Here is a 57671-nt window from a genome sequence, read left to right as displayed (position 1 = left end):
TCTGATTAAGATTTTACCCACCCCATATCACTCAATAACAGCCAAATTGACTTGTAAAGAGCAAAGGCCTGGTTATTGAAATTCAATTTTATTAATATACAATACGATTTAAAATATAATGTTAGGATTTTTAGCAAAGATTTTCGGAAGTAAATCTGAAAGAGATATAAAGGCTATTCAGCCATTAGTAATTCAAATAAATGAACAATACAGCAAACTATCTGCGCTGAGTAATGATGAGCTTCGTGGTAAAACCATTCAGTTTAAAGAAAAAATTTCGGAGTTCTTAACGGAAATTGATGGTAAAATCGCGGCATTAAAATCTGATGCAGAAAATGAAGAACTTGATCTTCATGAAAAAACAGCCATTTATGATCAGGTTGATGCATTAGGTAAAGACCGTGATGCTGAATTGGAGAAAGTGCTCCTGGAAATTTTACCTGAAGCTTTTGCAGTAGTAAAGGAAACTTCACGTCGTTTAAGTGAAAACGACTACCTGGAAGTTACGGCAACGGAGTTTGACAGGAATTATGCAGCACGCAGAAACAACGTTAAAATAGTTGGCGATAAGGCGCAGTGGGCCAATAAGTGGGATGCTGCCGGTACTGAAGTAGCCTGGAACATGGTTCACTACGATGTGCAGTTAATTGGTGGTATAGTTTTACATAGCGGTAAAATTGCCGAGATGGCTACCGGTGAGGGTAAAACCCTGGTAAGTACATTGCCTGCATACTTAAACGCACTAGCAGGTCAGGGTGTTCACATCGTTACGGTGAATGATTATCTTGCCCGACGTGATAGTGAATGGAATGGTCCTTTATTTGAATTTCACGGTCTGTCTGTAGACTGTATTGATAAGCATGAGCCCAACTCTGAAGAGAGACGAAGAGCTTACGCTGCAGATATTACTTACGGAACCAATAATGAATTCGGTTTCGATTACCTTCGTGACAATATGTCGCAAACACCGGATCAACTGGTGCAGCGTAAATTGCATTTTGCAATGGTGGATGAGGTCGATTCAGTATTAATTGATGATGCCCGTACACCTTTAATTATTTCAGGCCCGATTCCGCATGGCGATCAGCATGAATTTTACGAGTTGAAACCACGCATTGAGCGTTTGGTTAATGCACAAAAAGCTTATGTTACCCAGGCATTAAATGAAGCAAAGAAATTAATTAATGCAGGTAACACAGGAACTGAAGAAGGTGAAGGTGGTTTAGCATTATTACGTGCTTACCGTGGTTTACCAAAAAACAAGGCACTAATTAAATTCTTAAGTGAAAGCGGTGTTCGCGGACTGTTATTGAAAACTGAGAACCATTACATGGCCGATCAGTCTAAGAATATGCCGAAAGTAGATTCTGAATTGTTTTTCTATATTGATGAAAAAAACAATCAGGTTGAGCTTACTGAAAAAGGTATCGAACTGATTACGCAATCAGGAGAAGACCCTCATTTCTTTGTATTGCCGGATGTTGGTACTGAAGTAGCAGAACTGGAAAAATCTGCATTACCTCTGGAAGATAAAGTTGTACAGAAAGATGCTTTAATGCGCGACTATTCAGTAAAAGCTGAGCGTATCCACTCGGTGAACCAGTTATTGAAAGCCTATACCTTATTTGAGATTGATGTGGAATACATCATCGATGAAGGAAAGATTAAAATTGTTGATGAGCAAACCGGCCGTATTATGGATGGCCGCCGTTACTCAGACGGATTGCATCAGGCTATTGAGGCTAAGGAAAATGTTAAAGTTGAAGATGCCACACAAACCTATGCAACTGTAACCTTGCAGAACTATTTCCGGATGTACCACAAACTTTGCGGTATGACGGGTACAGCCACTACAGAAGCAGGTGAGTTCTGGTCGATCTATAAATTAGATGTTGTTGAAATTCCAACCAACAGAAATATATCCAGACAGGATGAACAGGATTATGTTTACCGTACTGTTCGTGAAAAGTACAATGCTGTAGCGGATGAGATTGTAAAATTAACGCAGGCAGGTCGCCCGGTACTGGTAGGTACAACTTCGGTTGAAATCTCTGAGCTATTAAGCCGCATGCTTAAACTTCGCGGAATAAAACACAATGTGTTGAATGCGAAGATGCACCAGAAAGAGGCAGATATTGTTGCCGAAGCCGGACAGGCAGGTCAGGTGACCATTGCAACCAACATGGCTGGTCGTGGAACTGATATTAAACTGGGTGCTGGTGTTAAAGATGCCGGTGGTTTAGCTATCGTAGGTACCGAACGTCATGAATCCCGTCGTGTAGACAGGCAGTTACGCGGTCGTGCAGGTCGTCAGGGTGATCCGGGTTCATCTCAGTTCTTTGTTTCTCTTGAAGATAACCTGATGCGTTTATTTGGTTCTGAAAGAATATCAGGTATTATGGTGCGTATGGGAATTGAAGATGGAGAAGTAATTCAGCATTCTATGATTACCAAATCTATTGAGCGCGCCCAGAAAAAAGTAGAAGAGAATAACTTTGGTATCCGTAAACGTTTACTGGAGTACGACGATGTGATGAATTCTCAACGTACTGTGATTTACGCTAAACGTAAAAATGCCTTGTTTGGTGAGCGTTTGGATGTGGATATGAACAATATGGTTTTCGATGTAGCCGAAGATATTGTTACGGAATATAAAGAAGAAGCGAATTACGAAGGTTTTAAACTGGAAGTAATTAAAAACTTCTCTGTTGATACTGCCATTACAGAAAAAGATTTCACTTCAACCAACATTGCACAGTTAACGGAAAGATTATTCGAGGAAGCTGAAGCATTTTACAGCAGAAAGTCTGAAGCCATTATCCAGCAATCATTACCTGTATTAACTCAGGTTTATGAAGAACGCGGTCAGCATATCGAACAGATTGTGGTTCCTTTTACAGATGGCATCCGCGGTATTCAGGTGGCTGTTGATTTGAAAAAAGCAATTGATAACAAAGGAAAAGAAGTTGTACGTTCATTTGAAAAAACAATTGTTTTAGCCTTAATAGACGATAGCTGGAAAGAGCATTTACGTGAAATGGATGACTTGAAGCAATCAGTTCAAAATGCTGTTTATGAGCAAAAAGATCCGTTGGTAATTTATAAAATGGAAGCATTCAACTTATTCAAAAGCATGCTGAATTCGGTGAATAAAGAAGTGGTAAGCTTCCTGTATAAAGGTGGAATCCCTGTTCAGCAAGATCCGGAACAAGTTAAAGAAGCTCCGGCACCTGTTAAACAGCCAAAGTTACAAACCACCAAACAAGAGTTTGGACGTGAAGAACCAGGTATTGAATTTGGCGACACGCGCGAAGCGGTTCCGCAACAACCTGTTCGCAAAGAAGCAACAGTTGGCCGTAACGAACCCTGCCCTTGTGGTAGCGGCAAGAAATACAAAAATTGCCACGGCGCGAATTTGTAAGTAAATTACTGTTAAATTATAGAAGCCTTTTCGATTTGATCGAAAAGGCTTTTTTGTTGATTAAAACTCAAACAATTTATCTTTATTCCTGGTAAACGTGCAGCAACAAAGAATCTCTTGTCATTGCAGTAAATATGCCCAGGCCATTTTTAATATTGGTTGGCGGATTGGTGAGGTTTAAAGAACTTGTTGAACTGCTGTTCACGATATTATTGTATTCTGCATTGACATGGTAGAGGTATACGTCGTAATAGCCGGAAAACTGGAACATCATTCGCTGCGTTTTGAACGTCGACGCCTGTCCAAGATACTCTTCAATATCCTGGTAATCATTGCGGCGTCCAAATCCACTCCCGATACGGTTCGGACTAGCTTCCTGGTTTTTAAACACCATCAGATATTCGCCCTTATCCGGATTGCTCCAGGTAAAATTAACTCCAGTAAAAGTGGTTGTGCTTGAGTCAGGATCCGGATCTGGAACGGCCTGTTCTAAAGATGATGAGGCGAAGGAAACAGGTTTAGCTGGCACGAGCGTTGATCCCGACACAGTTGTGCCATTATAAGCAAAACTGAAGGAACAGGAGTTGCCTGCAATAATCAAATCTGTTTCAGTACTTGTGTAAACACCACTTGATGATTCCTTTAGGGTAATGGTTTTAATTCCATTGTTAAAACTTACAGTCAGTCCGGTTACTGCGGCGCCGTAACTGGCTGTATCCAGTAAACCTTTCTGTTTATAAACCTTTAACGTGACGATTTTCCCATTTGTTAAATAAGACTGAACAACGGGGCGGTCAGCGATTGAATCATCGCCCCCATCCTTTTTACAGGCCAGGTAAGCAGTAGCAATGATCAACAAGAAGCATATTCTTTTGAGTATATATTTTATTTCCATTTTAGACTAAGGGTAATGTTTGGTGTAAAGCCCAGATAATTTACATTTGTGGTAATTACCTGATTGTTGTAAATGGTATATTCTTTATACCAGATATTTGTTCTGTTGTAAACATTGAACAGAGAGAAACTAATGCTTCCCGTTTTACGGTTATCTATCTTAATTAAATCGAGTGTGGCGGCAAGATCAAGCCTGTGGTAAGCCGGCATTCTTTCGGTATTTTTCCCACTGATGGTTAAGTAAGTTTTGCTGCTTCCACTGGCATTGTCGATGGTATAGCTGGCAATCGGGGCAGTGTAGGGTTTGCCCGTAGCAAATATCCAGGTGGCAGAAAATGTCCAGTTTCCAAGTTTATACATATTCACCGCTTTAAATTCATTTCTTGCATCCTGGTTTGCCGAGTAATAACTGGCTCCGTAATCATCGAACTGATTTCTGGCAATAGCCATCGTGTAGCTTAGCCAACCCGTATATTTCCCTGCCTTCTTTTGCAGCAAAAACTCTACTCCGGAAGTATAACCATGGCCATTATAAAAATGCTCTTCTAAAGTAGACGACATTCTGTTGCCTGACAGACGCTGTGAATATTCTGTTAACCCATTGAGCGTTTTGTAATAGCCCTCCACATCGAAGAGGTATTTATCGGTTTCATAACTAAACCCCGCGATGTAATGGTTAGCGCTTCCCACCGGTATACTGTTTCCATTTGCCAACACCCAGAAATCTCTGCTGCCCGAGAGAATATCCTCCCTTACCACACGATTGATAAACTGGTAGAATCTGCCTGTGGCGGCTTTTATGGTAAAGCGGTCGGTTAGTGTATATGTTCCTGAAAAGCGGGGTTCAAAATAAGTTTTACCCGTAGGCGAATAGTAGGTTTCTCTTACTCCTCCCTTAAACTGTAACTTTTCCCAGGGGCTGAATTCACCTTCTGCATATGCAGCAACAGTTTTGGCGTCTTTTGACTGATCAATTAATGTGCTGGTGTCGTTCTGACTGTATTTGTAAATCACATTTTGCGCCGATCCATATGCTCCGAATAAAAATTTCACTTTATTATTAACCTGATATTCCCAATCTGATTTAAAACTCCAGTCTTTTAACCGGTTACGTTCAATGGTTCCGGTACCTACCGAACTCTCTGTACCATCGGCGTTGGTGACACCAATTGTATTGGTTCTATCCCGATCGCTATGATAGCTGGAGTAACTCACCAATGTATTGGAGTATAATTCACTATTCCAGCGTCTTGACCACTTCATGCTGGATCCCAGGTTACCGTAAGTAGTTTTATCGGTAACAGTCGGGCTAATAGACGAACTGCTGGTGGTTAAAAACGATGGCACACTAATGGTACGGCTATTATCAAGGTCATCATCACCCTGATACACGCTCAATGCAATCAAATCTTTTTGCCCTAAATTGAGCGTATATTTCGCATTCAGGTCGTAAAAAAATGAGGTAGGTGTAGTTGAAGCCTGAGCTCCACCAAAACCTCCGCCACCCCCGGGTCCTGCAGAAACAGTACTGGTTTTGTTGAACTGACTAAAGATTTTATTGTATAAAGGGCCCTGATAAGATTTTCTAAGCGCAAGCAAGAAAGATCCATTCTTTTTAACAGGCGTTTCCAGATAAACATTGGCCGACAATAAACTGATGTCTCCTCCAACATTCCAGTCTTTCTTGGTTCCTTCTTTACCTGTAATTTCCGTTACACTTGATAAGCGCCCCCCATATTTTGCAGAGAAACCACCCTTAAACAGCTGCACATCCTTTACGGCGTTGCTGTTAAATGCACTGAAGAAACCGTAAAGGTGATCTACCTGATAAACCGTAAATCCATCAAAAAGTACCAGGTTCTGATCAGGCGTACCACCGCGTACATAAGCGCCGGAGGAAGATTCATTACTCGCACTCACCCCTGGCATCAGCTGAAAGGAACGCAAAATGTCTTTCTCTCCTAAATTTGGAAGTTCCGCAAGTTTAGCCGGCGATATCTGCAGCACACTAACCTTACGTTTGTCGGTGCTCATGATACCATCATTCTTCTTACTTTTAATGGTCACCTCTTCCAGATTATTTCTGGCAACCGTTAACCCAATAGATAGCACTTCTTTAGGATTTATAGAAGTGAGCGCCAAACGATCAGACAAATAGCCAACGTAAGCGGTGGCCAGTACGCAGGTATCAGCCGGAATGTTGGAAAGGGTAAAATAGCCGTCGGCATTTGTGGTAGCCCTTAAGCCTGTATTTTCAATATTAACCACAGCACCGGGCAGCGACTCTCCGGTTAGCTGATCAACCACTCTGCCCGTTAATTTAAACCTTTGCAAGGTAACCTTTCCGCCTCCTTTACGAACCGTATCAACTTTTTCTGTGGTAATGGTCCTCACACTTTGGCTTTCCAAAGGCTGACTTGATCGTTGTGCCCGTTGTAAAGCCCTTACCTCTTCAGGAGTCCTTACAATATAGATGGTACCATCGGGCTCTACCCAATAATGCAGTTCGGCCGATTGGCAAAGCATTTTCAACGCAATGTTTAACGGTGTATTATCAAAGCGCTCGGAAATCAGCTTTTTTTCAGCCAGGCTTCTGTCAAAAACGATTTTAAGCTGGTGTGTTTTGACGAAGTTATCCAATACAACATCAAGCGTTGTAGTATAAAAGCCGTTTATGGTTACTTTGCTTAAAAGCTTTTGTTGCGCGGAAGAATAGTGGATGAAAATAAAACCTAGAAATAAGGTAATGAGTATCTTTTTTATCATAATTGGAGCTAAATTTAACAGACAATAAGTGGCTCATTTTAAAATATCGACAGAACGGCCTTATGTATCGATAACTATCCCGGAGTTTGAGACGACCGCGGCACTGGCTCACTCTTAAAAGAAATTATTGCTGGTTTGCAACGCCAGGTTTAATGCATTTGCACAACCCATTAAGAATGTCGATTTTTGCAGCAGGTTTGGCATTTCTATTGTTCAAACAATTTTTAAATCGCCAAGGTTAATGATACATGAAAATAATACTTAGCACCATTTTTTGTTTATTCCTGTTTAATGCATCATTTGCCCAAAAGGGTGAGGTAACCGTTATCAAAGACCCCTTGATTGATAGCCTGATTGCCAAACGTGCTGAAGTATACAGGACTACTGCAGAGGTGAAATCGGGTAAGCCAGTAGTATCTGCTTACGGTTATCGCGTTCAGGTATTTTATGGCTCCGACCGGCGTGAAGTATTTAATCAGCAGGCACGTTTTAAGAGCTTATATCCAAAACTAAATACCTACCTGGTTTACAAAGAGCCAAACTATTACGTGCGCGTAGGAGATTTCCGGACACGTTTGGAAGCCCAGCGCTTAATGAATGAAATCAGACCAACATTTCCCACCTTATTTATTTTCAGGGAAAAAATTAATGCCCCACAATTAGATACCACAACAAACGATGATCAAAAATAAAGTTCAGGACTTAGCCGCTCAGATTTTTAAAGATGTAGTTGGTTTTCGTCAGCATTTACATGCCCACCCTGAGTTATCCTTCAAAGAATTTGAAACCTCTTTATATGTAAAAGATAAATTGAGTAAATGGGGAATTGAATTTACAAGCTGTGCGAATACAGGCGTGGTAGGTTTAATTAAAGGCAACAAGCCATCGGATAAAGTAATTGCACTAAGGGCAGATATGGATGCCCTGCCGATCCATGAGGGTAACGACAAGCCCTATGCATCGAAAAATCCCGGGGTAATGCATGCCTGCGGACATGATGTCCACACTTCCTCTTTATTGGGAACAGCATACATATTGAATCAACTTAAAGATGATTTTGGTGGAACCATTAAACTGATTTTTCAGCCCGCCGAAGAACTTCTTCCGGGTGGGGCGAGTATCATGATCAAAGAAGGTGTGTTGGAAAATCCTAAGCCAGATTATATTGTTGGCCAGCATGTAATGCCGTTGATTGACGCGGGCAAGGTGGGCTTCCGTTCCGGAATCTATATGGCCTCTACAGATGAATTATATGTTACCGTTACCGGAAAAGGTGGGCATGGTGCACAGCCTCACCAAAACATCGATCCGGTACTGATTGCTTCACATATTATTATTGCATTGCAGCAAATTGTATCACGCAATGCCGACCCCCGGTTGCCGTCTGTACTTTCTTTTGGTAAGGTAACAGCAAACGGTGCAACGAATATTATTCCCAATGAAGTAAAAATTGAAGGTACTTTTAGAACTTTAGATGAAGATTGGAGAGCAGAAGCACATAAAAGAATGAAAAAAATGGCAGAGGGAATTGCCGAAAGCATGGGGGGAAGCTGTGATTTTGACATCCATAAAGGTTATCCGTTCCTTATTAATGAAGCAAAACTAACGGCTAACGCCAGGACATCTGCAGAGGAATATCTGGGTAAGGAAAATGTTGTTGATCTGGATATCTGGATGGCTGCTGAAGATTTTTCTTTTTACTCTCAGGTAACCGATGCCTGTTTTTATCGCTTAGGTACAGGCAATGCAGAAAAAGATACACAGTATTCGGTGCATACGCCAAGGTTTGATGTAGATGAGGATGCATTACAGTTATCTACAGGCTTAATGGCCTATATCGCCTTGAAACAACTGGATTAGAACAAATGGACGATGGGATCCGGATTTTTCATGGCACTTTTGCCATATCATGTAGTATGAAAAAAACATTATCGGCTTTATTATTTTTAACCCTATCTTATTTTGGTTATGCACAGGAAATCCCGCGCTTTAATCCTGATACGATCAAAACCATTACACTGGATTCTGCTGTTAGTATCAAAGCGGAACGATTGAACATTGAAACATTTATTAACCGGATTGTTAATGATACCTCTTTCTATGAGTCTTTCAGGGATATGAAACGCTACAGTTTTATAGCTGAGAACCGGATTTATAGCTACGATAAGAAAAATAAGGTAGATGGAAAAATTTACCGCAAAATAAAACATAATAATGCAGGTCAATACAAGATGGAATACCTTGCGAAAGAAGAAAGCGGCAACCTTTATAAAAAGAATGGCAAATATCAGCTTTATACCATAGAAATGTTCGATTACATTTTTATGAATGCTTACAATACTGATTTCGTTCCAAATGCCCCGGCCAGTGATGGCAAAGGAGGCACCAACGAAAGCTACAAGGATAAACTCAAGACATTGATTTTTAATCCCGGACGACCGGTTAAAGTTCCATTTATTGGCAGTAAAACTGAGATTTTTTCTGCTAATATGCGCCAGTATTATGACTACGCCTTTTCAAGTGGCACCTACCTGGATTCTATTCCGGTATACCGGTTTAAAGTATCTGTTAAACCTGATTTAAGCAGCTGGACCAAAGATGGACTGATGATCAAAGATCTGGTTACCATTTTCGACAAGCGGAATTTCAATATCCTGGGCAGATACGTAGATATGAAATACAGTAATATGCTTTTCGATTTCGATGTACAGATGAATATTGAGATGGGTTATTTCGGAGATGATAAACTCCCTACCAAAATTACCTATCAGGGCAACTGGGATTATCCTTTCAAAAAAGAAGAACGGGCCAGTTTCCTGATTGTACATAAAGATTATAAGCTTGAAAAGGGTAAGTAGTAATATGCCATCCAGTTGAAAAGACTTATCTTTATTAGCATAAACTATTAATCAGGCTTAAAACCAGAGCTATAATATTATTAAACAACATGAAAAAATTAATCAGAGCCACCATTTTACTAAGCTTTTGCTTCATCGCGTTCACATCTATGACATTTAAACCCAAACGAATTATATTCTTCGGCGACTCCATCACTCAGCAGGGCGTATCTAAAAACGGTTATGTAACATTAATCAAAAAGGCACTGGACTCAACCAAATATGACATTATCGGTGCGGGTATCGGCGGTAACAAAGTATACGATTTGTATCTGCGTTTAGAAGATGATGTTTTAAATAAAAAACCAGATTTAGTGGTGATATATGTTGGGATCAACGATGTATGGCACAAACAATCATCACACACAGGAACAGATTACGACAAATACCTGAAGTTTTACCAGGCTTTAATAAAGAAGATTCAGGGTGTGGGAAGTAAAGTAGTTCTAGTTACGCCATCAGTTGTAGGTGAGAAAAAAGACGGCACCAATGCTTTAGATGGTGATTTGAATAAATATGCTGCCGGGATCCGCGAACTCGCTGCAAAAAATAACCTTCCGGTATGTGATTTGAGAAAAGTGTTTACGGAATACGAGGGTAAAAATAATCCTGAAGACAAAGAGAAAGGTGTTTTAACTGTAGACCGCGTTCACTTAAACGAGACAGGTAATCAGTTGGTTGCTGATCAGTTACTACCCCTGGTGAAATAATATTTCTTAAAACCTCAGCCTTAACAATGTATTTTACCAGAACACAAAGATATTTCTTTGTGTTCTTTGTATTTTTTCTCTGTTATCTTTGTGGTGAACAAGAAGAGGAAAGCACTGTGCGTATATGATCAACCGCGAAACGATAGATAAGATAATGGATACCGCCCGGATTGAGGAGGTAGTTGGGGATTTTGTGCACTTAAAGAAACGCGGAACAAGTTTAATTGGCAACTGCCCCTTTCATGGCGAGAAAACGCCTTCATTTCACGTATCGGTAACTAAAGGAATTTATAAATGCTTTGGCTGTGGCAAGGGTGGTGATTCGGTTAGGTTCATTATGGATCATGAGAAATACTCATACCCTGAAGCACTCAAATTTCTAGCCAATAAATACAATATAGAGGTTGAGGAAGCAGAGCTGTCGCCTGAGGCAGCCGAAGCACAAAGTGCTAAAGAGAGCCTCTACATTGTGTCGCAATATGCGGCTGCATTCTTCGTGAAACAACTTTGGGATACTTCCGAAGGAAAGGCTATTGGCCTCAGCTATTTTAAAGAACGGGGATTTAGAGAAGATATTCTAAAGAAATTTGAAGTAGGTTATTCACCCGATGTTTGGGATGCGCTTACGCAAAGCGCAACAGGAGCAGGACATAAACTGGAGTTTCTGGAATCCACAGGATTATCCATCAAAAACGACAATGGAAAAATTTACGACCGTTTCCGCGGCCGTGTAATGTTCCCTATTCATAATTTCACAGGCAGAATAATCGGTTTCGGAGGTAGAACTTTAAAAACCGATAAAAATGTCCCCAAATATGTCAATTCACCTGAAAGTGAAATTTACCATAAATCAAATGTGCTTTATGGCTTATTCCATGCCAAGAAAGCCATTCGCGACCTGGATAACTGTTATCTGGCAGAGGGATATGCCGATGTGCTTTCCGTTCATCAGGCTGGAATTGAGAATGTGGTGGCCTCTTCCGGAACCTCGCTAACTGTTGAACAGATTAAGCTTATTGGTCGTTTCACTCAAAACATAACCATACTTTTTGATGGCGACGCTGCAGGGATAAAGGCCTCTTTAAGAGGGTTGGACATGATTCTGGAAGAGGGACTTAACGTTAAAATTGTTTCTTTTCCCGATGGGCATGACCCCGACTCGTACATGCACCATGTTGGAGCAGGGGCCTTCAAAACATACCTGGAGAACAACCGGAAAGACTTCATTCTGTATAAAGCAAATGTACTCCTTAAAGACGCTGGGAATGACCCGATCAAGCGTGCAGGCATTATACGCGACATTGTAGAAAGTATTGCCAAAATACCCGATCCGATTAAAGCTTCGGTTTTTGTACGCGAGTCGAGTAGCCTGCTGCAAATTGAAGAAAGTATTTTAATGAGCGAGCTGAACAAAATGCGTTCGGCAAAGTTGAAAAAAAACTTCGAAGGCATTCAAAGATCAGGCAATTCAAATCAGAACCCTTACTCGTCCGGTCCGCCAGAGCCGCTCGGTCCGCCGGATGATTTATGGGACGATTCTGCAGGTCCGCTTGGGCAAGAACAGCAAACGACCAATACTGATGAGATACAGGAAAAGGAAATCGTTCGCCTTTTGCTGGCATACGGCCACGAATTTGTGAATTGGGACAAAATTGATGATATGTATATCGGCCCGTTTATCATGCAAAACCTGGCCGATGTTGAGTTTGAGAATTTGTTATGCAAGAAAATTATAGATCACTACAGCTCAGAAATTGACCAGGGCAGATTGCCTACAGCCAATCATTTTATCAAACATGAAGAACGTGACATCGCTGACCTGGCAATAACTTTATCTACATCCGAATATGCATTGAGTGAAAACTGGTTAAACAAGCATTTGATTTATGTTAAAGATGAAAGCATGAATTTAAAAGCTACCATACTGGGCGGAATTTTTCACTTGAAGAAACGTAAAGTTGATAAGATATTAACCAATCTGCTCAAGGAAATAAAAGAGGAGAATGATACCGATAATCAAATGATTTTAATGCAACGATACGGTGTAATTAAAGGTGTAGAACGAGAGATTTCTAAGTTTCTTGGATCAGTTATTGTAAAATAAAATTAGCATTCAGGGATTTTATTTCCGGTTTTAGGCAATAAATAGATGTTTTATTTTGAAGCTGATCCAAAAATTAATACTTTCAAACGCTGTCATCCCATTCTATCAGTTTATTTAAATTATTGATCAAATGGCTAGACACAATGAATTAGGAAAAGAAGGAGAAAGTATTGCAAAAATATATCTGGAAAAGCAGGGATACGAAATTCTTGACGAAAACTGGACGAGCGGAAAATCTGAAATAGATTTGATTGCACGCAAAAACCGGATAATTATTTTTGTTGAAGTGAAGACAAGGAGTTCTGCTGCATTTGGGGAGCCTGAAGACTTTGTTGAATGGCATAAACAAAAGCAAATGGAATTAGCGGCCACGGCCTACGTTGCGATCATGAATCACAGGTATGATATCCGGTTTGATATTGTTGCAATTACGTTTACCAATAATAGAGAATATAAATTAAACCATATAGAAGATGCTTTTTGGCCACAAGATTAAAGACATTAAAAACAACTTATTAGTATGTGCAATTTTAGCGTTTGCAGCGGGTTGCAGTAATGATGAATCCAAAACCTACAGAAGCTTTGATTCACCAATGATCGGTCAGAATGTATCTGCGGGCAATGAATTTGAAATCAAAGTACTATTCGGGAAAGAGAAGAAAGTTGACTCAGTTGTTTACTTAATTGATACCACCACTGTTGCCGCCAAGGCAGATACAGCAGCCGTCAAAATAAAAACGGACGGGCTGAAATTGGGAAACCATTTGCTCACAGCCCGGATTTATGGCGAAGGTGAACCTGAAGAACTCACCTCTAACATCAATATTCTTGCTGCTCAGCCACCTGTTGAATATGGCTACAAAGTAGTCAAAACATTACCTCATGATACTTCTTCCTATGTTGAGGGTTTAGAATATCATGACGGCTTTTTTTACGAAAGCGCCGGAGATTATGGTAATTCCAGTTTGAGAAAGGTTGACCCCTCATCAGGAAAGGTACTTCAGAAAGCAGACCTTGATAAGCAGTACTTTGGCGAGGGAATGACAGTGATTGGTGATAAGATTATTCAACTCACTTACCGGGAGAAAGTTGGCTTTGTATACGATAAAGCAACTTTTAAAAAGCTTTCACAGTTTTCTTATAACGAAGGAACCCAGGAAGGCTGGGGTTTGAACTTTGATGGCCAGAAAATCCTAAAAACCGATGGCTCAAATACCATATTTTTCCTGGATAAGGATTCCTACAAAAAAACAGGATCTATTGATGTCTTTGATAACAAAGGAAGTATTCAACAACTAAATGAGCTGGAATACATTGATGGAAAAATATATGCGAATGTATATACAACCAATAATATCCTCATCATTAACCCTGCAACAGGGGCGGTAGAAGGAAAGATTGATCTTTCGGGCCTGTTACCTGAAGGTTACTTTAAAACCGAGGATGCTGTTAACAACAATGTATTAAATGGAATCGCTTACGACAAAGCTACCAAGCGCTTGTTTGTAACCGGTAAAAAATGGCCGCATATTTTTGAAGTAAAAATATTTAAAAAATAACAATGAAGCCAGATCCTCAGATCTGGCTTCATTGTTTTAATCTTTTTTAACGGGCTCATCCAGGTAACCATTGAAAACGATAGGCTGCTTGTTTACACTGCTTGCCGTTAAGGATGCATATCCGTTTTGTGAAATATTGATGGTAAACCGATAATTTTCCCGGGTCACATCCTTTGTATTGATTTGGATGATGTAAGCCCCTTTTCTACTCTTACTTTCTGTATAGGTAAAGTTTTTGGAAGTAAACTTAATTCCTCCTTCGTTGGAATTGTAGGGTGCACTGAATGCTCTGCCATAATATGGTAAGTAGGCGACTACACTATCTTTTGTTACCTTAACATCATACTGCGAGCCTGTCAGGTTAATCATGGTGCCACTTTGTGCGCCAGGCATTGCGCTCATAATTCTGTTGAGGTCATTATTAGCCATTGGCAGCGCTGTATTGGCAACGAAGTTATAGGCTTTATTACCAACAATCTTTGCGGTAGTTTCCTTATCAGTTTGAGCATAGGAAGCAACTGATATCGAAATCAGGGCCAATCCTAAAAAACTTCTTAAATGTTTCATAATATGTGTTTTAACTATTGAACATTTTAATGATGCACAGGTTTACACAATTCCATAATATCGGCATTATTGCTTACCCTTAATACATAAAGATACGAAATCGTAAACTGAGCGGTTTAGTAAAAAATAAACCTTTAGAAAATGATTTTAAAGATTATACTTAATAATTAAATTTGCACCATGTTATTAAGCTGTTTTCAGGAGGATTTTTTAGAGGCAGGATGCGATGAAGCTGGAAGAGGCTGCCTGGCGGGACCAGTATTTGCCGCTGCGGTGATATTGCCAAAAGGGTTTATACTGCACGGCTTGAACGATTCAAAACAGCTAAGTCACGAACAGCGGGATTTGCTCCGCCCCATTATCGAAAGAGAAGCCCTGGCCTGGGCCGTAGCCTCGTGCGATCATGAGGAAATAGACCGCATTAACATATTAAATGCATCCTTTCTGGCCATGCACAGGGCGATAGAAAAATTGCATACCCCACCTGAATATCTTGTTATAGATGGTAACCGTTTTAAGGCATATCCTCAAATTCCACATAGCTGCATTATCAAAGGAGATGGAAAATACCTGAACATTGCTGCAGCTTCCATCCTGGCGAAAACGCATCGTGATGAATTCATGAGTAATCTACACACCGATTACCCCGAATACGGATGGCAAAAAAATAAAGGCTATCCTACCATTGCACATCGCAAAGCGGTAATCGAAATTGGTTTGTCTCCTTTTCACCGTAAGACATTCAACGTTAGCGCACCGCAGTTAGATTTGTTTTCAAACAACGCCTAATTTTTAGTATTTTCACATCATTGTGAAAATTCTGCTAATTACCAAGAAAATCCCTTTTCCACCAAACAGTGGTTATCCAATTGTGGTGTACAACACCATGAAAGGCCTGCTACAACTTGGCGCAGATATCACTTTGTTTAGCCTCAACCCCGAAAAAGGCCGGGTTGACGTAGAAGATATTTACGACCCCATATTTGAGCAAATTAAGCATCACACAGTAGATCTGGATGTCGAAGTGAATGTGTGGTCAGCATTTTTCAATATCTTCACTAATGAATCTTACAACGTATCCCGCTACTACAATGAAGATGCAGCCCGTCAGCTGGAAAATCTGCTCCGCGAAAACACATTTGATATTATACAGTTTGAGGGCCTTTTTGTAGTCCCTTACCTGGATGTGGTAAAGGCCAACAGTAACGCGCGGCTGATCTACCGCGCACATAATATCGAGTTTACGCTGTGGGAGCGTCTATCTCACTCCGAACAATTTTTGATCAGGAGAAAATATCTTGCCTTTCTTGCCCAGCGTTTAAAAGCTTACGAAACAGATCAGATCAACCGCTTTCACCATATTTTTGCCATTAGCGAGCCCGACAGGCAAAGCATTTTGCGGTTCGGATGCAAAGTGCCGATGAGTGTATTTCCTGTAGCCATCGATCTGGAGAAGTATAAGATTGATAAATCGAAAACAAGTTTCCCGACATTGTTTCATTTAGGCGCGATGGACTGGCGTCCAAACCAGGAAGGATTGGAATGGTTTCTTGATGATATTTGGCCTGATATTGAAAAGTTGAATAAAGACCTCCGGTTTTATATTGCAGGTAAGAACATGCAGAAACATTTCTTTGAATATGATTCTGAAAACCTGATCGTGGAAGGTGAAGTTTTTGATGCCATAGAATTTATCAACTCCAAAGCCATTATGATTGTTCCTTTAATTTCAGGAACAGGTATGCGTGTAAAAATTATCGAGGGAATGGCCATGAAGAAATGCATCATTGCTACGGCAACGGCTGCTGAGGGGATCAACTGCCGGCATGGGTATGATATTTTAATTGCTGATACTGCCGACGAATTTTACCGCTCAATTTTACAATGTGTCATCAATCCAAAACGATGGATGGAAATCGGTGAAAATGCCAGAAAAACGGTAGAGAATGACCATGCTGTAGATTTGGTGTCGATCAAAATGCTTCAGGTTTATAAGGAGCTCATGAGCGCTTAACCTGTATCAACTCTTCCATCCCAAATTGAATTTGCCTCAAAACTGATCTTTTTGATGTTCGGATTAGAGCAGATACGACCTGTTCACCCCTCCGGTTTAGCCAATAAAATTTAACTGAAAAGATTCTCATTTTCTTAGTACTTTTGCCGCCAACTAGATTTTAATCATGAAAAATACCGCTTTAACAGAAAAACACATCGCCTTGGGAGCCAAGATGGTTCCATTTGCAGGATATAACATGCCTGTAACTTATGAAGGTATCAATGCCGAACATGCAACCGTTCGTAACGGAGTGGGTGTTTTTGATGTTAGTCATATGGGTGAATTTATTCTGAAAGGCGAAAATGCTTTAGATTTGATTCAGCGGGTAACCAGTAACGATGCGGCTAAACTTTACGATGGTAAGGTCCAGTATTCATGCCTTCCCAATCAGGATGGCGGTATTGTTGACGATCTTTTGGTTTATCGCATTGACGAGAAAACCTACATGCTGGTGGTTAATGCTTCCAACATCGAGAAAGACTGGAACTGGATCCAGCAGTTTAATGATAAAGGTGTTGAAACGCATAATATATCAGATCAGACTTCTTTACTGGCTATTCAGGGTCCTAAAGCTGCTGATGCCTTGCAAAGCTTAACCGATGTGAATTTAGCATCGATGGAATATTACACTTTTGTAAAAGGAACTTTCGCTGGCGTTGATAATGTAGTGATTTCTGCTACAGGTTACACTGGTGCCGGTGGTTTTGAGATCTATTTTGAAAACCAATATGCAAACCAGATCTGGGATGCGATTTTTGAAGCAGGTGCCGCCTACAACATTAAGCCGATTGGTCTGGGTGCCCGTGATACGCTCCGTCTGGAAATGGGATTCTGTTTATATGGAAATGACATTGATGATACTACTTCTCCAATTGAAGCAGGCCTGGGTTGGATCACCAAGTTCTCAAAACCCTTTACCAATTCAGAAGCATTACAGGCTCAAAAAGAGGCCGGAATACAAAAGAAACTGGTAGGTTTTGAAATGATCGACCGCGGAATTCCACGCCACGATTACGAAATTGTTGACGCCGAAGGTAATGTGATTGGCAAAGTAACTTCTGGCACACAGGCTCCATCATTGCAAAAAGCCATTGGTATGGGTTACGTTACTAAAGATTTCTCAAAAGAAGGTACTGAAATTTTCATTTCTATCCGCAATACGTCGATTAAGGCTAAAGTAGTGAAGTTTCCTTTTTATAAATAGATTGAAGTGGCTGGTATCAAGACGGATTTTGCTTGATACTGGCACCTTGATGCCTAATACTCAGATCTCCTGATATGTCAAAAAAAATAGAAGTTTGTTTAACGCCCGCACTGATCGATCTTTACGATATTGAGCAAAGTATCGTGGTGGTGATTGATATACTAAGAGCTACATCGTCCATCACTTATGGCATAGAAAATGGTGCTGAAGCCATTATTCCTGTTGCCAATGTAGAAGATTGTTTAAACTATAGCGATAAAGGATATTTACTGGCTGCAGAGCGTAACGGCGAAGTAGTTGCAGGTTATGATTTTGGTAATTCCCCATTCTCTTATACCAAAGAAAAAGTAGAAGGAAAAACGGTGGTATTAACCACCACCAATGGCACAAAGGCATTGCATCTGGCTAACAGGCGGGCATTTCAGGTTGTCATCGGTTCATTTTTAAATTTAGATTCGCTCTGTGACTACTTGCAGCGCCAGAACAAAAATGTACTGCTGCTTTGCGCAGGATGGAAGGATCAGTTTAACCTGGAAGACACTTTATTTGCAGGAGCAGTAGTGCGTAAATTACGCCAAAGCTTTGAGCATTTTGACGATTCCAGTGTGGCTGCAGAAGATTTATACAATCTTGCTAAAGATGACTTGAGAAAATACCTCCATAAATCTTCGCACAGTAACCGCCTTGCGCAACTCAATATTGAAGAAGATGTTGTGTTCTGCCTTCAGCTGAATATTTGCGAAAGCATACCGGTTTTAGAGGGAGAACGTTTGGTAAAGCTTAAAGCTTAAGATAATGCCTTTAAACAACAAGAGGCCGGTTGAAATCAACCGGCCTCTCGTTGTTTAAAACTGAACCCCAATTACCCACATATTTTCGAGGTAATTGATTTTCTGGCTTGCTTTATCAACTTTATCATATCCGGTAGTGTGAACATTTGTTAAATTAGTTGCTCCCACTTTGGTTGTATTCTGGAGATATACATTTTTCCAGACGTAAAACTTTAGACCGATTTTGGCAGAAACGCCATAACCAGAAACATTAAAATTGTTATTTCTTCCCTCACCAAATAAGCGCACATCAGAACGTGGAACCATTAATCCACCACCAAGGCCGGTTTCAAGGGTTAGAGATGTATTTCCTCCCGGAGCAACCCAAATATCATCATACCTTTCGATCTCAATATTGGCGTAGTTAAAACCATCGGTATGCTCGTAAGTCAGCATGCTTTCCTTAACATTGATCGTTTGCCCGTTATAATCGCCCGCCATGTTTCCTGTAGGTACGTTATTCTGGGAAATATTAGCACCAATGTGGCCAGTGATGGCCACACTTTGCGGAATATCCATTACATACTTCATATGATCCCAGCCAATAGAAATACTGTAGTTATCTTTAATGAAATAGCCTACGCGGATATTGTATTGCGGAACAGTAATTAATCCCGGATTGATATAATCCCAGCTAAGTTTTGACTGTCGATCGTGAGCAACCACATCCTTCAGGGTAAAATCATAGTTAGGTCCCTGAAAATGAATATCGCTTTTGCCATACCAGGATTGGTTATAACCCCAGTGGAAATAAAAATTACCTTTACGGGAGAAGTTTCTTTTATGTTCAGGATTAAATAAACTCTTTGATGCCGGAGTATTTTCAGTTGATGAGGTTTTGATTTCCTGGGCCTGCATTCTCTTTCCGAATAACACCGCAAGAAATAATATCGATATTCTTTTCACGCAGCAAATTGAGCAAAAAGCACGAACTATTACAAATGCTTTAACATTTTGTAATCGCCCCAATATTAAATATGACTTTAAATCATTAAAACGGAATTAGAACCGGGTGTAGACTGCAAGCTGTATGATGTTATTATTAGTATGCCCCGAAATATTCTTCTGAGCCTGATTCATATATCCGGCTTCGAGATCAAATTTTTTTGAGAAACGATAACCTAACGCTAAGTAAGCCCTGTTTTGATCAAATACACTATTATTAATTTTGTCGTTATTCTGGATGTTCAAAAACACTTCGTTCTGCAGGGCAATAAATGGCCCCGATACAAAAGCCGCTTCTGTCTTCTTTAATGGTTGGATCAGCCTGAAGAAATACCGGAATCTTTGTGAAAAAACGTCTTCACCTGCCCGGCCGATAAATCGCTGCTCAACCCTGAGTCTCTGGCTTGCGAAAATACTGCTTAGTTTGTGTGTATAAATATACTGCTCGAAAATCCGGTGTTCATGTTGGAATGTGTTACCTGCAATAACAGATTGCGATTGGGTAGCCTGCCATAAATAACCCAGGGCAACGTTATGCTGATCATTAATAAAATATTGCACGGCAGGACGAACCAAAGTATTTCTCACATATTTCCAGTCATCTGCAGAACGTGCCTGAAAATCGAACTGCAAACCCCATTTTTTATTAAATTTTGTATTGTTTAAAAACATAAACCAGCCCGAGTTCTGGTATTGTGTTTGCGCCATAATACTTGCACTGGCCATGAATGATATCAGGGCCAACAATAATAATTTCTTCATCCTGAGATATTCCGGTTATCTGTAAGGGCTAAAATTACAAAAATACGGGTCAAAATTACCGTTGCTTAGGCTGTTAATTTAAATTTCATTTAACGTTAAGCGATTAAACATTTATCTTCGTTAAAGATTTGGCCCTGACTGCTATTTTAGCAGAGGTCAATTTTAAGATTACAAAACGTAAAATAAGAACAAAATGATTATTGAACCGAGAATGAGGGGCTTTATCTGTTTAACAGCACACCCGGACGGATGTGCTCAAAACGTAAAGAACCAAATTGAATATGTAAAATCTAAGGGTGCTATCAATGGTCCTAAAAAAGTATTGGTAATTGGTGCGTCTACGGGCTTCGGTCTTGCATCACGCATTACCGCTGCTTACGGGTCAGATGCTGCAACGATAGGGGTGTTTTTTGAAAAAGCACCATCAGCAGGCAAAACAGCATCGCCAGGTTGGTACAATAGTGCTGCTTTTGAAAAAGAAGCACACGCATCAGGTTTATATGCTAAAAGTATCAATGGAGATGCTTTTTCAAATGAGATCAAACAACAAACTATTGATTTAATTAAAGCTGATTTAGGTCAGATTGATTTGGTCATTTACAGTTTAGCCTCCCCGGTTAGAAAACACCCCGTTACTGAAGTTTTACACCGTTCTACCCTGAAGCCAATCGGCACAATCTACACCAATAAAACTGTAGATTTTCATACCGGTAATGTAACTGAAATTTCAATTGAGCCAGCTACCGATGAAGATATTGCAAACACCGTTGCCGTTATGGGTGGTGAAGACTGGGCGATGTGGATTGACGCACTAAAAGCAGAAAACCTGTTAGCTGAGGGCGCAACAACTGTTGCCTATTCATATATAGGCCCGGCATTAACAGAACCGGTTTACCGTAAAGGAACTATCGGCCGCGCGAAAGATAACCTGGAAGCAACTGCGTTCACCATCACAGATAAACTGAAAGATATCAGCGGTCAGGCTTATGTTTCAGTAAACAAAGCATTGGTAACACAGGCTAGTTCGGCCATTCCGGTTATCCCATTATACATTTCATTGTTATATAAAATAATGAAAGAAGAAGGTATTCACGAAGGAACGATTGAGCAAATCCAGCGTTTATATGCCGATCGCCTATATACAGGTAGCGATATCCCACTTGATGAAAAAGGAAGAATCAGAATTGACGACTGGGAAATGCGTGATGATGTTCAGGCAAAAGTGGCTAAGCTTTGGGACGATGCTACGACTGAAACATTGCCGGCAATTGGCGATTTAGCGGGTTACCGTTCGGATTTCCTGAGCTTATTTGGTTTCGAAATTGATGGAGTAGACTATGAAAAAGATGCCAATGAGGTAGTGGAAATTGAAGGCTTGGTGAGCTAGTGAAATCAGTCATTCGTTAAAAGTGATACCGATATGTAAACCAATGGCTGACGCAAAACGTCGGCCATTTTTATTTGATTATATGCCGGGCTGACCCTCAAAAAGAGGAATGCGAGTCTCATAACATTGGAAATAATGTCAGGCTGTAAAAAATCCTGAATAATTAAAATCTTATTTTCGCATAACTATTGCTATATTTGATCAATTCCCATTACTACTCAACATTATAACATCGAAAAGGATTAAATAAAATATGGCTAAATCTCAGGCAAGCTACACCAAACAGGAGAATGAAAAAAAACGTTTAAAAAAACAGAAAGAAAAACTGGAGAAGAGAGAAGAGCGCCAGGCCAATGCAAAAAAAGGCTTAGCTCTTGAAGATATGATGGCGTATGTTGACGAGAACGGAAACATCTCATCAACCCCACCTGATCCGGCTAAGAAAAAGGTTATTAATACTGAAGACATTCAGATTGGTGTATCCCGACAAGCGGACATTATTGATGAAAACCCTGTTAAAAAAGGAACAGTAAGCTTTTTTAATGACAGTAAAGGTTATGGTTTTATCAAAAACACAGATACACAGGATAGCATTTTCGTTCACGCAAATGGCTGTATTACGCAAATAAAAGAAGGTGATAAAGTAACTTTCGAAGTAGAGATGGGACAGAAAGGCCCGACTGCGGTGAAAGTAACTAAAGCTTAGTTTACAATCATTAAAACTCAGACCTTTCCTATGCAACAGGCATAGCGAAGCGTTAAAAATAAAACCCCGGACTTACAGTATTTACTGTTCATCCGGGGTTTACTTTTTAGGTACGTTCTAAAAGATATATTTTGTACTCAGGAAGTTCGAATCGTCTCCTTTAACAATTTCATTCAATAATTTCTTATTATCGTCAGTAAACTTAGTTGCTACTAACGAACGAATAGAAAACGACCTTAAGGCATCTACTACAGAAAGCGTTCCTTCGGCACTGTCTTTACGTCCTGTGAAGGGGAATGCATCCGGTCCGCGCTGACATTGGCAATTAATGTTCACCCGGCTCACCTGATTCACCAGGGGATCAATCAATGAAGAAATTACTGCCGCATTATTGCTAAAAATACTCACCTGCTGTCCATGTGGAGAATCAATCAAATATTCGATAGGCTCTTCTAAATCATCAAAAGGTACCACAGGAACTATTGGGCCGAATTGTTCTTCGCGGTACAGTTTCATATTTCCGTTTACAGGGTATACCACAGCAGGGTAAACAAATGTCTCCAACGTTTGTCCTCCGTTCTTATTTACCACTTTTGCACCATTCGCAACAGCGTCATCGATACACTCTTTCAGATATTCCGGTTTATTCAGTTCAGGCAGCGGAGTCAGGTTTACTCCTTTTTCCCACGGCATACCAAACTTAAGTTTCTCTATCTCCGCAGATAAACGTTTTAAAAACTCCAGCGCCAGACTACGGTGTACATAAACAATTTTAATTGCTGTACAACGCTGTCCGTTGAATGATAATGATCCTAAAACAGTTTCAGAAACTGCCAGATCGAGATCTGCATCTTTGGTAATAATGGCTGCATTTTTGGCATCTAAACCCAAAATTGCCCTTAGCCTGTTTACTTTAGGGTGCAGTTTTTTAAGTTCGTTAGCTACTTTACTAGAGCCGATTAAGGTTAACACATTAATCTTACCAGATTTCATTAAACCCGGAACGATAGTATTGCCCCTGCCATAAATCGTATTCACTACACCTTTTGGAAAACTTGAACGAAAAGCCTCAAGTAAAGGATAGTGCAATAACGTACCATGTTTAGGCGGTTTGAACAAAAGGGTATTGCCCATAATCAGTGCAGGGATCAACGTAGTAAAGGTTTCATTTAAGGGATAATTAAATGGTCCCATACAAAGTACTACTCCAAGTGGTGAACGACGAACCTGGGCTATAATACCCTGCTCTATCTCAAAACGCGAAGATTGCCTGTCGATATCTTTTAAGGCATCGATCGTTGCGTAAATGTACTCAACGGTACGATCAAATTCTTTTACAGAGTCAGCATACGATTTGCCGATTTCCCACATAATTAATTTCGCAACTATTTCCTTTTGCTCAACCATTTTATGGGTAAAATTCTCTACACAGGTAATGCGGGCTGCAACACTCATCGTTGGCCACTGTCCGCGACCATTATCATAAGCGGCAACAGCGGCGTCGAGTGCTTCTTGCGATTCTTTTTCAGTACAAACAGGAAAGCTGCCAATCCGTTTTCGTTTATAACCTTCAGGAGTTTTAACACATACGGGAGAGAAAACTTCGTTAAAAGGTCCACTCCAGGTTTTCATCTCTCCATTAGAAAGAAATTCTTTTTGATTGATTTCTTCCTTTAGCCTAAATTCATCTGGAATCTGGCTTTCTTCAACGAAAATACTTTCGAGGTTTAGCGGTGTGCTCAATTTGATTGTTTATTAGGTTTATAATTAGGTTAATCTATGGTTCAAGTAGATTAACTTTTCGTAGTGCAGGAGGCGCGCAGGCCTCCTGGAAAGGTTTTTATTTTAGCTCGATCACTTTATATTTCGGAACCAGACTTTTCATTACGGTCCAGCCGATTAAATAGCAAACAGCACAAATAGAGAAGATAATAAAATAACCGGCTTCCTCTCCTTTAAAGCCCATGAAGACAATTTTATTTTTACCCGTATAATCGAAAAGTAAACCTGATCCCTTATTGATAATAAAAGACCCTATTCCACCTGCCATACCGCCAATACCAGTAATGGTCGCTATTGCTTTTTTCGGGAACATATCGCCCACAGTGGAAAAGATATTCGCCGACCAGGCCTGGTGTGCTGCACCGGCAATACCAATAATAATTACAGGAATCCAATAGGTAATGTGACCAAGCGGTTGAGCGGCCAGTGCGAGAAGGGGGAAGAAAGCAAAAATCAACATGGCTCTCATTCTTCCTTCGTATGGATTCATTCCTTTTTTATCGACAAAATAAGTTGGCAACCAACCTCCGATAATGGAAAGCAGGGTAATCATATACAACACGAACAAAGGTAATGCGCTTTGTGTTGAATCCATTCCATAAACCGATTTCAGATAGGCAGGAGTCCAGAATAAGAAAAACCACCACACTCCGTCTGTCATAAATTTACCGAAAGCAAAGGCCCAGGTCTGATTATATTTAAAACAATCAATAAAGGAAACTTTTTCTTTAGTCTCTTCAACATAATCTGCCAGTTTGCGGTCGTTAATCAAATCCTGCTGAATATATGCAAGCTCTTCCGTACTGACCCGTTTATGCAGCTCTGGCTTATTATAAACAAATACCCATAGTCCCATCCATATAAACCCTAAAGCACCAATAATGATGAAGGACATTTCCCACCCATAAGCTTTGGCTATAAAAGGAATAGTAATGGGGGCCGCCAGGGCGCCTACAGTTGCGCCGGCATTGAATATACTCGTTGCAAATGCACGGTCTTTTTTAGGGAAATATTCGGCTGTTGCCTTAATGGCAGCAGGAAAATTTCCAGCCTCACCAACAGCCAATACAAATCGGGCAAAAATAAATAGTGTTACACTCACTGAAACAACCAGTCCTGTATCATTAACCCGGGCAATGATCTCTTTTGCCCCTTCAAAACCAACAAACCAGTTTCCGTTGATGATACCCGCTGTGGCAATTCCGCAAAAAGCGTGTAAACATGCCCCCACCGACCAAACTCCGATAGCCCAGAGAAAACCTTTCTTGGTATCTAACTTATCAACCAGTCTGCCAGCGAAAAGCATAGAAACAGCATAAAAAATTGAAAATAATGCTGTAATATTACCATAGTCGTTGTTGTCCCAGTGAAATTCTGGTTTAATGAAATCAGTCCATGTTAACGAAAGTACCTGTCTGTCTAAATAATTGATTGTTGTCGCAAGAAACAGAAGCAAACATATTGTCCACCTGTAGCTGCCTGTTTTTGGTTGTTTCATTTGGTTAGGTTAAAAAGGGTTACTTGCTTTGTTGAATAAGATCCAGCGCTAATACGGTATTATCATGCAGCTCCTCGTAAAGACCTTTAGCCATTACCTCTTTGCTGATTAATTTACTACCCATGCCAACCGCGCACACACCCGATTTAAACCAGGTTTTGAGGTTATCAGCATTAATTTCTACTCCGCCCGTTGGCATAAATAGCTGTCCGGCAAACAAATCTTTGATTGATGAAATAAAGTCAGGCCCAAGAATATTGGCTGGAAAAATCTTGATTAACATCGCTTTGTGTTCCTGAGCAACACTGATTTCAGTTGGCGTCATACACCCCGGTATCCAGAGCATACCAATTTTATTGGCAATTTCTGCAACAGCAGGGTTCACAATCGGAGCTACAATAAAATCAGTCCCTGCATCGATAAAAGCATGCGCTTCTGCTGGGGTTTTTACCGTTCCGATACCCAGATAAAGATCAGGCATTTCTGCATCACGAACTTCTTTTAGCTTTTTAAAGTTCGGCAATGCCGACTTACCTCTGTTGGTATATTCAAAGACACGAACACCTGCTTTATACAGAGTGCGAAGGATTTCTACACTCCCCGCTTCACTATCCTGATAAAAAAGCGGGAGCATACCCTGCTCCAGAATGGCATCTAATATTTTGTGTTTGTTGTTAATCATGGCGTATAATTCTTTTTTCTATATCCGAAACGGTGCTGGTTGTAGCATCACTCGGAATGTATAATTTATCGTATGCGGCAGCTGTAGCGAAATTCAATGTTTCTGAAGCCGAAAGGCCCTGGTAAAATCCGTAGATCAGTCCGGCCATAAAGCAATCGCCACTGCCTACCTTATCTAAAATCTCTTCCGATACGTATTCGGGAGATACGGTTAAGGTACTACCTGCATATAGGGCAGTGTAATATTTGATGCCTTTACCATGATCAAAACGAAATGTATTGGCCACAGCTTTACACAACGGATAAGACTTTAAAATTTCTGCTGAAGTATCGTTAGCCTGTTGTAACAAAGTTTCTTTAGCATAACCTTCGGATGGTAATAAATCTTCATGTATAGCAGTCCCGAGCATTTTATTTGCCGCCCACACATTTCCCATAATTAATGTCGCGTATTGCGCCAGCTGTGGTAAAATGTCTATGGGTTGCTTACCATATTTCCAGAGTTTGGCCCTGAAATTTAAATCAAGGGATATGGTAATATTTCTGGCATGAGCTGCTTTAACGGCTTCCAGACAAACATCGGCAACATTTTGATTTATCGCCGGGCAAATGGCACTGAAATGAAACCAGGTTACGCCTTCAAAAACACTATCCCAGTTGATTTGGCCTACTTTCAAATCGGCATAGGATGAGTTTGCCCTATCGTAAATTACACCTGCATTTTTCAAATCCTTCCCTTTTGGAAGGTAGTATAAACCTAAACGGTCTCCGTGAAAAACCATTGGTGTGGTATCTACATTTCTTTCGTTCAGATAAGCTACAATTTCCTCGGTAATTGAATTATTGGGCATAGCCGACAGGTAAGTGGAGGGCACTTCCCAAAGCGCTAAGGCTGTAGCTACATTAAGTTCGGCACCGCCAATATAAAAGGGCAGCTTGTTTTCTTTAAGCCATTGTCCATCCATATCCGGACAGATGCGCAAAAGTATTTCCCCAAAACTTAAAACTTTTTCTCCCTTTTTTACCAGGGTTAATATCTGGTCGCTCATTTTTATATTTAAGTGGCGCATTTTATGCAGTTTCTATCAACTGTATGAAAAGGAAAGGAAAACGTTTGAAATGATATCATTCAAAAGATTTCCTTTCAAAAAGCCTTATAATGGTTAAAATGTAAAGTAATTTTTTGCGTTAAAGTACGAAATATCCTGCACTATTTTACCCACCCACTCTAAATCATCAGGCAGTTCACCGTTTTCAATATCCTCTCCAAACAGGTTACAAACTATTCTTCTGAAATACTCATGACGAGGGAATGATAAGAAACTTCGCGAATCGGTTAACATTCCTACCAGGCGGCTCAACAAGCCCATGTTTGACAGGGCATTTAATTGCTTAATCATTCCGTCCTTCTGATCCAAAAACCACCATGCTGATCCAAACTGAACTTTACCGGCAACAGATCCGTCGTTGAAGTTTCCGATCATTGTTGCAATTAATTCATTGTCGGCAGGATTTAAATTGTAAATGATGGTTTTAGCCAGTTTATCCTGATTATCTAAACGGTTTAAAAACTTAGAGAGCATTCGTGCCTGACTAAAATCACCTATCGAGTCCCAGCCTGTATCAGGCCCTAACTGGCGCAGCATACGGGCATTATTGTTTCTCAATGCGCCTAAGTGGTACTGTTGTACCCAACCTTTTTCGTGGTCCCACTCCGCAAAATAAATCAGCATCGCCGATTTAAATTTGAGATTCTCGTCGTATGAAATGGCTTGTTTGCTTCTTATTTTATCGAAGATAGCGGTGATCTCCTGATCGGTATAATCTTCAGCATAAATTTGCTCCAAGCCATGGTCAGAAACCGAACAACCATTTTCAGCAAAATAATCATGACGGCCCTTTAAGGCATCAATGTACTGTAGGAAGTTTGTAATCGACATCCCTGAAACAGTTTCCAGCTTATCAATATATTCGTTTAATCCTTCTACATCGTCACTGTTCATGGCTTTATCCGGACGGAAAGCAGGCAACATTTTAAGTGCTACACCCTCACTGGCTAGCTGTTGGTGAAAGTTCAAACTATCGAGGGGATCATCGGTAGTACAAACGGTTTCCACATTCATTTTCGCCAGTAAGCCACGTACCGAATATTCCGGAGTTTGTAATTTGGCAGCACACTCATCATAGATTTTACGTGCGGTTTTACCCGATAAAATGTCGGTAATACCAAAATACCTTTGTAACTCCAAATGTGTCCAGTGATATAATGGGTTTCGTAAAGTGTAAGGCACCGTTTCTGCCCACTTTTCGAATTTTTCAAAATCCGAAGCATCGCCTGTAATATATCTTTCATCAACCCCGTTTGCACGCATAGCTCTCCACTTATAGTGGTCGCCTGCTAACCAAACCTGAGTAATGTTTTCAAACTGCTTATCGTTGGCAATCTGTTCCGGAATTAAATGATTATGATAATCGATAATGGGTAACGATTTTGCGTAATCGTGGTACAACTTTACAGCAGTTTCGTTCTGCAACAGGAAGTTGTCATCTAAAAAAGGTTTCATGCTTTTCTTTATGAGTTGAGAAAGCGGGCGGGCGATTGTTAAAGCCCGCTTACTATAAATATTTTTATTAATGATATAACCGTTAAAGCCTAAAGACTTACCCCACGTTTCCAGGGAATAAAGTCATCCTGATTCAAAAGAACCGCCTTAGGAATTACTTCCCCACTGGCCGCCCTGATGCAGTATTCCAGAATATCTTCACCCATTTGCTCAATGGTTTTTTCCCCTTCGATAACCGGACCGCAGTTGATATCAATGATATCACCCATACGTTTGGTTAAAACATTATTAGTGGCTACTTTGATTGTCGGACACACAGGGTTTCCGGTAGGTGTACCCAAACCAGTAGTAAACAAAATTAAGGTTGCACCTGATGCAGCTTTACCCGTTGTCGCTTCTACGTCGTTTCCAGGTGTACATACCAGGTTTAATCCTGGCTTCGTGGCTGGTTCGGTGTAATCTAAAACGTCTTCAACCGGTGAAGTACCGCCTTTTTTTGCTGCACCGGTACTTTTAATCGCATCGGTTATTAATCCATCTTTGATATTTCCAGGAGACGGGTTCATGAAAAAGCCTGATCCAACGTTTTCAGCAGCCTGGTTATAGGCGGTCATCAACTGAATAAATTTACGTGCAGCGGTTTCATCTTTTGTGCGGTCAATCAATTGCTGTTCGGCACCGCAAAGCTCAGGAAATTCCGCTAAAAGAACGGTTCCACCCAGTGCTACCAGCAAATCTGAAGTATAACCCACTGCAGGGTTTGCACTGATGCCGCTAAAGCCGTCACTGCCACCACATTTTACACCTAAAACCAGTTTACTAACTGGTGCAGGCTGGCGCTCAATTTTATTGATTTCCGTTAAGCCGATAAAAGTTTTTCTGATGGCTTCTTTTACCAGTTGCTCTTCACTTTGAGACTGCTGCTGTTCAAAAACAAATAAAGGTTTATCAAAATTTGGAGACCGCTGTTTAAGGTCGTCCATAAAATCCTTTACCTGTAAATTCTGGCATCCCAAACTCAAAACGGTAACTCCCGCAACATTTGGGTGATCGGCATAAGCAGCAAGAAGCTTGCTTAACACCGCTGCATCCTGACGGGTACCTCCGCAACCTCCCTGATGATTCAAAAATTTAATGCCATCTACATTTTTAAAAATACGGTTTGCAACCGGATTTGCCTGTCCGATGGAAGTGGTATCGGCATCTTCAATATTTTCTCCATTCTTATATGCCTCCACCAGATGATGCGCATAAGATTTATACTTATCGGTTACAGCATATCCCAGCTCATTGTGTAAAGCCTCACGGATCACATCAAGATTACGGTTTTCACAAAATACTGTCGGGATAAACAACCAGTAATTGGCTGTGCCTACCCGGCCATCACTTCTGTGGTATCCATTAAAGGTTCTCCCCTCAAATTTCGACACATCAGGAGCCTGCCATTGATAATGGTAAGGTTTGAACTCAAAAGGTTCTGAAGCATGTTTAGTATTTTCGGTATCCATCAATCCACCTTTCGGAATGAAATGCTGCGCCTTTCCCACCAGTACCCCGTACATCATGATGTGGTCACCCGGATTCATATCCTGCATAAAAAATTTGTGCTTCGCCTGAATATCATCATGCAAAATATAATCCTGTCCATCATATATCACTGTTTCACCCTTAGCCAGGTCCTGTAAGGCTACCAATACATTGTCGTTGGGATGGATTTTTAAAATTCTAGTTACCATTTTTTAAGCTGTTCTTTCTGTATGCAAGTTACTTAAAGTTTCCTTTGCACCTTTATTCTGTAATAATTCAACGTAAGATTTTACGGCTTCATTGAAGCCAGGATAATTATTGAGGTTTTTATCCCATAAGCGTCTGTCGCCAAGCGTATTATCTACAACCGTTTCCGGGTTCTGCCAGTAACCGAACAAAACATCCGCCATTTCATCCTGTATAGGATAGTTTTTACCGTTTACCTGAGCACTGTATGATTCACCATCTTTGGTTACATTCATAAAAATGATGTACGCTGCTACACCTAAAGCTGTAAGCTGTGGAACTTCGTTCTTAAGCGCGTAATACCCTCTGATTAAAGGCATGTTACGCATCTGCAGTTTTGAAGTATAGTTTAGCGTGATTGCCTGCCACTGGTGCTCCAGAAAAGGGTTACTGAAACGGTCTACAACACTATTGGCAAAGGCAATAGCCTCATCAGCAGTGATGTCGGCATTTTCAACCACCGGCGCTATTTCTGTTTTCATCAGTTCAAGTACGTGTGCCGAGAACTCCTCATCCTGCATGGCTTCTTTCACCGTATGAAATCCCGCCAGGATAGCCAGTCCACAACTAATGGTATGTGTTCCGTTTAATAAACGAAGTTTTAACTCTTTAAACTTATCTATCGAAGGAACAATAAAAATACCTTTGTCTGCTTTTGCAAAAGACAGAATTTCTTTCACCTTTTCGCTCGACGATTCAATTGCCCAAAGTCTGAATGGCTCTGCCATAATCATTAAACCATCACTGTAACCCAATTCTGCCTCAATTTTCTTCTGTTCTTCAGCAGGGAGTTTGCCAGGTACAATCCGGTCTACCAATGTTTTACAAAAATAGTTGGCCGTTTTAAGCCAGTTTTCGAAATCCCAGCCTAACTTGTTCTGAATAGCGAGGTCAAGGATAATTTCCTTGAGCTTATCTGCATTATCGCTGATTAACTCAGTAGGCACGATAACCATTCCGCTTTCCTCCGAGCCATTGAAAGCTTGATATCGTTCAAAAAGAAACGCGAGGAGTTTACCCGGAAAAGATTGTGGCGGGTAATCGGTAATCTTATCTTCACTTTTTACAATACCGATTTCAGTAGTGTTGGAAATAACGACTTTCATCTCTGGCTGACGGGCTGTTTTTAAAATCTCCTCCCATTCGGAAGTAGCCGATAATACCCGGCTAATAGATGAATTAATTGAGTTTTCCTCTACCACAACTCCATCTTCGATGCCTTTTACGCAAAGCGTATATAGACCATTCTGATCAGCGAAATCATCAACACCTGCTTTGGAAGTTGTTTTAACCACCACTATTCTTCCGTTGAAAATCCCCTGATGATTGGCTTTATCAATAAAGTAGTCAGGCAAACCGCGCAATAAAACACCAGTCCCAAATTGGATTACTTTTTCTGGTAACTCCAACATTTCTGCTGTAGGCTTCAAAACCTTTTCGCCATTGATGTGCTGTAAATTCTCCTTGTTTAAAATCATGTTCTTACGATTTCCGTTATATAAATTTTCTATTTCCCCTTAGCAGCTAACCACTTCGGGTATTCTTTTTCAATTAATTTTTGCGCCCAGTTTCCGTACCATGCGTAACCACTTCGCCTTTCAGGGCTCAATTCTTCCAGTTTAGACTTGATGGTATTGTCACGGTCGCCAAAAATAGGAGCGTTCTTCTCCAGATCGTAAAACCGGGCCCAAACCATACTGCTATCATCGGCTACGAGCGCTGCCACTTTTCCTTTTTCCCTGTCGAAACGATAACCTTTTATCTTATAGGTCTCAAACCATTTCAAAGCAGCCGCTACAGCAGTTTTGATCCCTTCAGAAGGTTTATCCACTGACATTAGAAAACGGACAATACCAACCGATTCACTTGTGGCAAGTGATGCAGGCTCAAAGTTCCTTGCTTTTGCAGGCAGAAGGGAATCTTTGTCATATTGAGCAGCCCAAATCGTCAGCTGACCATTCTGATTCACCTGTGTTTGTAAAATACAATTTACTCCTGCCGTAACTGCTTTGGCGGCTTTGGGAACGTATTTGGCATCTACCGCTTCGAAATCATTTCTTTTGGTTGCAACATCCTGAAGGATGTTTAATACGTTGATCATTGCATCATCATTGAAAGTAATTTCCGATCGGTACAATGCTTTATCCGGGTAATATTGCGGCCAGCCCCCATTTCCATACTGAGCAGTCAGAATATAATCTATCCCTTTTTCGGCAGCCTGTAAATAGGCTTTGTTCCCGGTCTTTTTATATGCCTTAACCAAATAAATCACTTCTCTGCTGGTGGCTTTGTTATCAAAGGTTGCATGCAGATCTTTGGTTGACTTAATTTTAGCCAGTAATTCCGGACTGAGTGCAGCATCATAATTCACCACACTTTTATCTTCAAGCTGCTTAGGCCAGCCCCCGTTTCCGAGTTGATAAACCAGCATTTTTTCTGCAGTAGAATCTGTTGCGAACTGCGCGTAAGATGTCGCAAGCAGCATGCTACAAAAAAGGGTTAATAATACTTTAATTCTCATCATGTTTGCTAGTTTATCTTTAGTCCTGGAACTGGCAATTAACACGGAAATTTATCACCGTGATTACTGAATTTCCCCGACAAATTTTTATTTCTTACCTGGAACCTGCTTAATTAACCAGTTAACCAAATCGTTAGTGGCTTTGAAGTTTTCAAACTCCGCGGGCAGCTTTCTTCCATCGATATACTCGTTGTAAAACCAGGGATCGCCAACTGCGAAAACGGTTCCTTTTCCATATTTAGCGGTTGCGATAACTACATCTCCTTTATCTGTTAAAGCGGATGCTGCCGGATTCTTCGCAACAATGGTTGAAATTTCTTTGATGTAAACCTTTTTTGCTGTTTTAAATATGGAATTTCCCGCGGGTATCTGGACAGCCCCTTGCTCAAAGTTTGCACCCTGCACCTTATTGCGGCTATCCTCGTTAAAGTGAATGCCGAAGCTTTCAGGCAAAACATTGAATTTCGCGATTTCACAGTTTCCTGCATCATTTAACAACAATACCAGTACGCCGCCAGCTTTTACCCATTCGCTAACCTGCTTCGCATGCTCTGCAGTCATAAAGTTTGGATTGGCAGTTTCCTTCTCAGTATCCGGATCTACGATGATATAAATATTAGTTCCCTTTAAATTTGCAGTTGTAGGTGCTGATTTCAGTGTAGTTGTTTTTACACCGGCGTCGTTGAATACCTTACCAAATAAGGAAAATCCGTTGTTATCATCTTCATCCCAAACATAATGAAAGGGGATTTTATCCCCGGTTGGTCCGGTTATATATTCGTTGTTAAAGAAATTATCGACCGTTACGGTTAAGCCTTTACCAATTTTTGGTAAAGCATCTGTTTCCATCTCTGCCGCAGCACATACAAATGCCCCCATGCCTTTTGGATCATTTGTAATCACCTTTTCGCTAATGTAATAATCGAAACTTCCATCACGGTATTTCGGCTTACCCCCTAAACCGGAAACAGAAACCGTTTTGGTTAAGTTTACACGTTCGTCACCGGCATTTTCAATAAATTCTTTTTTCAGTCCGGCATAACCTTTATTTGCGGCAGCCATAAAAGACTGAGGTAACCAGCCTTTCCGAACACCTTTTGCCAGGCCGTAAACGAACATGCTTGATGCTGAACTTTCAAGATAGTTGCCTTTTCTTGCCGGCATATCCATGATATCAAACCAAACACCTGATTTTTGGTCCTGATATTTCACTGTTGCAGTTGCCGTACGGTTCAATATCGCTAACAATTCCTTCCGTTGCGGATGATTTTCAGGGAAATTATCCAATACATCAACCAAAGCCATGATGTACCAACCCATCGCCCTTGCCCAGAAATTAGGCGAACGACCTGTAGTTTTATCTGCCCATTGCTCTGTTTTACTTTCATCATAACCATGATAAAGCAAGCCCGTTTTTGCTTCACGTGCATTCTTTTCCATTAAGATAAACTGCTTTGCCACATCGTCGAAAGCAGCATCTTTTTTCATCAGTTTGGCGTATTCAGCATAAAATGGCTCGCCCATGTACAAGCCATCCAACCACATTTGATTAGGATATATTTTTTTATGCCAAAAACCTCCCTCATTGGTACGGGGCTGTTTTTGTAACTGATCGTATAAACGAGTAGCAGCCAGTAAGTATTTTTGCTGACCAGTTACTTTATATAACAGCAAGAGAGAGCGGCCATTTTTAACATTGTCGATATTAAAATCTTCAGCTTTATAGGTGGCAATATTTCCTTCTTTATCCAGGTAGGCATCCATGGAAGACTGGATGTATTTGAAATACTTCCCATCACCGGTATTGCGCCAAACCGCCGCTGCACCTTCGAGCACAACTCCCATATCGTAACTCCATCTCGGGCCTTTTGCACCTTTTAAAACGGTTGTATCCTGAAATAGCTTTTCCATTGCAGTTAATGTCAACTGTTCAGAAAGTTTCTTTTGAGCAAAACTATTTTGAACCAAAGATGAGCATCCTAAAATGGCTACCGCTGTATATAAAATTGTTCTCTTCATGTTTTTCATTTTGCAATCTCCAATACCGATTGATCAATACCTTCGCCAAATGCCGATGTTTTCTTTGCTTTAGATACATCTGTTCCGGTAACTTTTATCCCCCTGGTTTTATCGCCACTGATATCAAACAGAAGATCAGCACCGTTTTTATATAGAAGTCCGTTGAAGCTGATGTTTGTACCATTCTGTACCCTGACAATCGGATTGGTATCATCGGTAATGACATTAACATTTTTGAGTGAGATACCTGAAGCCTCGATGATTTCAATCCCTTTTTTTGCCTGGATGGTCACATTTTCAAGATGAACATCTTTAATATTCATTTCGGGTAAACCCCTAAAAAAAATTGCTTTATCAGCACCGTTTGCAACAATGTCTTTGATATAAAAATTTTTAAACTGGGGTGTGGCTTCAGTAACGGGTACTGTCACCGTTTTAATTGCCTCACGCTTCTCCCCTGCTAATGGAACAGGATCAACAGCAGCATAATACATGTCGAACAGAATAGCTTCGCCGGGAATATCGATCATATTAATATTGTTTACGTAGATATTTTCCACTACACCTCCTCTTCCACGTGTGGTTTTAAAACGCAGGCCAATGTCAGTACCGATAAAAGAACAGTCGTAAACCCAGATATTTCTGGCGCCACCGCTCATTTCACTACCGATTACGAAACCGCCATGTGCGTGATAAACTACATTATTTCTTACAATCACATTTTCGGTCGGAACGCCACGCTTGCGCCCGGCTTCATCCCTTCCGGATTTAATGCAGATCCCATCGTCGCCAACATCAAATGTACTGCCTTCAATGAGTACATTTTTACATGATTCAACATCAACACCATCTCCGTTTTGTGCATACCAGGGGTTTTTCACCTGTAAATTTCGTAGCGTTAAATCCTGGCAAAGCAGAGGATGTAAGTTCCATGCCGGTGAGTTCTGAAAGGTAACTCCTTCTAATAAAACTTTTTTGCAATTGGTAAGTACAACCAGGTTTGGCCTTAAGAAATCTTTAATATCTTCATAATCAGCAGCAGTTTTTCCGGGAACAATCAACCCTGCATTTTTAGTTTTCGAGCCTTTAACTGTTTTTTCGGATGGGTACCACATTTTCCCGTCTTCACTAACCACACCACCTGAAGCAATTAATTTCTTCCACTGTGTTTCCGTAAGCTTATCTTTTTTAACCATGCGCCAGGCGCCACCATTTCCATCTACAATACCTGAACCTGTAATGGCGATATTTTCGAGATTAGTGCCTGAAATCGGACTTTGATTTCTCCATGCCGGCTGTCCCTCCCAATTTCCTTCAACCAATTTGTATTGACTGAAGTCATCGGTAAACTGAAGGATAGCATCCCGTTTTAAATGAAGGTTTACGTTGCTCTTAAGCTCAATAGGGCCAGTTAACCATAGTCCGGAAGGGATTAAAACGACACCACCCCCTTTTTTGCTTACAGCAGAAATTGTCTGATTAATCATTGAGGTATTTAAAGTAATACCATCGCCTTTGGCACCTGAAGAAACAATATTTGTCGTATCGTTTTTAAATTTAACCTGCTGAATTACTGGAAGTTTAGGGATCTGCTGTGCCATCACCGAACCTGCAGACAGCAAAAAAATACATGCGAGAGCTATTTTAGAACGGCATAAACTACCAGAAATATGTTTCATTATTTGTGCTGTTAAATTATACTTGGTTATCGTAATAACAAGTGTACGTTGTTTGGGTGTAAAAGAGAAAAGAAATCTATGCAATCGTTGCCGGAAAACATTACAAAAAAAAGCAACGAATACAATTTAAATAATTGATTGATAATTATTTACCACTCAACCGTTATTCAGGTAACCACCCTCGGAAAACGTTTTCCAAAATGTAACTTTTATATTCAGCTTCCGAAAGCTGGTGTGACCAGTCTGCCCTGCCTTTAGAGTTTGCACCCTGTCCTCTGTTTTTATATTCTGCATAATAGGCTGTTTGTTCATTACTTGCCTTGCCCCAGTTATGCCATCCCTCACTGCGAATCAGCTCTGGCAAGTCGCAATTTAAGAAGACAACCTTCGCGTATGGTCTCCATGGGCGCCCAAGATAAAAACTGTTTGCCGGGGCATCGCCCCTTACCTTGCAGTTATTGAAAACATAACCATAACGCGTCGTATCGGCAGTGGAAGCAGCGGTAATATATCCCTGTTTTTTACAAAAAAGGATACAATTCTCGAACCAGGCGGTGGCCGCGCCGAAAATATAATCTACTGTTCCTTCAATGTAGCAATTCTTATAATATTGGCGGTTATTACCTCCGTAGGTATACAATGTATCCTGAAACCCTAAAAATCGGCAGTTTGTGAAAACAGACTTATCTCCTCCTGCCCAAACGGCAACGGCCTGGCCAACCGGACCAGACGAATTTTCGAAGGTGATGTTTTCAGCAGAGAATCCCTCACCATAAATGTAGAAACTCGATGAGCCGGAAGTGCCTTTTTCTTCCCCAAAAGCGTTTTTCTTCTGCGCATAATCATCATAGGTTAAAATGGTTTCGTTCAAACTCTCCCCAATAAATTTTACGTTTTTTTTAGATGCAGCAAGGATAAGCTTCTCCTTATAATTCCCTTTTTTAATAAAAATTATAGTTACTTTATTTCTAAAATCAGGAACGGCATGAATGGCTTCCTGTACAGTTTTAAAGTTACCGCTTCCGTCTGCAGCGACTACAAAATCTGCTTTAATCTCCATTGCATTTGCGGCAAAAGAAATGATGGTTAATAAAAATAGGATAATGGATTTCATAAATCTGGTTAGGCTAAAATAAAATCGGCCACGTAAAAGAATAAACTTTACCACGCAGCCGTGTTTTAAAATATATGATAAACAATGTTAGACATAATTAATCGGGAGAAAGAAAAAATTAATAATAAACAGCGCAAACGATGTCGGGAACGATTGCACAGTAAACATTTGGCATAAAATAAAAAATGCTTAATCTTGTTTACAAGTCAACATTTGCGGTTATAGACTACCAGCATCATGTGGCTGCAGATTTTGAGCAATTTACCGCTAACCAAATATAATGCAAATGAAATACTTATTGCACTCCATGCTTGCTATCAGCCTTTTGGCGAATGGTGCCACCCATGCACAAAAGCTAACTCAAGTATCAAAGGTGTGGGTATCTGATCAGGGCAACGGAACCTATAAAAACCCCGTTCTGAATGCAGACTATTCAGATCCTGATGCCATTCGCATAGGTGATGATTTTTATATGGTTGCTTCGAGTTTCGATGCCATACCTGGCCTACCCATCCTTCATTCAAAAGACCTGGTTAACTGGAAAATCATCGGACACGCTTTGAAACGCCAGCCACCATTTGAACATTTCGAAAAAACACAGCATGGAAATGGCGTATGGGCACCGTCTATCCGGTACAGAAACGGCGAGTTTTACATTTATTACCCCGATCCGGACTTCGGAATTTACCTGACCAAAGCAAAGCGCATTACCGGCGAATGGTCCACCCCCCAACTGGTAGCAAGTGGAAAGGGCCTCATTGATCCGTGCCCGCTGTGGGATGATGACGGAAAAGCCTACCTGGCCTATGCCTATGCAGGAAGCCGCGCAGGGATTAAAAGTCTGTTGGCAATAATGCCCTTATCTGCCGATGGAACAACTGCAACAGCGAGGGGTAGAATTGTTTACGATGGACATGAACTCGACCCTACCATTGAAGGACCTAAGTTTTATAAAAGGAATGGATATTATTATTTGTTTGCGCCTGCCGGGGGTGTTTCAACAGGGTGGCAACTGGTGCTGAGAAGTAAAAATGTATTCGGTCCGTACGAACGAAAAGTAGTGATGGACCAGGGTAATTCAACAGTTAACGGCCCTCATCAAGGTGCATGGGTAAATACACAAACGGCTGAAGACTGGTTTTTACATTTTCAGGATAAAGATGCTTACGGAAGAGTTGTGCACCTGCAACCCATGAAATGGGTGAACGACTGGCCTGTTATAGGAACAGATAAAGACGGTGATGGAAAGGGTGAGCCTGTAATGATTTACAAAAAGCCCGATGTTGGTAAGACTTATCCGGTCACAACACCAGCAGAAAGTGATGAATTCAACACTGTCGATTTAGGTTTGCAATGGCAATGGCAAGCCAATCCTCAACCCGCCTGGTATTTTACTGACGCATGTAAAGGCGTAATAAAACTCTACAGCGCAAAAGTTCCGGATGAAGCAAAAAACCTTTGGGATGTGCCAAATTTACTGATGCAGAAGTTTCCTGCGGAGGAATTTGTGGCGACAACAAAAGTCTACTTCAAACCCAATCCGAAGTTGGAGAATGAACAAACAGGACTTGTAGTAATGGGCAGGAGTTATGCTCAGCTCAGTATTAAGAGTAAAAAGGAAGGACTGTATCTTGTTTACAGCATATGTCACAATGCAGATAAAGGAAAAACAGAAGATAAGAAAGAGATCATAAAACTTAAATCCGGACAGCTGCAATTGCGTGTACAGGTTTTCAAGGGAGCAAAGTGTCAGTTCAGTTATAGCGAAGACGGAATAAAATTCGTTAATGCTGGTGAAGAATTTCAGGCAACAGCCGGACAATGGATCGGTGCAAAATTAGGTTTATTCTCTATCAGAGATACTCAAACCAATGATTCTGGTGTAGCAGAGTATGATTGGTTTAAAATAGATAAATAATCAATAGCTCCACAGTAGGATACCTACCGTGGAGCTAACCCATCTAAATAAGGGATTGCTATAATACAATGAACTCCTAAAAATTGAAAACCTTCGAAGCTGATAAGGCCTCAGAACCCCAGTCTTTTAGTGCGCCAGCTACAATTTTACCCAGGGCCGCGTTTGTAGTAGGTTTTCCTTTTACTGGTGCAGTCAGATCTTTTTCAGGAACAGTAACCTCGGTTACTTTAGTAGCAAACCAGGTCATATTCTCATGAGGCACAGCCAGGCCTAAAATCATGCCAGGCAAGCCTGTAAAAGATTCAGGGCCACCAGACACTGCAATCTGATTAGTATAATAAGCTACGACATAAATTGAATCCATAATCACCGCATTTGCCCGTCTGCATTCATACCCTGCAATCTCACGTGTTTCATCGGTAATTTTCCAGTTAATTTTACGCAAACTATCCTTAACCAGATAGGTTTCCTCGTAAACTCGTTTTTGGGAAGTACTTGTTTGTGTATTAAAATCAGTAGCAATAGTATTCTTTAAATCAGCAAACAAATCTCTTGTTGCCCAGTTGTTGCTCATCGTCTCTTCAGGCGAAGTCCATTTATATAAACTTCTGTCTTTTGTGAAACTCAGACTACTTTTTGAGACTTTAAACTGAGGAAAATTTTTCTTATACTGATCAAAAGCCGGTCCGTACCAGGACTCGTTTTCCTTATTAATCTTCTTTTTGATAATGGCATACATATTCGATCTTTTCTCAAACTCGATTACCCCGTTTTGAACGAAGTGTACATTTTGAGCAAACAGGTTTGCATTAAAGAAAGTAATTGTAGTAATGATGAGATATTTAAGCGTTTTTTTCATGATTATTTTTTTGTTTGAAGACCACCACCCATTTTACTAAAATCCCATATTAAGGAGAACAAAAAGTATCGTTGAATAGTAGTATAGCTACTTTGTGTTATGTTCCCATTCGATGCAGAACGGTCAAAACCAACATTTTGATTAAGGATATCGTTCACTGCTAAAGAGGCCTTCAAATTTTGCGATTTGAAAAACTTTTTAGATACCGAAGCGTTCCAGAGAAAACGCGAAAAATCCTGGTTAAAGGTTTGGGTTGCTCCCTTAAACTCGTATTGCCCGTCAGTATAAACCTCAAATTTACCCGGAAGCTGGACTTCAATTCTTCCATAACCGTCCCATCCCCATCCATCACTGTTACTGGAAGTATTCACACTCGCCCTGGCAACATTGTAGGTAGGCCCAAAACGTCCGTAGAAATTATACTTTTTCTCCTTATATTTTGAAATGTTAACCCCACCCTGATAAGTATAATTTTTTGTATTGTTTAACACCCGGTTACCAACACCATTTACAAGGCTGGTAATGTAATTGTAAGAGGTATTTCCGTATACATAACCATTAATACCAACGTTCATATCAATGCCTTTTATTTTTCTGCTCGTTTGACCATTAAATGAAAAGTTTGATGGTATTTCATTAGAAAGATTGACAGATTTATAAGTACTCTTTGCTGTCGACGTCTCCGTAACCACATCGCTCACAATCGGATTTGCAGTAAAGCTGTAATAGGCGCTTAGCCAGATTGACTGATCGGAAATCACTTTATAAGAGTTATAATTTGCGCTTATACTGCTTCTGAAAGATGGACGCAATTCGGGGTTACCAAGCGTAATATTCAATGGATCCGTATTGACACGAATAGGCTGAATTTGCTCCAGGGTAGGTTGATTCGTGTTACCGTTATAATTAAACCTTAATGATTTCTGCTGTGAAAACCGATACTGATAGGAAGCCTGAGGCATATAATTGACAAAATTGCGCGTATACGACCTGTTGTTATATACATCGAACTGTTTGAAGTTAACCCCGCTGAACTTGGAGCCTAAGGTTGCAATTGATTTTCCTTTTTTATAATTAAATACAGCCCCGCCCTGATTAATGATCTGGTCCAGTTCATAATCATTACTAAACTCAGTATCTAAAATATTGTAAACACCATTTACAGATTGATTAAAAGATTTACGGTCTGATTGACCATTCATTAAACTTAATCCATAATTCACAATCACACTTAAAGAAGCCGTTATGGGTTCAGTATAAGCCAGATTAGACCTGAAAGTGGAATTGGTAATCTGGTTAACCTTATACTGATTAATCAAACTGTCAGGCCTACCTGTTGCATAAAATTTATTATCCGAGTTTAGATAACCTTCCGTATCACTTTTGTTGATTGATTCACTTAAACTTAACGAAAGGGTACGTCCTTTTTTCTTAAGCCGCTTGGTTAGTAAAGCAGTGGCATTAAACACCTGATCCTTTACATTGTTCTCGAGCTTCCTGTCGGTTGAATTAATAAGCGAACCAGCGCCATTCCGGCTTTCAGTGTTATATCTATTGAAGGTGTTACTTTCTTTTAAGGTTCCATCAACACTTACTTTAAGCGTTAAGGTGGTATCTAATTTAATTTCGTACGTGGCATCCAGTTTCTGCCTGAACATATCATTATTGTTATATTGATCCGACACGTTATTGATCACCCCAGCAGTTTGATTATTCTGGCTAATGGTATTCCGGTCGCCACTTACCCGTATTGATCCGATTTTGTAGTTCGTATTTAGCGATTCTTTGTCTTTATTCCACTTACTGTCGAAATGCAAACCTCCCGTTCGTGCTACCGGTAAGCCCTCACCGTTATATTGCCCGTCGTAACTATCAAAATCATCGCCACCTGAACTGAAATACATATATCCATCGTCGCTCATCGTCATGGCGCTACCGCTATATTTATCCCGGTCATCCCATCCTAAACCAACTGTACCGTTATTGCCAAAAATACCATAGGCAGAAAACTTCTTTTTACCCCAGAACTTGTTTAGCATCAATTGTCCGGTATAATAATCATCAGTTCCATACCCGCCCTGTGCTTTACCAAAATAACCATTCTTTTTATCCTCTTTCAGTTTCACATTAATTGTTTTGGTTTTTTCACCGTCGTCGATACCGGTAAAACTGGCCTGATCACTCGCTTTGTCGTAAAGCTGAACAGATTCAACCATATCTGCGCGCAGGTTTTTGGTTACCAGCGTTGGGTCGTCGCCGAAAAACTCTTCCCCATCAACCAATACTTTCTGAACAGTTTTACCCTGTGCGGTAATCTTTCCGTCTTTATCTACCTGTATACCTGGAAACTGCTTAAGCAAATCTTCTACTTTCGAATTGGGCTCGATATTAAAAGCTTTAGGGTCAAACTCAACTGTGTCCCCTTTTATTTTCATCGCTGCGCGGTTACCCTTAATAATGACATCGGCTAAAAGCTTTGCCATGCCTGTTAAATTTATCTTCCCAAAGTCTTTGACCTGGGTAGTTGAATCGAGGGTAAAATGCTCCACAAAATCGGCGTATTTTGGATAAGAGGCTAATAAAATGAACTTACCGTTTTTTATGCCATTGAGTTCAAAAGTCCCATTTTCAGATGTGCGTGTAAATTTCACCAGTGTAGAGTCTTTGGCATTTAAAATCGCCACGGATGTTCCAGACAGTAATGTTGTTGAAGCAGTATCGATCGTGCGGCCTTTAATGCTGTGCTGCTGGGTTTGCGCCTTTAAACATGTGCCAAAGGAAAACAGCAGGCACATAGAGAGTAAGAGTCGTTTCATTAAGTAGATTGTTTTGTTTTTCCTAAGGTAAACTAATCCCTTAGTTTTATAAAACGTTTTAACCTTTTTTAACAAAAAAATAATGTATTATCTTCACTACATATTCTATGAAACGCAAATATGAAGCTTCCATCTCTAAATCATCTTTATACCGGATTAATAAACGTCATTAAACGGTTCCCGCTTGAATTTTTATTTGCGCTTTGCGCTACATTTTGCTGGTGTTATTATATTCACCTTTCCGATTACAGGCAGCGAACTGAATTACACGAAGAACTTCGTGATACGCTCATAAAGTGTATCATGATGATGAACCTGGCACTGGCATTTATGCTGGCACTGGATTTATTTGCAGAACGAAACAATTATCCAATTGTAAAAAAATGGATGTTACGAATGGTTGCGCTCGCCTTTTGCGTGCTGCTTTTCTTTCTGCTTGACCCAATCCATCGAATTGCAGACATGTTCAGGATTGTGCTGCTGGCCTTCGCATTTCATCTTTTAGTCGCTTTTTCCCCATTTACGGGCAGTGACAATACTCAGGGGTTCTGGCAGTTTAATAAAATCCTCTTCCTGCGGTTTCTAACATCAGCCTTATATTCGGCGGTGCTGTTTGCAGGACTGGCAATTGCCCTGGTTGCCATAGACGGTCTATTTGCAGCAGATATCAGATGGTCTACCTACATGATAGTTTTTGCCATTATTACTGCAGGCTTCAATACCATATTCTTCCTTTCTGGGCTACCTACAGATATTCCCGGCCTAAATGAAGATCACAGTTATCCAAAAGGTTTAAAAATATTTACCCAGTTCGTGCTCATTCCGCTGATGACCATTTACCTGGCCATACTATTGGTTTATGAAATTAAGATCATCATCCTTTGGCAATTACCCAAAGGCCTTGTATCGAGCTTAGTATTGGGTTACGCTGTTTTTGGCATATTATCGTTGCTGTTAATTTACCCAATAAAGGATACTGCCGGCAATGGCTGGATTAAATTATTTTCTAAGTTTTTTTACGTCATGCTTATCCCATTAATCATACTGCTAACACTTGCCGTATCAAAACGTGTGGGGCATTATGGAATTACCGAAAGCCGGTACATCATCATCGTATTGGCTTTGTGGCTGGCAGCCATTACAATCTACTTCCTGTTCAGTAAAAAGCAAAACATCAAAACCATTCCTGTAAGCCTTTGCCTCATTGCTCTGCTGGCTACTTATGGCCCGCAGAGTGCGTTTTCAGTTTCAAAGTATTCGCAGCTGAACCGACTGGAAAGAATGTTGAAATCGAAGAAACCTGAAGACCTGAAAGAGAAACCATCCGTAATCAGATACCTCATACAAGCCCATGGGTTAGCCATCCTTCAGCCATTTGTTAAAAAAGACCTTTCTGAAATTGAACGTAAAATAGAACTTAAAAATGATTACGTCTATAAGCAGCGGGAAGATAAAATAGATACGGCAATGGCCTTGCTAAAGATAAAAGACGAAGGAGAGACTGCCAGAAAGAGCATTAGTTTCACACTGGTGAATGATGAAAATGAGATTTTAAAGGTTAAGGGCTATGATTATGCAATAGAGATGAACACTTACCCGCAGCCTAAAAATTTCGTGGTAAATGGCCATAAAATAGAAACCAATAGCAATAATGCAGGAAACAACCTGACCTTATCAGTAGATGCAATAGAAGTCTTATACATTGACGTAAACAAAATTTTCAAAGAAGCCATACTCGCCTTCAAGAGAGATAGCCTGAAAGCAACAAAAAATAAGCAGGAATTTTATTATCCCGGAAAGCTGATGCAGTTTAGCAAAACACTGGCAGGTTATGAATACACAGTTGTTATTACTTCGCTGCAACAAACCTATTATCCTGACGATGACACGGAGATTGCGAGAAACTGGGGAGATTCCAAAAGCTATTTACTTATTAAAAAGCTTTAGCAAAAAATATCAATAGCGTTACTAAATGGTCATTTAGTAACGCTATCAGTTTAGGGATTGGTAGACCAGGCAGAAACGTCTTTAATAAAAATCCTTCTGTTTAACTTCAGCTGTGCGATGATCACTTCCGCCAGATCTTCAGGTTGCATCACCTTATCCGGGTTGCCATCTGTTAACTTCAGATCAATTGCCATATCCGTAGCAGTGGTACTTGGTGCTAGTGCAGTAACCCTGATGTTATGCTTCCTCATTTCCTGCATCAGAGAAGTCGAAAATGCATTAACCGCTGCTTTTGAGGCAGAATAAGCACTGGTTACAGCCGCAGGACTAAAAGCAGATGAGCTGGAAATATTAATGATATCTCCGGTTTGCTTCTCCATCATTTGCGGAACAACAGCACGGGTCACGAAATAAGTACCGATTAAATTGGTTTGTATTACTTCCTGCCATTCGGTTGGATCAAGCTCTAAAAACTTTGCAAATTTTCCGATTCCGGCATTGTTGATCAGGATATCAATAAATCCAAGTTCTGACTGTATTTTCTCAACAGCACTGTTTACCGAGTCCAGATTTGCTACATCAGCCGTAGCTGTAGCCACCTTAACATGATATGTCTTTAACTCTTCAGCAAGTTGATCCAGATGACTTTGGGTTCTGCCAACCAGCGCAACGTTTACACCTTCATTCGCCAGGGCAATGGCAATTGCCTTGCCTATCCCTCTTCCTGCACCAGTAATTAATGCATTTTTCCCTGATATATTTTCCATTTTATTGATGTTATTTTTACTACAAATCAAATTTAATCCCCTGTGCCAAGGGCAAAGTATCCGAATAATTGATGGTATTCGTTTGCCTGCGCATGTAGGCTCTCCAGGCATCCGATCCGCTTTCCCTACCGCCGCCTGTTTCTTTTTCACCACCAAAAGCGCCACCAATTTCGGCGCCTGATGTGCCGATGTTCACATTTGCAATACCACAATCAGAACCTATAGCAGATAAGAATTGCTCGGCTTCTCTTAAGTTCAAAGTCATAATTGCCGATGACAAACCCTGGGGCACGCCATTTTGTAGCGCAATCGCCTCTTCCAGTGTACTATATTTAATCAGGTACAGGATAGGAGCGAAGGTTTCATGCTGCACAATTTTGTATTCATTCTTTACTTCAGCGATGCAAGGCCTCACATAACAGCCACTGGTATAATGATCACCTGTTAAAACGCCGCCCTCTACAATAAAATTACCACCTTCCACTTTACATTTCTGTATCGAATCGAGATAAGCTGCAACAGCATCCTGATCTATAAGTGGCCCCACGTGATTATGCTCATCAAGGGGGTTGCCGATACGTAACTGATCATAAGCTTTAACCAGCTTCTCTTTAAACGCGTCATACACACTTTCGTGAATAATCAACCTCCGGGTGGATGTACAACGTTGCCCGGCAGTACCTACCGCACCGAACACCGCGCCTATCAAACTCATATCCAAATCCGCATGTTCAGAAATGATGATCGCATTATTACCACCTAATTCTAAAAGGCTTTTCCCCAGGCGTGCGCCCACTGTAGCAGCAACCTCTTTACCCATCCGGGTAGATCCTGTTGCCGAAATTAAAGGAATCCTGCTGTCATTTGTCATTAATTCACCAACTACCCGGTCACCTAAAATCAGGTTGCAAACGCCTTCTGCTACATCATTTTGCTTAAAAACATCCGCAATAATGTGCTGACAGGCTATTGCGGTTAGCGGTGTTTTTTCTGATGGTTTCCAGATGCAAACATTGCCACAGACTAATGCCAGGGCAGCATTCCAGCTCCACACCGCCACAGGGAAGTTGAATGCTGAAATGATACCTACAATCCCAAGCGGATGCCATTGCTCATACATCCTGTGGCCCGGCCTTTCGCTATGCATGGTTAAACCATAAAGCTGACGTGACAGTCCTACTGCAAAATCGCAGATATCTATCATCTCCTGAACTTCCCCAAGCCCTTCCTGAAGACTTTTACCCATCTCATAAGAAACCAGTGTTCCTAAAGCTTCTTTCTTCTGCCTCAATGCATCACCAAACTGGCGCACCACTTCACCTCTTTTCGGTGCAGGAACGGTTTTCCATTGAGCAAAAGCAGTTTTTGCTTTTTCTACAATGGTTTCATAGTCTCCAGGGCTGGCTACTTTAGCTGTAGCAATGAGTTTTCCATCAACAGGAGAGAAGCTTGCTAAACTTTCATTGTTTAAATTGCCTCCCCAAACCTTTCCGGTACTGAAAGCGGCATTGTTGGTTTCTATACCAAGCTCATTTAAAATAGACTGAATATCTGTATTCATATATCTAACGATTTACACAAAAAAACGAAAAATTAAAGTAAAGCAGCCTACATTTGAGTCTTTACTTTATCACAATTGTTAAAGGTTGTGACCTGGTAACTGCATTAAAATCATAAAAAATGAATAAAAAATCCCTACGCATTAGCCTTTTCCTGGCTATTGCACTCCTCTCAAATGCCGTTTTTGCACAAGAACAGTCACCGGAAAAGTCTGCCGGTCTTTCGCCTTACCGCGTCACAGCAACCAAGGTCAATGATTTGATACACACTAAACTCGATGTATCTTTTGATTATGCGAAACGATACTTATATGGTAAAGAATGGCTAACCTTAAAGCCTCATTTTTATGCTACCGATTCACTAACTCTCGATGCACAGGGAATGGACATCAAGACTGTAGCGTTGGTTGGCGCAAAAGGAAATACGCCTTTAAAGTATACCTATCATGATAATAAATTATTTGTAGTACTCAATAAGAAGTACACTAATGCGGAAAAGTATACCATTTACATTGCCTATATTGCTAAACCAGATGAGCTTAAGGTAAAGGGCAGCGCGGCAATAACCGATGCTAAAGGCCTTTATTTTATTAATCCAGACGGAACCGACCTTAACAAACCAACACAAATCTGGACACAGGGGGAAACAGAATCTTCTTCTGCCTGGTTCCCTACCATTGACAAGCCTGACCAAAAAACAACTCAAGAAATTTCAATTACTGTCCAGTCTAAATATACCACTCTTTCAAACGGTAAACTAATTACCCAAAAAGCAAATGCCAACGGTACCAGAACTGATACCTGGAAAATGGACCTACCGCATTCGCCATATTTGTTTATGATGGCTGTTGGTGATTTCAAAATCACAAAAGATACTTACAAAGGCAAAGAAGTAAATTATTACCTCGAACCTAGATTCGCGCCTTATGCAAAGCAGATTTTCGGTAAAACTCCGGTTATGATGAAATTCTACAGCAATATCTTAGGTTTAGATTACCCCTGGAATAAGTACGCGCAGGTAGTTGCAAGGGACTACGTTTCTGGCGCAATGGAAAACACTACAGCTACCCTGCATGGCGAACATGTTCAAAAAACTGACCGTGAACTGTTGGATGGAAATGAAGAAGGAACGATAGCACACGAACTTTTTCATCAGTGGTTTGGTGATTACGTTACCGCAGAATCCTGGTCTAACCTTACCATGAATGAATCTTTTGCCACTTTTGGTGAAATCATCTGGCATGGATATGATGCCGGGAAAGATGCCGAAGACAAATCGAGATATGAAAAATTGCAGTCGTATATCAGTTCTACTAAAAACGGAGACAGTCCTGTTTTAGCCAGATTTCATTATGCCGATAAAGAAGACATGTTCGATAACGTGAGTTATGCAAAAGGCTCTGTTATTCTTTATGCCTTAAAAAATCAGCTTGGCGATGCAGCCTTTTATAAAGGCCTTAATAGATACCTCACCACCAATGCATTCAAAAATGGCGAAACCCATCAGCTAAGATTAGCCTTTGAAGACATTTCAGGCAGAGACTGGAGTCCTTATTTTAATCAATGGTATTATGCCGGTGGACACCCCATTTTAGCAGTAGACTACGGCTATAGCAATGGAAAAGCAACCATAAAAATAAAACAAACACAAGATGCCACCGTTCAAACCTTTACTTTACCTGTTAAGATCGACATCTATGCTAACGGGCAGAAAATCCGAAAAGAGATTCTGATTAATCAGCGTGAACAGGATTTTTCTTTTGAGGTAGCGGCCAAGCCAGCACTAATCGATTTCGATGTAGATAAAATTATTGTAGGCGAAATCAATGACAATAAAACGGCAGAAAACTATTATTTCCAGTATAAAAACGCACCTGCCTATGCCAACAGAATAGAGGCTTTACAATTCATTATGCAAAGCAAAGCCAAAAGCGGTCAGCAGGTTTTACTTGCCGGATTAAAAGATATCTCAGGCGATTTACGCGCATTGAGCATTGACGGTTTAAACCTCGAAGATGCGGAGATTAAAGCAGCCGCTTTACCCGTTCTACTGCAAATGGCCAAAGCTGATAAAGACACAGAAGTCAGATCAGCTGCAATATCCAAACTTGCTGAAACAGGAGATCAAGCGTACACCACGCTGATGAACGAGAGTGTAAAAGACAGATCTTACAAAGTGATAGCGGCAGGGATTGCTGGTCTTTCCAAGCTGGCGCCAGAGCAAAGTTCAGCGGCTTTGGCATCCTTGGATCAGGATACAAAAGATCATATTTCAAGCTCAATTGCAGCGTTATATGTTGCAGATCCGAAAGATGGGCATCAGGCGTTTTACACCGACATTATGAGTAAAGGCGATCGCAATAAAATCTTTGCGGTAATCGGTCAGTATTTCCAGTATTTACGTGCTAACAATAACCCCGCTGTTACTGAAAAAGGCATTGGGGATATCAAAAATGTTATTGAACGGTTAAAACTTCAAAGCTACCTGAACAAGCAACTTTCAGGTGCGTACTCAGCTGCAGCGCAAGGCAAATCACAGCAAGCATCATCTGCAAGCGGTACAGCAAAAACCAACTTAAATAAGCAGGCAGAGATATTTAATAAAGCTGCGGCAGAATTGAACAAAGAATAAACTGGTGGATTAAATAAAAAAGCCTGACGGTGTAAGCTTATCGTCAGGCTTTTTTTTGCAATAAGTATATACCAATCATATAACTGAAGTTCCGATAAAAATGGCTGTAACAGCCATTTTTTCATGACCCACTCATTACCATACTCCAATATATTTATCTTATTTTTGTAAAAGTAGGGAGGAAGGAACCGCGATGTTGAAAAAACAACAGATTATCTAAACATGATAATCACACTCAATAAGCTTTATTTTCAGTCATTTACATTGTTTTTAACAATTGATGTTAATAATTATTTGTAAAATGAACAATTTAAATTATTAAACTTATAATGTGTTTATCTGATACTGGCACGGTTCTTTAATAGGTTATAGATATGGAAGAAGAATTCTTTTTTGAATCCAACGAAGACGCACAACGTTCTGTAGAACGTTATGAAGAAATGCTTCGTAATCAGGATCAGTATTTTTTTGATGCTGGTGCATTCGAATACATCGTAGATTTTTACATCGAGAAAAATGATCCTGTTAAGGCATTACAGGTGGTTGATTTTGCAATCAATCAGCACCCATATGCAACAGTGTTTTTAATTAAACAAGCACATTTATATATTCTCACCAACAATCACGAACAGGCATTTATTTCCCTGCAAAAAGCAGAGTTACTGGAATCATCAGAGCCCGACATCTATTTGTTAAGGGGAAATATTTACCAGAATACCGAACGCTTTAGCGAGGCACTGGAAAATTACGAAAAGGCCCTTGGCCTGGCTGAAAGCACTGATGAAATTCTTTTGCAGATGGCTTATGTATATCAAAGCATGGGCGATTATGAGAATGCCATCAACTATATTAAACAGAGCCTGGAGCAAAACATGGAAAACCAGGATGGCTTATATGAATTGGCATTCTGTTATGATGTGCTGGATAAACAGGAAGAAAGCATTAAATTCTATCAGCAGTATATCGACACCGATCCTTATTCTTATGCTGCATGGTATAACCTGGGGAACAGCTTTCACAAGTTAAATCTTTTTGAGAAAGCGATTGATGCCTATGATTATGCTATTCTGATCAAGGAAGATTTCAGTTCTGCTTATTTTAATAAAGGAAATGCGTTGGTGCAGTTAGACAAATATGACGAGGCTATTGAAGTTTATAAACAAACATTTGAATATGAGCAACCAAATGCCGACACCTACTGTGCCATAGGCGAATGCTGCGAGAAACTGGAAAAAATGGACGAGGCCCGTTCATACTATAAAAAGTCAGTAAAAATGGATCCGAAGATGGCTGATGCCTGGTTTGGAATAGGGGTTACCCTAAATCATGAGGAGCGTTATTTCGAATCCTTACATTTTTACAAAAAAGCAATTGATTTAGAAGCAGAGAATGCCGATTTCTGGTTTGCAATGGCTGATGCATACTACAAGCTGGGCCAGATTGAAGAATCTATAGCCGCATATGAGAAGGTTCTCGAATATAATCCTCTGGATGTTGAAGCCTGGCTGGATTTCAGCACCGTACTTTACGAGCAGGGAAAATTATTAGAGGCTTCAGAAACGATGGCCGAAGCGATCAAAAATAATCCTGAAGCTGCCGAACTTTACTACCGCATGGTAGCCTATCTGTTTGCATTAGGAAGCTATGCCGATGCATTGGGTTATCTGGAAACCGCATTGACTACAGATCCGGAGAAACATTATATTTTATTTGAATACCTGCCTCAACTACAGGATAACAGCGCCATTATCAACGTTATAAACCGATATATTCGGTAACAGTCTTGTGAGAAAAATTTAACTAATAAATCTGAAAATTTTTTTCACTTTTGTACACATATGAATTACCCATTATTAAACGTTCCTGAACGTCCATCAAAACCGCGCCAGAAAGGCTTAACAATGGTTATGGATAAGGGATTAAGCCTACGCCAGGTGGAAGATTTTATTGAAGTAGCTGGCGTACATACCGATATCGTAAAATTAGGTTGGGCAACATCGCATGTTACCCCGAATCTTAAAGAAAAATTAGCTTTATATAAAAGTGCGGGCATTCCTACCTACTTTGGTGGAACTTTGTTCGAAGCATTTATCATCCGTGATCAATTTACAGATTATCAACGTATTTTAGACCAGTATGGAATGGAGTATGCCGAGGTTTCTGATGGTTCTATTGAAATTGAACATGATAAAAAATGCGCTTTCATAAGCGAACTATCAAAACAGGTTACGGTTATTTCTGAAGTAGGAAGCAAAGACGCAGCAAAAATATTTGCCCCTTATAAGTGGATAAAATTAATGCAGGCAGAAATTGAAGCAGGTTCCTGGAAAGTAATTGCCGAAGCGCGTGAAGGCGGAAATGTGGGTATATACCGTGGAAGCGGTGAGGTACGCGAAGGTTTGGTTGATGAGATATTGACTCAAATTCCTGAGGAAACCATTATCTGGGAAGCACCACAAAAAGAACAACAGGTTTGGTTCATCAAATTAATTGGAACCAATGTAAACTTAGGAAATATTGCGCCAGCTGAAGTAATTCCACTGGAAACCATTCGCTTAGGACTTAGAGGAGATACCTTTGATTATTTCCTTAATAAAACTAAATAATCACAAATTCTTTTGGCAAGGCAAAATTAATCTTTCTTATCAGACAGATTAGTTTTGCCTTGTTTAATATGATAAGAATATGAAAACATACGGACTAATCGGATATCCTTTATCACATTCTTTCTCCAAAAAATACTTCACAGAAAAATTTCTGAATGAAGGGATTGGTGATCATCATTACGAACTTTTCCCTATTGAAGATATTAAAGCTCTACCAGATTTACTAAATGCAAATTCAACATTGTGTGGATTGAACGTGACCATTCCACATAAGGTAAATGTGCTTTGTTATTTGAATGAGGTTGATGAGGCAGCAGATCAGATAGGAGCCGTAAATTGCATTTCCATTAAATCATTCGACGGAGAAAACTATTTAAAAGGATACAATACCGATGCTTTTGGCTTTGAAGAGTCGCTTAAACCATTGCTGGCAGACCACCATCAAAAGGCGTTGGTGTTTGGAGATGGCGGAGCAGCCAAAGCGGTAAAGTATGTACTGAAAAAATTGAATATCACCTACCAGATTGTGGTGCGAAAAGCCACTCCAGGTGCGATATTGTATAACGAGATTACGCCCGAAATTTTAGCCTCGCATAAGCTGCTAATTAATACCACGCCTTTGGGCATGTCGCCAAATATTGATACTTATCCTGAAATAGATTACAGCTTAATCGATTCGAGCTACCTGGCTTATGATTTGGTGTACAATCCTTTAGAAACAGCCTTTTTGGCAAAGGCCGCTGCACAGGGTGCCCAAATCAAAAACGGTTTAGAAATGTTATATCAACAGGCAGAGAAAGCCTGGGCCATCTGGAATAAATAATGATGCTGGTGATTAATCATTTGAAAAGCGGGTCAATCAAATCAGGTGTTTAATGCTATGAAAATAAAACAGATAATCTTTTTACCGTTTGCACTACTGCTGGGTTTTTCGGCCTGTCGGAATAATGATTATAGTCCAAAACCAAAGGCTTATTACAGAATTGAATTTCCGGAAAAATCATATCAGGCACTAAAGGCACCTGTGCCCTTCTCATTTTCTTACCCTGCTTACGCTTCAGTTGAACAAGATAAAAGCCGAGACGCACAAAATAACTGGTATAATTTACACTTTAAGCAGTTTAATGGTTATCTACACTTAACCTATTATGATGTTTCCGGGAAAGAAGCCTTCAATGAAATGGTGGAAGATGCAAGGAAACTAGCTTTCAAGCATACCATTAAAGCAAGTGCAATCGATCAGAAACTGATTAATTATCCAGAGAAAAGGGTTTATGGAGTATATTACGCGATAGAAGGAAATACTGCATCATCCGTACAGTTTTTCTTAACCGATAGTGTGAAACATTATTTCAGGGGTGCACTTTATTTTAATGAACGCCCGCAGTATGATTCCATAGCACCCGTGATAAAATTCATTAAAACTGATATCGATACCCTTATTTCAACATTTAAGTGGAAAAACTAAAGAACTATGATTACCGTAAAAACATTCACATTTAACGCGTACAGTGAAAACACATACCTGCTTTTCGATGAAACCAGGGAATGTGTAATCATCGATCCCGGGATGTATGATGCCTCGGAGCAGAACGAAATTTCTTCATTTATAAAATCAAATGAATTAACACCGGTATTGCTTCTTAACACACACTGCCACCTGGACCACGTGTTTGGCAATAAGTTTATTTTTGATACTTACGGACTAAAGCCTCAGTTTAACGAGGGAGAATTACCAATTATCAGTGCAATCCCGGGTTATGCACCCTCAATGGGATTTACCCGCTATGAGCTTTCACCTTTACCAGATGTTTTTCTTCCTCAATCAGGTACAGTATCATTCGGCAATAGTACGCTGGATTTGATTTTCGCACCGGGACATTCTCCTGCTCACCTGTGTTTTTATAACAAAGAAGATCATATCCTAATGGGGGGCGACGTATTATTTTATGGCAGCATTGGCCGAACCGACCTTCCCGGCGGGAACCATCAGCAACTTATCGAAAACATTTCAACCAAACTTTTTGTATTACCAGAAGAAACCAAAGTTTACCCTGGCCACGGTCCGGCAACAACTATTGAGTTTGAAAAAAAACACAATCCTTTCTTTTAGCGAAAAGTGAGTTAGGGCAGGTTGCATTTTCCATCTTACATGATACATCTTACATTTTAACTATCTTTACCAGCGTGAATGCGTCGTTCTATATTGCCAAAAGGTATTTGTTCGCAAAGAAGTCTACAAATGCCATCAATCTGATATCAGGCATATCAATGGTTGGTGTTATGGTTGGAAGCGCCGCACTAATTATTATACTTTCGGTTTTTAACGGACTGGAAACGGTGGTTTTGGGAATGTTTGATACCGTTACCCCACAAATCCAGATTACGCCTGCAAAAGGCAAAACCTTTGACCCCAACACTACTTATTTCAATTCCCTCAGAAAAAACAAAGCTGTTTACGCTTTCGCTGAAGTACTGCAGGAAAATGCCTTGTTAAAATACAATAACAAGCAGGCCGTAGGTATGGTGAAAGGCGTAAGTGATGCTTATTTAAAAAATCCAAAACTAGACAGTACGATTAGAGAAGGAAAGTTTGTATTAAAAAGCAAGAGCGGCAACCACGCAGTGATCGGTAATGGCCTGCAAAGTTATCTGGCGATTAATACTTTCGACCCCTTCACCGAACTGGAATTATACTCCCCAAAGAAAACGATTGCGGTGAATTCTATCAATCCGACTGAAGATTTCAATTTAAAGAGCATACCTGTTAGCGGTGTTTTCGAAGTGCAGGAAGAGTTTGACAATGGCATCATTGTGCCGCTCGAATTTGCCCGTGAATTACTTGATGAGCCTGTAAATGTTTCATCACTCGAAATCAATCTTAATCAGGGAGTAGACGTTGATGATTTCAAAAGTGAAATTGCCAGTAAACTTGGTGATACTTTTTCAGTGAAAAACCGGGCTGAACAAAATAGTTCTTTGCATCATATTTTCAATTCGGAAAAAAGCATGGTTTATATCATCCTCACCTTTATTCTGATCATTGCCATTTTTAACGTTGTGGGCTCATTAACGATGCTGGTAATTGATAAAGTAAAGGACATTGCCATCCTCAGTAGCCTGGGCGCAGGAAGAAAATTAATTAAACGTATTTTCCTGATTGAAGGCATGATGATTACGATGTCGGGCTGCGTGCTGGGTTTAATCATTGGTGTAATATTTTATTACCTCCAACATACCTTCGGCATCATAAAAATGGGAGAGGGTTCAATGCTGAATTCCTATCCGATAGGATTGAAATGGAAAGATTTTGTATTAGTTTTCATTACGGTTGGTATTTTCTCATTTTTGGCATCTGCTTTGTCATCTAATTTAAGTGTAAAGAAGATCGATCAAATAAATCAAACTATATAGCATGAAGTTTTTTAAGCAAGCAATAGTATTCGTTGTGCTCCTTGGCGTAGCCGTTACAGCTTGTAATAGGGATAATAAAGCCGAGGGTGATAAAACGAATGTAAAAATGGTTAAAGGCTTGTATACCTTTGGCCCGGAAATGAAGTCCTTTACACTTTGTGAGGACGGACGTGAATACTGGGTTACCGATAGTATTAAAAACCTTGAACTGCAATACAACAACCTTGGCTTCGAAAAACCTTATGAACCGGTTTACGTTGAATTAGAAGGCTATTTTACAAAATCTGATACCGCTACCGTTTCCCAGGACTTTGATTCTACACTGGTTGTAACCAAAGTGGTAAAAATCAGTAAAGAGATCCCCGACGGATCCTGTTCTCAATAAGATAGAAATTTCCAATATATAAAAGGCGGCATCTGGATTACAGATTGCCGCCTTTTTCGTTTTGCAACCTCAGCATTTTTGTTCCATTCCAGCCCAATACTGATAGTTTATTTACAGGGGCTCAACAGGGAATCGAGAGGGGGTTAACAGGCATTTGCCCCTACTAACCCCCTGTTAACCCCCTGTTAAGCCCCTGCCAAGCCCCTGTCAATCTAAGCCCGTTACAAAAAACGGGTATAAATAAAAAAGCTCCTTGACATAACATCAAGGAGCTTCAGTATTGTACTAAAGAAATCTACTGTGCAGGGAAGCTGAAATTGTAAGTTCCT

45 protein-coding genes (1 of these 45 cut by a window edge) are annotated in these 57671 nt (G+C 40.3%); 24 read left to right on the top strand and 21 right to left on the bottom strand.

Translation table 11 applies throughout. The features are described 5' to 3' along the window. Positions 1 to 118 precede the first annotated feature (118 nt). Positions 119 to 3421, top strand: a complete 3303-nt coding sequence (gene secA / locus AB669_RS15080) for a preprotein translocase subunit SecA (protein ID WP_047800108.1) — start codon at positions 119 to 121, stop codon at positions 3419 to 3421. An 82-nt stretch (positions 3422 to 3503) separates the two neighbouring features. On the opposite strand, the gene AB669_RS15075 is transcribed toward secA, so the two are convergent. Both AB669_RS15075 and AB669_RS15070 read right to left on the bottom strand, forming a co-directional pair. Beyond that, positions 3504 to 4316 carry a DUF4249 family protein gene (locus AB669_RS15075; protein WP_047800107.1) on the bottom strand — a complete coding sequence of 271 codons (813 nt, stop codon included), beginning with the start codon at positions 4314 to 4316 and terminating at the stop codon, positions 3504 to 3506. Then, positions 4307 to 7081, bottom strand: coding sequence for a TonB-dependent receptor (locus AB669_RS15070; RefSeq protein WP_082120688.1), 2775 nt, complete (start codon positions 7079 to 7081; stop codon positions 4307 to 4309). The genes AB669_RS15075 and AB669_RS15070 overlap by 10 nt, the downstream gene beginning before the upstream one ends. Positions 7082 to 7329: 248 nt before the next feature. On the opposite strand from AB669_RS15070, the gene AB669_RS15065 reads away from it, so the two are divergent. The 7 genes from AB669_RS15065 (at position 7330) to AB669_RS15035 (ending at position 14351) form a co-directional block, all read left to right on the top strand. Further along, positions 7330 to 7773 carry an SPOR domain-containing protein gene (locus tag AB669_RS15065; protein WP_047800106.1) on the top strand — a complete coding sequence of 148 codons (444 nt, stop codon included), beginning with the start codon at positions 7330 to 7332 and terminating at the stop codon, positions 7771 to 7773. Continuing rightward, on the top strand, positions 7760 to 8941 hold the full coding sequence (locus AB669_RS15060) for a M20 family metallopeptidase (RefSeq protein WP_047800105.1): 1182 nt from the start codon (positions 7760 to 7762) through the stop codon (positions 8939 to 8941). The genes AB669_RS15065 and AB669_RS15060 overlap by 14 nt, the downstream gene beginning before the upstream one ends. Before the next feature lie 56 nt (positions 8942 to 8997). Next, the gene (locus AB669_RS15055; protein WP_047800104.1) at positions 8998 to 9939 is read left to right on the top strand and encodes a hypothetical protein; all 942 of its coding nucleotides are present in this window, start codon (positions 8998 to 9000) and stop codon (positions 9937 to 9939) included. Positions 9940 to 10028: 89 nt separating this feature from the next. Next, positions 10029 to 10688 carry an SGNH/GDSL hydrolase family protein gene (locus tag AB669_RS15050; RefSeq protein ID WP_047800103.1) on the top strand — a complete coding sequence of 220 codons (660 nt, stop codon included), beginning with the start codon at positions 10029 to 10031 and terminating at the stop codon, positions 10686 to 10688. A 124-nt stretch (positions 10689 to 10812) separates the two neighbouring features. After that, the gene (gene dnaG / locus AB669_RS15045) at positions 10813 to 12792 is read left to right on the top strand and encodes a DNA primase (RefSeq protein WP_047800102.1); all 1980 of its coding nucleotides are present in this window, start codon (positions 10813 to 10815) and stop codon (positions 12790 to 12792) included. A 130-nt stretch (positions 12793 to 12922) separates the two neighbouring features. Next, positions 12923 to 13288 (top strand): YraN family protein, encoded by a 366-nt coding sequence (locus AB669_RS15040; RefSeq protein ID WP_047800101.1) that lies wholly within the window; start codon positions 12923 to 12925, stop codon positions 13286 to 13288. After that, the gene (locus tag AB669_RS15035; protein WP_053058426.1) at positions 13266 to 14351 is read left to right on the top strand and encodes a glutaminyl-peptide cyclotransferase; all 1086 of its coding nucleotides are present in this window, start codon (positions 13266 to 13268) and stop codon (positions 14349 to 14351) included. The genes AB669_RS15040 and AB669_RS15035 overlap by 23 nt, the downstream gene beginning before the upstream one ends. Before the next feature lie 36 nt (positions 14352 to 14387). Here AB669_RS15035 and AB669_RS15030 read toward each other — a convergent pair whose 3' ends face one another. Then, positions 14388 to 14918: a DUF4251 domain-containing protein gene (locus AB669_RS15030; protein WP_047800100.1), complete on the bottom strand. Its 531-nt coding sequence runs from the start codon at positions 14916 to 14918 to the stop codon at positions 14388 to 14390. 180 nt (positions 14919 to 15098) lie between these two features. Between AB669_RS15030 and AB669_RS15025 the strand changes: the two genes are divergently transcribed. The 4 genes from AB669_RS15025 to AB669_RS15010 all read left to right on the top strand — a co-directional run bounded on the left by AB669_RS15025 (position 15099) and on the right by AB669_RS15010 (position 18969). Continuing rightward, entirely contained in the window at positions 15099 to 15707 is a 609-nt protein-coding gene (locus AB669_RS15025) for a ribonuclease HII (RefSeq protein WP_047800099.1), read from the top strand. A 22-nt stretch (positions 15708 to 15729) separates the two neighbouring features. Next, a complete protein-coding gene (locus tag AB669_RS15020) occupies positions 15730 to 16932 on the top strand; it encodes a glycosyltransferase (protein WP_047800098.1) in 1203 nt (400 codons plus the stop codon). A gap of 166 nt (positions 16933 to 17098) precedes the next feature. Continuing rightward, complete coding sequence (gene gcvT / locus AB669_RS15015) at positions 17099 to 18178, top strand: glycine cleavage system aminomethyltransferase GcvT (RefSeq protein ID WP_047800097.1); 1080 nt, start codon at positions 17099 to 17101, stop codon at positions 18176 to 18178. A gap of 74 nt (positions 18179 to 18252) precedes the next feature. After that, the gene (locus tag AB669_RS15010; RefSeq protein WP_047800096.1) at positions 18253 to 18969 is read left to right on the top strand and encodes a 2-phosphosulfolactate phosphatase; all 717 of its coding nucleotides are present in this window, start codon (positions 18253 to 18255) and stop codon (positions 18967 to 18969) included. A 54-nt stretch (positions 18970 to 19023) separates the two neighbouring features. Here the strand turns inward: AB669_RS15010 and AB669_RS15005 are convergent, their stop codons facing one another. Both AB669_RS15005 and AB669_RS15000 read right to left on the bottom strand, forming a co-directional pair. Further along, on the bottom strand, positions 19024 to 19914 hold the full coding sequence (locus AB669_RS15005; protein WP_047800095.1) for a hypothetical protein: 891 nt from the start codon (positions 19912 to 19914) through the stop codon (positions 19024 to 19026). A gap of 96 nt (positions 19915 to 20010) precedes the next feature. Further along, positions 20011 to 20715, bottom strand: a complete 705-nt coding sequence (locus AB669_RS15000) for a DUF2490 domain-containing protein (RefSeq protein ID WP_047800094.1) — start codon at positions 20713 to 20715, stop codon at positions 20011 to 20013. Between the two features lie 193 nt (positions 20716 to 20908). Here AB669_RS15000 and fabV point away from each other — a divergent pair, with 193 nt between their 5' ends. Both fabV and AB669_RS14990 read left to right on the top strand, forming a co-directional pair. After that, positions 20909 to 22102: an enoyl-ACP reductase FabV gene (fabV, locus tag AB669_RS14995; RefSeq protein WP_047800093.1), complete on the top strand. Its 1194-nt coding sequence runs from the start codon at positions 20909 to 20911 to the stop codon at positions 22100 to 22102. Between the two features lie 253 nt (positions 22103 to 22355). Continuing rightward, on the top strand, positions 22356 to 22808 hold the full coding sequence (locus AB669_RS14990; protein ID WP_047800092.1) for a cold-shock protein: 453 nt from the start codon (positions 22356 to 22358) through the stop codon (positions 22806 to 22808). A gap of 117 nt (positions 22809 to 22925) precedes the next feature. Here the strand turns inward: AB669_RS14990 and AB669_RS14985 are convergent, their stop codons facing one another. The 11 genes from AB669_RS14985 to AB669_RS14935 form a co-directional block, all read right to left on the bottom strand. Beyond that, positions 22926 to 24551 (bottom strand): NADP-dependent glyceraldehyde-3-phosphate dehydrogenase, encoded by a 1626-nt coding sequence (locus AB669_RS14985; protein ID WP_047800091.1) that lies wholly within the window; start codon positions 24549 to 24551, stop codon positions 22926 to 22928. 97 nt (positions 24552 to 24648) lie between these two features. Continuing rightward, a complete protein-coding gene (locus tag AB669_RS14980; protein WP_047800090.1) occupies positions 24649 to 26088 on the bottom strand; it encodes an MFS transporter in 1440 nt (479 codons plus the stop codon). A 19-nt stretch (positions 26089 to 26107) separates the two neighbouring features. Beyond that, a complete protein-coding gene (locus AB669_RS14975; protein WP_047800089.1) occupies positions 26108 to 26770 on the bottom strand; it encodes a bifunctional 4-hydroxy-2-oxoglutarate aldolase/2-dehydro-3-deoxy-phosphogluconate aldolase in 663 nt (220 codons plus the stop codon). Next, positions 26763 to 27818: a sugar kinase gene (locus AB669_RS14970; RefSeq protein WP_047800402.1), complete on the bottom strand. Its 1056-nt coding sequence runs from the start codon at positions 27816 to 27818 to the stop codon at positions 26763 to 26765. The genes AB669_RS14975 and AB669_RS14970 overlap by 8 nt, the downstream gene beginning before the upstream one ends. A gap of 114 nt (positions 27819 to 27932) precedes the next feature. Next, the gene (uxaC, locus tag AB669_RS14965; RefSeq protein WP_047800088.1) at positions 27933 to 29333 is read right to left on the bottom strand and encodes a glucuronate isomerase; all 1401 of its coding nucleotides are present in this window, start codon (positions 29331 to 29333) and stop codon (positions 27933 to 27935) included. An 89-nt stretch (positions 29334 to 29422) separates the two neighbouring features. Then, positions 29423 to 31069, bottom strand: coding sequence for a UxaA family hydrolase (locus tag AB669_RS14960; protein ID WP_047800087.1), 1647 nt, complete (start codon positions 31067 to 31069; stop codon positions 29423 to 29425). 3 nt (positions 31070 to 31072) lie between these two features. After that, on the bottom strand, positions 31073 to 32584 hold the full coding sequence (locus AB669_RS14955; protein ID WP_047800086.1) for a tagaturonate reductase: 1512 nt from the start codon (positions 32582 to 32584) through the stop codon (positions 31073 to 31075). A gap of 29 nt (positions 32585 to 32613) precedes the next feature. Beyond that, entirely contained in the window at positions 32614 to 33630 is a 1017-nt protein-coding gene (gene pelA / locus AB669_RS14950) for a pectate lyase (RefSeq protein ID WP_082120709.1), read from the bottom strand. An 84-nt stretch (positions 33631 to 33714) separates the two neighbouring features. Continuing rightward, a complete protein-coding gene (locus AB669_RS14945) occupies positions 33715 to 35646 on the bottom strand; it encodes a DUF4350 domain-containing protein (protein WP_047800401.1) in 1932 nt (643 codons plus the stop codon). Positions 35647 to 35651: 5 nt separating this feature from the next. Beyond that, positions 35652 to 37325: a glycoside hydrolase family 28 protein gene (locus AB669_RS14940; RefSeq protein ID WP_047800084.1), complete on the bottom strand. Its 1674-nt coding sequence runs from the start codon at positions 37323 to 37325 to the stop codon at positions 35652 to 35654. Between the two features lie 163 nt (positions 37326 to 37488). Then, positions 37489 to 38439 carry a pectinesterase family protein gene (locus tag AB669_RS14935; RefSeq protein ID WP_047800083.1) on the bottom strand — a complete coding sequence of 317 codons (951 nt, stop codon included), beginning with the start codon at positions 38437 to 38439 and terminating at the stop codon, positions 37489 to 37491. Between the two features lie 286 nt (positions 38440 to 38725). Here AB669_RS14935 and AB669_RS14930 point away from each other — a divergent pair, with 286 nt between their 5' ends. Continuing rightward, positions 38726 to 40357 (top strand): glycoside hydrolase 43 family protein, encoded by a 1632-nt coding sequence (locus tag AB669_RS14930; RefSeq protein WP_053058425.1) that lies wholly within the window; start codon positions 38726 to 38728, stop codon positions 40355 to 40357. A gap of 76 nt (positions 40358 to 40433) precedes the next feature. Here AB669_RS14930 and AB669_RS14925 read toward each other — a convergent pair whose 3' ends face one another. Both AB669_RS14925 and AB669_RS14920 read right to left on the bottom strand, forming a co-directional pair. After that, positions 40434 to 41216 (bottom strand): GLPGLI family protein, encoded by a 783-nt coding sequence (locus AB669_RS14925; RefSeq protein ID WP_047800082.1) that lies wholly within the window; start codon positions 41214 to 41216, stop codon positions 40434 to 40436. Between the two features lie 2 nt (positions 41217 to 41218). Further along, positions 41219 to 44032, bottom strand: coding sequence for an outer membrane beta-barrel family protein (locus AB669_RS14920; protein ID WP_047800081.1), 2814 nt, complete (start codon positions 44030 to 44032; stop codon positions 41219 to 41221). Between the two features lie 120 nt (positions 44033 to 44152). Here AB669_RS14920 and AB669_RS14915 point away from each other — a divergent pair, with 120 nt between their 5' ends. After that, positions 44153 to 45979 carry a DUF4153 domain-containing protein gene (locus AB669_RS14915; RefSeq protein ID WP_047800080.1) on the top strand — a complete coding sequence of 609 codons (1827 nt, stop codon included), beginning with the start codon at positions 44153 to 44155 and terminating at the stop codon, positions 45977 to 45979. A 50-nt stretch (positions 45980 to 46029) separates the two neighbouring features. Here the strand turns inward: AB669_RS14915 and AB669_RS14910 are convergent, their stop codons facing one another. Both AB669_RS14910 and AB669_RS14905 read right to left on the bottom strand, forming a co-directional pair. After that, the gene (locus tag AB669_RS14910; protein ID WP_047800079.1) at positions 46030 to 46746 is read right to left on the bottom strand and encodes a 3-ketoacyl-ACP reductase; all 717 of its coding nucleotides are present in this window, start codon (positions 46744 to 46746) and stop codon (positions 46030 to 46032) included. Positions 46747 to 46765: 19 nt separating this feature from the next. Beyond that, complete coding sequence (locus AB669_RS14905; protein ID WP_047800078.1) at positions 46766 to 48307, bottom strand: aldehyde dehydrogenase family protein; 1542 nt, start codon at positions 48305 to 48307, stop codon at positions 46766 to 46768. A gap of 119 nt (positions 48308 to 48426) precedes the next feature. Between AB669_RS14905 and AB669_RS14900 the strand changes: the two genes are divergently transcribed. The 8 genes from AB669_RS14900 (at position 48427) to AB669_RS14865 (ending at position 57342) form a co-directional block, all read left to right on the top strand. Beyond that, a complete protein-coding gene (locus AB669_RS14900) occupies positions 48427 to 50937 on the top strand; it encodes a M1 family metallopeptidase (protein WP_047800077.1) in 2511 nt (836 codons plus the stop codon). A 374-nt stretch (positions 50938 to 51311) separates the two neighbouring features. Continuing rightward, the gene (locus tag AB669_RS14895; protein WP_047800076.1) at positions 51312 to 52715 is read left to right on the top strand and encodes a tetratricopeptide repeat protein; all 1404 of its coding nucleotides are present in this window, start codon (positions 51312 to 51314) and stop codon (positions 52713 to 52715) included. A gap of 60 nt (positions 52716 to 52775) precedes the next feature. Then, positions 52776 to 53543, top strand: coding sequence for a phosphosulfolactate synthase (locus tag AB669_RS14890; RefSeq protein ID WP_047800075.1), 768 nt, complete (start codon positions 52776 to 52778; stop codon positions 53541 to 53543). 79 nt (positions 53544 to 53622) lie between these two features. Further along, on the top strand, positions 53623 to 54366 hold the full coding sequence (locus AB669_RS14885; RefSeq protein WP_047800074.1) for a shikimate dehydrogenase: 744 nt from the start codon (positions 53623 to 53625) through the stop codon (positions 54364 to 54366). 57 nt (positions 54367 to 54423) lie between these two features. Further along, positions 54424 to 55011, top strand: coding sequence for a gliding motility protein GldD (locus tag AB669_RS14880; RefSeq protein WP_047800073.1), 588 nt, complete (start codon positions 54424 to 54426; stop codon positions 55009 to 55011). Positions 55012 to 55017: 6 nt separating this feature from the next. Beyond that, positions 55018 to 55656 (top strand): MBL fold metallo-hydrolase, encoded by a 639-nt coding sequence (locus AB669_RS14875; protein ID WP_047800072.1) that lies wholly within the window; start codon positions 55018 to 55020, stop codon positions 55654 to 55656. Positions 55657 to 55763: 107 nt separating this feature from the next. After that, positions 55764 to 56957, top strand: a complete 1194-nt coding sequence (locus AB669_RS14870; RefSeq protein WP_082120707.1) for an ABC transporter permease — start codon at positions 55764 to 55766, stop codon at positions 56955 to 56957. Position 56958: 1 nt separating this feature from the next. Beyond that, complete coding sequence (locus AB669_RS14865; RefSeq protein ID WP_047800070.1) at positions 56959 to 57342, top strand: hypothetical protein; 384 nt, start codon at positions 56959 to 56961, stop codon at positions 57340 to 57342. Between the two features lie 295 nt (positions 57343 to 57637). On the opposite strand, the gene AB669_RS14860 is transcribed toward AB669_RS14865, so the two are convergent. Then, positions 57638 to 57671, bottom strand: partial view of a trypsin-like peptidase domain-containing protein gene (locus tag AB669_RS14860; RefSeq protein ID WP_047800069.1) — the 3' end only. Its footprint extends 1520 nt past the window's final position; only the last 34 of its 1554 coding nucleotides appear in the window; its start codon lies beyond the right edge, outside the window — the gene reads right to left on this strand; the stop codon is at positions 57638 to 57640.

The sequence above is a fragment of the Pedobacter sp. BMA genome, from assembly GCF_001027745.1.
Classification (GTDB): Bacteria; Bacteroidota; Bacteroidia; order Sphingobacteriales; family Sphingobacteriaceae; genus Pedobacter.
This window is presented reverse-complemented; position numbering and strand designations above follow the sequence as displayed.

What these genes read in the sequence shown, in the direction of transcription:
- secA (WP_047800108.1), top strand. Translation starts at nt 119, where the DNA reads ATGTTAGGATTTTTAGCAAAGATTTTCGGAAGTAAATCTGAAAGAGAT.
- AB669_RS15075 (WP_047800107.1), bottom strand. Translation starts at nt 4,316, where the DNA reads ATGGAAATAAAATATATACTCAAAAGAATATGCTTCTTGTTGATCATT.
- AB669_RS15070 (WP_082120688.1), bottom strand. Translation starts at nt 7,081, where the DNA reads ATGATAAAAAAGATACTCATTACCTTATTTCTAGGTTTTATTTTCATC.
- AB669_RS15065 (WP_047800106.1), top strand. Translation starts at nt 7,330, where the DNA reads ATGAAAATAATACTTAGCACCATTTTTTGTTTATTCCTGTTTAATGCA.
- AB669_RS15060 (WP_047800105.1), top strand. Translation starts at nt 7,760, where the DNA reads ATGATCAAAAATAAAGTTCAGGACTTAGCCGCTCAGATTTTTAAAGAT.
- AB669_RS15055 (WP_047800104.1), top strand. Translation starts at nt 8,998, where the DNA reads ATGAAAAAAACATTATCGGCTTTATTATTTTTAACCCTATCTTATTTT.
- AB669_RS15050 (WP_047800103.1), top strand. Translation starts at nt 10,029, where the DNA reads ATGAAAAAATTAATCAGAGCCACCATTTTACTAAGCTTTTGCTTCATC.
- dnaG (WP_047800102.1), top strand. Translation starts at nt 10,813, where the DNA reads ATGATCAACCGCGAAACGATAGATAAGATAATGGATACCGCCCGGATT.
- AB669_RS15040 (WP_047800101.1), top strand. Translation starts at nt 12,923, where the DNA reads ATGGCTAGACACAATGAATTAGGAAAAGAAGGAGAAAGTATTGCAAAA.
- AB669_RS15035 (WP_053058426.1), top strand. Translation starts at nt 13,266, where the DNA reads ATGCTTTTTGGCCACAAGATTAAAGACATTAAAAACAACTTATTAGTA.
- AB669_RS15030 (WP_047800100.1), bottom strand. Translation starts at nt 14,918, where the DNA reads ATGAAACATTTAAGAAGTTTTTTAGGATTGGCCCTGATTTCGATATCA.
- AB669_RS15025 (WP_047800099.1), top strand. Translation starts at nt 15,099, where the DNA reads ATGTTATTAAGCTGTTTTCAGGAGGATTTTTTAGAGGCAGGATGCGAT.
- gcvT (WP_047800097.1), top strand. Translation starts at nt 17,099, where the DNA reads ATGAAAAATACCGCTTTAACAGAAAAACACATCGCCTTGGGAGCCAAG.
- AB669_RS15010 (WP_047800096.1), top strand. Translation starts at nt 18,253, where the DNA reads ATGTCAAAAAAAATAGAAGTTTGTTTAACGCCCGCACTGATCGATCTT.
- AB669_RS15000 (WP_047800094.1), bottom strand. Translation starts at nt 20,715, where the DNA reads ATGAAGAAATTATTATTGTTGGCCCTGATATCATTCATGGCCAGTGCA.
- fabV (WP_047800093.1), top strand. Translation starts at nt 20,909, where the DNA reads ATGATTATTGAACCGAGAATGAGGGGCTTTATCTGTTTAACAGCACAC.
- AB669_RS14990 (WP_047800092.1), top strand. Translation starts at nt 22,356, where the DNA reads ATGGCTAAATCTCAGGCAAGCTACACCAAACAGGAGAATGAAAAAAAA.
- AB669_RS14980 (WP_047800090.1), bottom strand. Translation starts at nt 26,088, where the DNA reads ATGAAACAACCAAAAACAGGCAGCTACAGGTGGACAATATGTTTGCTT.
- AB669_RS14975 (WP_047800089.1), bottom strand. Translation starts at nt 26,770, where the DNA reads ATGATTAACAACAAACACAAAATATTAGATGCCATTCTGGAGCAGGGT.
- AB669_RS14970 (WP_047800402.1), bottom strand. Translation starts at nt 27,818, where the DNA reads ATGAGCGACCAGATATTAACCCTGGTAAAAAAGGGAGAAAAAGTTTTA.
- uxaC (WP_047800088.1), bottom strand. Translation starts at nt 29,333, where the DNA reads ATGAAACCTTTTTTAGATGACAACTTCCTGTTGCAGAACGAAACTGCT.
- AB669_RS14960 (WP_047800087.1), bottom strand. Translation starts at nt 31,069, where the DNA reads ATGGTAACTAGAATTTTAAAAATCCATCCCAACGACAATGTATTGGTA.
- AB669_RS14955 (WP_047800086.1), bottom strand. Translation starts at nt 32,584, where the DNA reads ATGATTTTAAACAAGGAGAATTTACAGCACATCAATGGCGAAAAGGTT.
- pelA (WP_082120709.1), bottom strand. Translation starts at nt 33,630, where the DNA reads ATGATGAGAATTAAAGTATTATTAACCCTTTTTTGTAGCATGCTGCTT.
- AB669_RS14945 (WP_047800401.1), bottom strand. Translation starts at nt 35,646, where the DNA reads ATGAAGAGAACAATTTTATATACAGCGGTAGCCATTTTAGGATGCTCA.
- AB669_RS14940 (WP_047800084.1), bottom strand. Translation starts at nt 37,325, where the DNA reads ATGAAACATATTTCTGGTAGTTTATGCCGTTCTAAAATAGCTCTCGCA.
- AB669_RS14935 (WP_047800083.1), bottom strand. Translation starts at nt 38,439, where the DNA reads ATGAAATCCATTATCCTATTTTTATTAACCATCATTTCTTTTGCCGCA.
- AB669_RS14930 (WP_053058425.1), top strand. Translation starts at nt 38,726, where the DNA reads ATGAAATACTTATTGCACTCCATGCTTGCTATCAGCCTTTTGGCGAAT.
- AB669_RS14925 (WP_047800082.1), bottom strand. Translation starts at nt 41,216, where the DNA reads ATGAAAAAAACGCTTAAATATCTCATCATTACTACAATTACTTTCTTT.
- AB669_RS14920 (WP_047800081.1), bottom strand. Translation starts at nt 44,032, where the DNA reads ATGAAACGACTCTTACTCTCTATGTGCCTGCTGTTTTCCTTTGGCACA.
- AB669_RS14915 (WP_047800080.1), top strand. Translation starts at nt 44,153, where the DNA reads ATGAAGCTTCCATCTCTAAATCATCTTTATACCGGATTAATAAACGTC.
- AB669_RS14910 (WP_047800079.1), bottom strand. Translation starts at nt 46,746, where the DNA reads ATGGAAAATATATCAGGGAAAAATGCATTAATTACTGGTGCAGGAAGA.
- AB669_RS14905 (WP_047800078.1), bottom strand. Translation starts at nt 48,307, where the DNA reads ATGAATACAGATATTCAGTCTATTTTAAATGAGCTTGGTATAGAAACC.
- AB669_RS14900 (WP_047800077.1), top strand. Translation starts at nt 48,427, where the DNA reads ATGAATAAAAAATCCCTACGCATTAGCCTTTTCCTGGCTATTGCACTC.
- AB669_RS14895 (WP_047800076.1), top strand. Translation starts at nt 51,312, where the DNA reads ATGGAAGAAGAATTCTTTTTTGAATCCAACGAAGACGCACAACGTTCT.
- AB669_RS14890 (WP_047800075.1), top strand. Translation starts at nt 52,776, where the DNA reads ATGAATTACCCATTATTAAACGTTCCTGAACGTCCATCAAAACCGCGC.
- AB669_RS14885 (WP_047800074.1), top strand. Translation starts at nt 53,623, where the DNA reads ATGAAAACATACGGACTAATCGGATATCCTTTATCACATTCTTTCTCC.
- AB669_RS14880 (WP_047800073.1), top strand. Translation starts at nt 54,424, where the DNA reads ATGAAAATAAAACAGATAATCTTTTTACCGTTTGCACTACTGCTGGGT.
- AB669_RS14875 (WP_047800072.1), top strand. Translation starts at nt 55,018, where the DNA reads ATGATTACCGTAAAAACATTCACATTTAACGCGTACAGTGAAAACACA.
- AB669_RS14865 (WP_047800070.1), top strand. Translation starts at nt 56,959, where the DNA reads ATGAAGTTTTTTAAGCAAGCAATAGTATTCGTTGTGCTCCTTGGCGTA.